Genomic DNA, 57159 nt, shown 5'->3' on the forward strand with positions numbered 1-57159 from the left:
CTTCGCCGTCGGCATCGTCGCGGTCGTCGCCATCTTCTTGATCCCCGCGCTCACCGATGGGACACCGGGTCTGGTGCTCTATCTCCTCACCCTGGCGTGGCCGCTCGGTTTCGCTCTCGCTATCGGGTTCGCCCTGCAGTCGGGCCGTCGCGCCCGGAACGGACGGAATACATGAGGGTCCTGCTGAACATCATCTGGTTGATCTTCGGCGGCCTGTGGCTCGCCCTCGGCTATTTCCTCGCCGGTGTGATCTGCTGCATCCTCATCATCACGATCCCGTTCGGCATCGCGTCGTTCCGGATCGGCGTCTACGCGCTGTGGCCGTTCGGCAAGACGACCGTGGACAGGCCGGGCGCGGGCGCGGCGTCGCTCATCGGAAATGTCATCTGGATCCTGGTCGCGGGCATCTGGCTGGCCCTCGCCCACATCACCACCGCGATCGCCATGGCGATCACGATCATCGGCATCCCCCTGGCCATCGCCAATCTCAAGATGGTCCCGATCTCTCTGATGCCGCTCGGCAAGGAAATCGTTTCGGTGGATTCACGCCCGCAATACCTGTGACCTTAGTCACATCACGGTGCAGTAACAAACGAGACTCGAAACAGGTTTGAGTCGCAACGCCCGCGACTACCTGCGCCTTCTCCGACGCGTGCGCCCATCTCCCCCAGGCCCGGCCGGACTAGTCGTGCGTTATCAAATGGTGACACTCCCCCGCCCAACCGTTACGGTCATGACCGGTCGAACCGCCTGGCTCGGCCGGTCCGAATCCGCCGCGCCAAATTCCTGTCCCGCGGACTCGGAGGTCCCGACGAACGATCCACGGGGACAGGAAACGGGGGACCCAACCGGTCTCCCAGGAAATCGCCCGGTTCGCCGGACAGTTTCCAGGAGGCCCGGGCCGATGCGCGAGCAACGACCCTAGGGGTGAAGCCGTACCGCTCCACGGAGCGTGCGAACCGTCACAGACGGGACGCGACGGCCGGGCTACCTCTTCAGCCCGAACCCGACAGCTGACCTCGTAGGTGCGTACGGAGAGGAAATTCGGAACATGAGCGGACGCCATCGCAAGCCCTCCAACACCGGTCGTACCGTCGCGAAGTTCGCGCTGACCGGCGCCGTTCTCGGCGTCACCGGCGTCGCCTTCGGCGGCACGGCTGCGGCAGCCCCCGACTCCGACTGGGATCGCCTCGCACAGTGCGAGTCCGGCGGCAACTGGGCTATCAACACCGGTAACGGCTACCACGGTGGCCTGCAGTTCTCCCCCAGCACCTGGAACGCCTACGGCGGTGGCGACTACGCCCCGACCGCAGCAGAGGCCAGCCGCGAGCAGCAGATCGCTGTCGCCGAGCGCGTGCTCGCCGGCCAGGGATGGGGCGCATGGCCGTCGTGCTCCTCGAGCCTGGGCCTGTCCAGCGCTCCGACGGAACGCGCCGTCGACGCCACTCCGAGCGCACCGTCGGCACCGAGTGTCAGCAACCCCGTGCCGCAGCTGCCCGAGGCTCCCGCACTGCCGCCCGAGGCTCAGAACATCATCGCCGGCTTCGAGCAGGGCGTCGAGGCTCTCCAGGACGCCGGCATCCAGCTCGATCCGAGCGTCCTCGACGCCGTTCGCGCCGTTCTCCCCCAGTAAGTCCCCACAGACACGAAAGAGCCCCGCACCGATCCGGTGCGGGGCTCTTTCACGTGCCGTGCAGGGTGAGCCATGCGGCACACCCTCGCTACGCCCGGCCTCTCGCGAGGCCGGGCCGGACGAAGAATCAGCGGTTGATGACCGTGCGGGGATGCGTGTAGGGCAGGTCCTCGACCGGCAGCGGAAAGACCATGTCCTCGCCGTACGGCGAAAGCGGGCCGGAACGCGTGGAGGACAACTCGGTGACCGCATGGTCTCCGTCGGCCAGCTCCGGCCATCCGTGGTCGACATACTGTTTCTTCGAAGAGGTAGCCATGCCGCTCATTTTGGCAGGTGAGTTCGTGGTGGGCCACCTCAGGTCTCTAATCTGAAACGGATGACCTCGACCACGCCTGCGCCCGACACCGCACCGGACTCCCTCGCCCGGTGGCTGTCCGGTCGGCGCGACACCGAACTGGCTGCTGCACTGCACGCGCGGCCCGACTTGGTCGTGCCCCCACCTGCGACGATGACTGTTCTGGCGAGTCGCGCGCAGCAGCGGGCTTCGGTCTTTCGCGCCGCCGACGAACTGACCACCGCCGACTTCGGGATCATTGCCACTCTGGCGGGCCTCGGTGCCGTGGACGCCGCCGTGCCCCGAAGCACGCTCCTCGACGCGCTCGGCGGTCGTCTCGGCGCCAAGGCGACCGACCGCATACTCGACAAGCTCCGAGGGTTGCTGCTCGTGTGGGGTCCCGCCGACGCGCTGCGGCTCGTCGCCGCATCTGTGGACGCCGTTCCGTGGCGGATCGGCCGGGCCGGTGACGCCGACCTGCCGTCCCGGGAGGAACTCGAGGAGATGCTCGCCGAGCTCGAACCCGCGCAGCGCAGCATTCTCGACACCCTCGCCCGGACCTCGCCGGTGGGACGCACCCGCGACGCCGCACCGGGCACTCCCGAGGACCGGCCCGTCCAGAGACTTCTCGCCGCCGGATTGCTCGTCCGAATCGACGACGAGACCGTGGAACTGCCGCATCGGGTGGGCCAGGCGATCCGCGGCGATGCGCCGTTCGATCCCGGCTCGCTGACCGCACCCCGCGCCTCCAAAGCCGTCCGCACACTCGCCGATGTCAATGCGACCGCTGCCGGCGCCGCGCTCGAACTCCTCCGGCACTGCGAGAATCTTCTGTCGACGCTCGGCGAGCAACCCGCCCCCGTTCTGAAGGCCGGAGGGCTGGGAGTACGCGAACTCCACCGTCTTGCGAAGGCCGTGGGTATCGAGGACCAGCACGCGGCGCTGCTCGTCGAGGTGCTCGCTGCTGCCGGTCTCCTCGCCCGCGGTATTCCCGACCCTCCTCCGCCGGGAGATATCGACGACTACTGGGCCCCCACCACGTCGGCCGACGGCTGGCTCGCGGCTCCCCCGGCTCACCGCTGGGCCGTTCTGGCGGGCGCGTGGCTGGACATGTCCCGCCGACCGTGGCTCGCGGGCCGACGCGACCAGAGCGACAAGCCGATCGCGGCGCTGTCCGACGAAGTGAAATCCACGACCGCCGTCCGCGACAGGCGGCTACTGCTGGAAGTTCTCGCCGACGTCCCCGGCTCCGCGCCCACCGTCGCAGAGATCCGCGCCGTCGCGGCGTGGCGCAGGCCGCGCTGGGCGGGCCGATTCGACCTCGACACCGTCACCGAAACCATCCGGGAAGCCACCGCACTCGCCCTCGTCGCACACGACAGCCTCTCCTCCGCCGGGAAGGCCCTCTTGCACGGCGGAGACGCCGAGTCGGAGATCGCCGCGGCCTTGCCGGAGGCTGTCGACTACGTACTCGTCCAGGCCGACCTGACGATCGTTGCTCCCGGTCGTCTCGTGCCCGAACTCGCCGACCGGATCGCGCTGGTCGCCGATATCGAGTCGGCCGGTGCCGCGACCGTGTACCGGATCAGCGATGCCAGTGTGCGGCGGGCGCTCGACGCCGGGGTGGGCGCGGGTGACCTGCACGCACTGTTCGCCGCCCACTCCCGCACCCCGGTGCCGCAGGCGCTCACCTACCTGATCGACGACGTCGCCCGACGGCACGGACGGTTGCGCGCGGGAGTGGCGAGTTCGTTCGTCCGCGCCGACGATCCCGCCCTGCTGGCGGAGGTGCTCTCCGCGCCCGTTGCGGCCACCCTCGCCCTGCGCGCCGTCGCTCCGACCGTGGCGATCTCACAGGCGCCGCTCGCCGAGGTACTCGCCGAGTTGCGTGCCGCGGGTTTCTCACCCGCGGGCGAGGACTCGTCGGGCACGGTCGTCGATCTGCGTCCGCGCGGAGCGCGGGTCACGGTGCCCCGGACCCGCGCGCGCTACGCGGGGCCCATGCCTCCGAACGAGGAACAACTCGCGACCCTCGTCCGTACCCTGCGTGCCGGAGACCGTACGGAGTCGGCGTCGTCGGGTGCCTCCGCTCGCGGGGACGGCAGCCGAACGGGAGGCGCAGCGACCCTCGCGCTGCTGCAACTCGCGTTGCACGCACACCGCAGCATCACACTCGGCTACGTCGACGCGCAGGGCGTGGCGACCCGCCGCATCGTCGATCCCGTTGCTGTCGGTGGCGGGCAACTCGAGGCCTTCGATCCCGCCTCGGGGACCGTCCGCAGTTTCGTGCTGCACCGCGTGACATCGGTTGCGCTCGTCGACTGACGACCGCCGCTTCCCCGCGGGCACATTGATCCCTTCGACCGGCTAGCCGTCCACCGGCGCGACCCGGATCAGGTTTCCGTCCGGGTCCGCGATCACGAAGGTGCGGCCGAAGACGTCGTCGTGAGGTTTCTCGACGACCTCGGCGCCGGTGGCACTCCACCGCGAGAAGATCTCGTCCACCTCGGAGGCGGGTCCCGGGACGGTGAGGTGGTACCTCGTCGCCGACGACGAGCAACGACCACGACTGTTCAGTCTGGAGCGGCTCGACAGCTACGAGACCCTTTCCGAACCGGCGAGACTCCGCTCGGGCCACGACCTCCGCTCGGTGTGGGCCGGGCTGGTGCGGCGCACCGAGACACCGGGCCGGGTCGCCGTGCGGGCGCGGCTACGGGAAGATCGGCTCGACCTCGCCGGACGCATTCTGGGTTCGCGGCTCGAAGACGTCGAACCCCCCGAGGACGGATGGTGTGCCGTGAGGATCGTCTACCCGGACATCGAGTCGGTGCGACAGCTTCTGCAGTTCGGAGATCACATCGAGGTTCTCACGCCTGCGGACGCGCGGCGGCGGATAGCCGAGCTCGCATCGGATCTAGTGCGGCGGCACACCCCCACGACGTGACCCCCGGCAGGCTCGGGCCGGCGCCTGGTCACCGCTCGCGGACGAGGGCGAACGGCGAAGCCGCGAGGCGGGACCACGGTCCGCCCACGAAGGTCAGTCCGAGCAGCGTGCCGTCGTCGAGGGCGCGGAACTCGTCGCGCACCCAGCGCCAGGGCACCGGCGCGGACCCCTGGGGTCCGGTTCCGTAGGAGACGACCAAGGCCGCGCTGCCGTCGAGCCACGACGCGTCGGTCGAGATCGTGGCGGGCAGGCTGTCGCGCAGGGCGCCGTCGCCGTCGCGAAGCACATTGACGGCGCCGCCCTCACCGTCGAACCGCTTACCGTGCCAGCCGCGCATGCCCCCGAGGGCGATGGCGCGCGGCGCGACCGCGCGGAGGAGTGCCGGTCCCACGAAGACGGCGCGGTATGTCCCCTGCACATCGGCCGGGGCGGGAGCCCGCAACTCGGAGAACCGCGTCCGTAGCCGCCCCAGGGACTGCGGCAGCGCGTCGATCGCATGTGCCTGTTCACCGTGCACGACATCCTCCTTCGCCCGGCCGCGCGGGTGCGGCACGGTGTTCGCCGTCACAACCTACCGTCGTCGCCTTTTCGTGCGGTATCGCGGTGCGGACCGACCCTTTCCTGCGCGACTGGCTTTTTTCTGTAAATGGGTTATGGTCTGGACTTGTCGAGTGTTCGACCATTCCCGAAAGGAACGACAATGGCCGACAAGGGCAAAACTCTCAAGAAACCGTCGCAGTCCCTCAAGGAACGGCGCGCGGAAAAGCGCCAGAAACAGACCGACGACACCGAATTCATCAAGAAGCGCAAGCGGCACTGACGGCTTTCCGGCGCACGACCACCTCGGGACACAGAGTGACCACATCCTCAGCCACCCTGCTGGACGACCTGTACGAGCAGTTCACAGACATTTCGGAGCGCGCGGGGGACGACGGTTCGCCGTCGCCCTTCGCGCACGGCTTCCGGTCCGCACTCGCGCGGGCACGCCTTTTCGTGCTCGACGCGCAGGCCGGTGAATTCTCCCGGATGGTGTGACCCTCGGGTTTTTTCAGCAATTCGGCAGCAAAGAATCAGAAGACAGGATTTCACAAGTGAAAAGGACGATGTCGGCCCTGGATAGAATTCAGGAACGCCTCGAGCACGAATTGGATTCTTCACCGGCACTGTCGGAAAAGGACGCGGGCTATCGCTCCGGAATTTCCGAGGCGCTGGTGTGCTTGATGGAGGTACGTCGCTCTCTCACGGGGTGACGTCGGCGGCACACGCGGCCCGTGGGTGGCGGATCGCGTCTCCAGTCAGGAGAATAGGAGAGTTCTACTCTCTATCCCAGGAGGCATTCGTGGCCGACGGACCCTTGATCGTCCAGTCCGACAAGACCGTGCTGCTCGAGGTCGACCACCCACGTGCCGCCGAAGCCCGACAAGCCATCGCGCCGTTCGCCGAACTCGAGCGCGCCCCGGAGCACATCCACACCTATCGGGTCACACCGCTCGCCCTGTGGAATGCGCGGGCCGCGGGCCACGACGCAGAGCAGGTCGTCGATGCGCTGGTCAGTCACTCGCGTTTCGCGGTCCCCCAACCTTTGCTCGTCGACATCGTCGACACCATGGGCCGCTACGGGCGACTGCAACTGGTGAAGAGCCCCGTCCACGGCCTCACCCTGGTGAGCCTGGACCGTGCGGTTCTCGAAGAGGTGCTCCGAAACAAGAAGATCGCCCCCATGCTCGGCGCCCGCATCGACGACGACACCGTCGTGGTGCACCCCAGCGAGCGTGGCCGCGTCAAGCAGATGCTGCTCAAGATCGGCTGGCCCGCCGAGGATCTTGCCGGTTACGTCGACGGTGAGGCGCACCCGATCACCCTCGACATGGAATCGAACCCCTGGCATCTGCGTGACTACCAGGAGATGGCGGCGGATGCGTTCTGGGCCGGCGGATCCGGGGTCGTGGTGTTGCCGTGTGGGGCCGGGAAAACAATGGTCGGCGCTGCGGCCATGGCGAAAGCCGGTGCCACGACCCTGATCCTGGTGACCAACACCGTCGCGGGGCGGCAGTGGAAACGCGAACTGATCGCGCGCACTTCCCTCACCGAAGAGGAGATCGGCGAGTACTCCGGGGAAAGGAAAGAGATCCGGCCCGTCACGATCGCCACGTATCAGGTGATCACCCGCAAGACGAAGGGCGAGTACCGCAATCTCGAGCTGTTCGACTCCCGGGACTGGGGCCTGATGATCTACGACGAGGTGCATCTGCTTCCCGCACCGGTGTTCCGGATGACAGCCGACCTCCAGTCGCGTCGCCGGCTGGGCCTGACCGCGACCCTCGTGCGCGAGGACGGTCGTGAAGGCGATGTGTTCTCCCTGATCGGCCCGAAGCGTTACGACGCGCCGTGGAAAGACATCGAGGCCCAGGGGTGGATCGCCCCGGCGGACTGCGTCGAGGTGCGGGTCACGCTCACCGACGCGGAGCGGATGGCCTACGCGGTCGCCGAGCCGGAGGAGCGGTACAAGCTGTGCTCGACCGCCCGGACCAAGATCCCGGTGGTGGAGTCGATTCTCGCGAAACACGCCGGTGCTCCCACGCTCGTCATCGGCGCCTATATCGACCAGCTCGACGAGCTGGGTGCCGCTCTCGACGCCCCGGTGATCAAGGGGTCGACACGGAACAAGGAACGCGAAGCGCTGTTCGACCGGTTCCGGGCGGGCGAGTTGGGCGTGCTCGTGGTCTCGAAAGTCGCGAACTTCTCGATCGACCTGCCCGAGGCGTCGGTCGCGGTGCAGGTGTCCGGAACGTTCGGGTCCCGGCAGGAAGAAGCCCAGCGTCTGGGCCGGCTGCTGCGACCCAAGCACGACGGCGGGCAGGCTCACTTCTACTCCGTGGTCGCCCGCGACACCCTCGACGCCGAGTACGCCGCCCACCGGCAGCGGTTCCTCGCGGAACAGGGGTACGCGTACCGGATCACCGACGCCGACGATCTTCTCGGACCGCAGATCGGCTGAGACCCGTCGGCCGCCGAGCGGGCGCGCCCGCCAGCCGGATGCTTCCGGTGAACGTGGCCGCGCGCGTGGCCGATATGCTGGATCACGTGCGCCGATTCGAGTTTCCCGTCGACCTGCCCCACGCGAAAGCCGTGAACCAGACGCTCGCGGAGGTGCGCAGTCTGCGACGATCCGCGGTGATCGTCGCGTTGTTGTGCGCCGCGGGTGCGGTGTGGCTCTTCGTCCTCGCCCACGCCTGGTCGTACATCGTCGGATCGGTGCTCGTCGTGGCCGCGGTGACGTCGGTGTGGGTCGCGTTGTGGGCTCCCCGCAAGGTCGGCACGATCGAGGACCTCTACCGCGACAGCCCACTGGTTCCGGCGCTGGTCGCGACCACCCGGGCCCGTGGTCTGACCCTGCTCGCCCTGATCGATATCGCCAAGCCCGCCGACGGCGCGTCGGAAGGCACCGGACGCCATCATTACGCCCTCGTCACCCGGGACGTCCAGGCCATCCCTGGGCACCGCGCGAAGGTGGGCGAACGGGTTCCCTGTGTCGCCGTGCTCTCCGACCGGACCACACGCAACAAGTCCGGGGTGTGGCAGATGGTCAGCCCGATGCCTCTTGCGTGGGCCACTCGTGATGCTGCGGTTCTGGCGAAGGCCACGGCGGCGATCGACGAATCCGAATGGAAACTGCTGAAGTCCAAGCTGTCTTCCGCGGACGAGATCAACGCCAGCGACGAGCGACGAGTCGAACTGGACCTGAGGGAACTTCCACCGGAACTGCGCTGACATGCAGCCCTCGATCCTCACCGACGGCACCGTCGTCCTGTCCGTCCCCGGAAGCGGGGACATCGACGCGATCACCGACGGCTGTAGTGATCCCGCGGTCGCAAAATGGACCACAGTCCCCCACCCGTACACCCGTGCCGACGCCGTCAGGTTCGTGGAGGACATCGTTCCGCACAAGTGGGCCAACGGTTTTCCCGACTGGGGAATCCGCACGAGTCGTGACGGCCCGCTGCTCGGAATGATCGGTTTCGTGCAGCACGGCAGCGCAGCGCCCGAGATCGGTTTCTGGCTGGCTCCCGAGGCCCGCGGCCGCGGACTCGCCACCGCCGCCGCACGTCTGGTGTGCGACTTCGCTTTCGGCCGGCACGGGTTGCAGGCATGGCGTGTGGAGTGGCGAGCGCTGGTCGGCAACGTGCCGTCCGCGGCCGTCGCACGCCGCCTCGGTTTCCGGTTCGAGGGGGTCGCCCGACACGGCCTCCTGCAGCGGGGAGTCCCGCGCGACGTGTGGGTGGCGGCCCTGTTGCCCGGCGACCCCCGCGAACCGGCGCACGGCTGGCCGGTCTGACGTCCCCTACGCGAGGTGCGGAAGCACCTCCTGCTCGAACAATTCGAGTCCCGTCGTGTCATAGGCCGCTTCGGGGAAGTAGAAGATCGCGTACTCGAGTCCCTGCTTCTTCAGCGCCGTGAGGTTCTCGACGATCTGCTCGGGCGTTCCCACCGCGGGCATACCCCGGAATGCGTCCAGCGCCCCGTCCGCCTTCTCGGCACCGACGATCGGTTCGAGTCGTGCACGCAGCGCCTCGAGCCTGTCCTGCACCTCCGCTTCCGTCCGTCCGATCGCGACGTTGTAGTTGGCGGACCGCACGATGGCATCGAAATCCGTGCCGACCTCGGCGCAGTGCTCTCGCAGGACCTGCGACTTGTGCGCGAATCCCTCGGGGGTTCCGTCGAAGTTGGTGTACTGCGCGTACTTCGCCGCGATCTTCAACGTCACCTTTTCCCCGCCGCCGGCGATCCAGAGCGGGATCCCACCTTCCTGGAGGGGCAGCGGACGCACAATCGCTCCGTCGACTTGGTAGTGCTTGCCGTCGAGCGTTGCCGTGCCCGTGGTCCAGGCCTGCCTGAAGATCTGGACGCCTTCGTCGAGGCGGCGCAAACGTTCTCCGGCGGACGGGAAGCCGTAGCCGTAGGCACGCCATTCCTGCTCGTACCACCCGCCCCCGATACCCATTTCCACGCGGCCGCCCGAGATGATGTCGGCGGTCGCAGCCACCTTCGCGAGATACGCAGGGTTGCGGTAGCTCATGGCCGTACACATCTGACCGAGCCGCACCCGGCTGGTCACGGCGCCGAATGCGGACACCAGAGTCCACGCCTCGTGGGTGGCCTCGTCGGTGGGTTCGGGGACGGTGTGGAAATGGTCGTACACCCAGATCGATTCCCACGGGCCCTTGTCGGCGCGCAACGCGAGATCACGCATGACGGGCCACTGATCGGCGGGATCGATACCGACCAGGTCCAGTCTCCAACCTTGAGGGATGAAAAGTCCGAAACGCATGTGGGTCCTCACTCGAGTCGACGATCTTGTTGCCTGGGCAAGTATCCCCCGATTCGGTACGGACGATGCCGTGTGCTCCGCCGATGGGAGCGCACGCACGCGTCAGAATCAGCGAAAACCTCGACAGGCCAGCCCTATTCGGTGCGGTACCGGCGGCCCACGTCGTCGAGCCGTGCTCGCAGCGCCACCAGAATCGGGCGCTGGCCCTTCACCAGCTTGGTTTCCGCGTCGGAGAACGTGATCCAGCGGGCATCGTCGACTTCGGGAATCGTCAGCCGCTTCCCCGACCGGGGCGGCCATTCGATCTCGCACGTGTTGCTCGAGACGAACCGGAGGTCGGCGTCGGTTTCGCCGGCGTAGACACTCACGATCTTGCCCGACGCCTGCCGATAACGGCCGAGCAGCGACAACGGCACGTCCGGCGCGGGAAAGCCGCATTCCTCCTCGAACTCACGGGTCGCGACTTCGCGGGGCTCCTCCTCGGGTCCGTACTCTCCCTTCGGCACCGACCAGGCGGCGGTGTCCTTTCCAGTCCAGTACGGGCCGCCGGGATGCACGAGCCACAGCTCGAGCAGCCCGGTGTCGTCGACGCGGTAGAGCAGCAGACCTGCGCTCGTCACCGGCATCGCTCACCTCCGTGCACCGTGTCGGATGCACCCGGAGTCCTGCCCGCGACGGTGATCCTGCTCGTAGCATCGAGAATATGCGCGCGTCCGGGCTTGCGGAATCATTCGAGGAACACCGCGCCCACCTGCTGACGGTCGCGTACCGGCTCACGGGCAGTGTCGCCGACGCCGAGGACGCGGTGCAGGACTCCTGGCTCCGGCTCGCGACCGTCGATGCCGGCGAGATCGACAATCTGCGTGCGTGGCTGACCACTGTCGTGGGCCGGCTGTGCCTCGACAAGCTCCGGTCCGCCGCGGTACGGCGCGAGAAATATGTGGGACAGTGGCTGCCGGAACCGATTGTCACGCCACTCGGCGGCACCAGCCCGCCGGACCCGCTCGAACAGGTGGTGCAGCACGAGGACAGCCGGCTCGCCGCGCTGATCGTCCTCGATGTGCTGCCGCCGCCGCAGCGCATCGCGTTCGTGCTCCACGACGGGTTCGGTGTGCCGTTCGACGAAGTGGCGACCGTTCTCGGCATCGGATCGGCAGCGGCTCGGCAACTCGCCTCCCGCGCTCGCCGTGCCGTGGCCGACACACCGCCCCCGACCCCCACCGCCGAACACGAGAACGCCGTCGCCGTGCTGGTGGCGGCTTTCGCCGCGGGAGACATCGACGGCGTGATCGCGGCGCTGCACCCCGATGCGCGGCTGATCGGAGACGCCGGTGGCACCACCTCGACCGCACTCAACGTGGTGTTCGGTGCCGAGAAGTTCGCCCGGTTCTTCGCAGGGCTGATACGCCGGTACGGCCCGGAGTCGTTCGCGGCGTTCGAACCGGTCCGCGTCAACGGCGAACTCGGCCTGCTCAACCACGGGCTCGGCGGCGACGGTCGGCGCGGATACCCGCCCCGCGTGACGGGATGCACGGTTCGCGACGGCCGGGTCTGGGCCGCCTACGACCTGGCCAACCCGGAGAAATTGCGGCGCGGCGTTCTCGTACCCCTGGGCCGGCGCTGATCCGTCGCCCGGACCCCGGCGCCACCGCTAGGGTCGGGCGCATGGAGCAGCGTCTCAGTCTCGTGACCCTCGCCGTCGAGGACGTCGACCGCGCCCGGGAGTTCTACGTGGACGGACTGGGCTGGTCCGCAGTGGTCGAAGAACCCGGCGAAGTGGTGATGATCCGCGTCGGCGCCCACGTGATCCTGTCGTTGTGGGCCCGCACCGAATTCGAGGCGGAGGTCGGCCCGACATCGTGGAGCGGGGTTCCACCCGTCACCCTCGCCCACAACGTCGCGACCCGCGACGAAGTGGACGTCGTGCTCGAGACCGCCCGACGGGCAGGCGCCGATCCGGTGTCGGGCGGCACCGACCGCCTGTGGGGCGGTTACACCGGTTATTTCGCCGACCCCGACGGCTTTCGCTGGGAGGTCGCCTGGAATCCGGGCTCGATCGCCGAGATCGTGATACCCGAGTAACTCACTTCCCCGCCGCCGCAGCGTCGTCCGCCCACGGCACACGACACGCATCGGTGCTGAAGCCCTGCTCCTGGATGCCCAGTGCCGAGTTCATCCGGCCCCGCATGTTCTCGAGAGCGATCTGATAGGTCAGTTCCACCACCCCGGCCCGCCCGAATCTCCGTTCGAGATCCGCGACCTGCTCGTCTGTCACGGCGGTGGCAACATCCCCGGTGACCGCGTCCGCGTATGCGATCGCAGCCTTCTCGTCGTCGCTGTACAGGTCCGACGTCGCATAGTCGGCGATCTGGGCGAGGCGCTCGGTGTCGAGTCCGTCGAGGCGCTGCAGCATTGTGCCGAAGTCGACGCACCACGAACATCCCAGAGTCCACGCTGCGCGGTACACCGCGAGTTCACGCACGTTGGCCGGAAGCACCTTCGAGGCTCGCTCGACCAGCATCTCGTGTACTCCGGTCGCGCGCATCAACGCCGGGTGGTGCGCGAGCACCGCGAACGGCTCGGGAACCACCCCGTAGCGGCGCGCAGCAAAGGCATAGGTCGCGCGGGTGGCCAGGCCGGCCCGTTCGGGGGTGACCGGTTCGATTCGCGGCATGACGTCCTCCGGTTTTCTCGCGGCCCCGGGACTCCTCGCCGGTCCCGGCCGAGCCGTTCGTACTGTTGACGAGGCAGCCGTCCCGGATGTGACAGGGCGGACGATAGGCTTCACGAGTGGCTGATTCGAGGAGACCGGCAGCGGCAGTGCGCACCGTCGCCCGGCTACGACCGTTCGCCTCGACGATCTTCGCCGAGATGACCGACCTGGCGATCCGGCACGACGCGATCAACCTGGGCCAGGGTTTCCCCGATGTCGACGGTCCACCGCAGATGCTCGAGATCGCGCGACAGGCCATCGCCGACGGGGTCAACCAGTACCCGCCCGGGTCGGGTATTCCCGCGCTCCGGCAGGCCGTCGCCGCGGACCGCGCCGACCGCTACGGCATCGAACACGATCCCGACTGCGAAGTACTCGTCACCGTCGGAGCCACCGAAGCCATCAGCGCGGCTGTCCTCGGGCTCGTCGAGCCGGGCGAGGAAGTGCTGCTCACCGAGCCGTACTACGACTCGTACGCCGCCGCGGTCGCGCTAGCCGGCGCGACTCGCCGCACCGTCCCGCTCGCCCGGGCGGGAGCCGGCTTCGTGCTGGACGTGGACGCCCTGCGCGCCGCGATCACCGACCGCACGCGCATGCTCATCGTCAACACCCCGCACAACCCCACCGGCACCGTGTACGACGAGACGGCCCTGACGGCCCTGGCCGAGTTGGCGTGCGAACACGACCTTCTGGTGCTGTCGGACGAGGTGTACGAACACCTGGTGTTCGACGGCCGCCGGCATATCCCGCTCGCGTCGCTGCCGGGAATGGCGGAGCGCACGGTCACCGTGTCGAGTGCCGCGAAAACGTTCAACGTCACGGGATGGAAGATCGGCTGGGCGCTCGGGCCCCGCGAGCTGATCGACGCCGTGCGCGCCGCGAAGCAATTCCTGACCTTCGTGGGCGGCGCACCCTTCCAGCCCGCAGTCGCCCACGCCCTGACCCACGAGCAGGACTGGATCAGGTCGATGCGCGACGACCTGCAACGCAAACGCACTCTGCTGTCCGATGCATTGAAGGGCGCCGGGTTCGGCGTACTCGACTCGGCCGGAACATATTTCGTGTGCGCCGATCTCACGCCGCTCGGTTACCGCGACGGTGTCGCATTCTGCCGTGAACTGCCGGAACGGATCGGGGTGGCCGCGGTCCCCGTGAGCGTGTTCGTCGACGACACGCAGGCCTGGAACCATCTGGTGAGATTCGCGTTCTGCAAGCGGGACGACGTGCTCGCGGACGCGGTCGATCGGTTGCGCACGCTGCAGGAGGCCCTCTAGATCATGTCGCGGCCCACCATTCCGTCCGACTTCGTATCCCGGGCGGTACGCACCGGCGCGGACGCCGGAGTCGATCTCCAACCGGCGCTGGACGCGGCCAGAATCAGTCGCGCGGTCCTCGCGCACCCTCACGCGCGCCTGACGCCGGCACAGGTGAGCCGGTTCACCCAGATGGCGTGGCAGATCACGGACGACGAACTGTTCGGGTTGGCGCCCGGTCCGGTCCCCCGTGGAATGTTCCGGGTGATGTGCCTGACGCTGATCCACTGCCCCGATCTCGCGCGCGCGCTCAGCCGCATGGTCGAGGTCAACCGGGTGGTCCGGTCGCTCCCCCAGTTGTCGCTGACCCCGGGTGACACCACCACGTACCTCGATGTCGCGCTGCCGGAGGTGGTCGACGAGAAGACACGCGTCACCGTCGACTTTCTCCTCATGCTGCTGCACCGCTTCGCGGCCTGGCTGGTCGGCGGCAGAGTCCGGCTGGAATCGGTGATGTTGCCGTACGCCGAACCGGATCCGGTTCTTGCTCGTAGTTACGATTCGATGTTCGGTGTCCCCGTGACCTTCGGAGCGGGCCGCGCAGCGCTCGAAATCCACAATTCCGCACTGACGTCGCCGCTCGTGCAGTCGGAGGAGTCGCTCGACGAGTATCTCCGCGACTCCCCGAATCTCATTCTGTCGGAACGGGATTACGAGTCGACCGTGTCGTCGCAGGTGCGCCGCATCTTCGAGTCGGGAATCAACGGACGCACTGCCACCGCCGAGGACATTGCGGGAATGCTCACCGTGAGCACCCCTCACCTCCGCCGGCTACTGCGCCAGGAGGGCACGTCACTCGGCCAATTGCGCGAGGAAGTACTCCGCGATCTCGCCATCGCCGGGCTGCGGCGCGGCGAGTCGGTCGACGACCTCTCGGCCCGACTCGGGTTCTCCGAGCCGAGTGCCTTCAGGCGCGCGTTCAAGCGGTGGACGGGCAACACCCCGAGCAGTTACCGCTCACCGCGGTAACCGGGGTTCGCAATCCCGCTCCTACCGGGACACGACGACGCACCCGGGAACCCGGTGCCCGGAACCGGCACGGAATCCACCCGGGTTGCATAACGTGGCGGTGAGTGGGTAAGTCTGGAAGGCGAAGCTCTGTCGACCTGGGAGAGGGTGAAACACCGTTATGCGCGCTGCGGTACAGGATGAGTATCCGACCCGGAGCCGAGCGAAGTGCGAATCGTTCGCGAGGCCGGATCCGGTCGTGTGGGGAAGTGCGGCCGAGGGGCCGTTGCCCGCCGAGGCGGTCACCGAATACGACCGCCGAGGATTCCATACTGCAGAAGCGCTTCTTCCCGCGAACGACGTGGGAAACCTCCTGGAAGAAACATCACGGCTCGGCGGTGAACTGGGTGACGACGCGCGTGTGATCCGCGAGCAGGGTAGCGGCGACGTCCGTTCCATCTTCGACGTCCATCTGCTCAGCGATCTCGTGGCCTCTATTGTCCGCCGTCCCGAAATAGCCGGGATTGCACGGCAATTGCTCGGCTCCGACGTGTACATCCACCAATCGCGACTCAACGTCAAACCAGGCTTCCGCGGCGGGCCGTTCTACTGGCACTCGGATTTCGAGACCTGGCACGCCGAGGACGGAATGCCCAAGCCACGGGCGCTCAGCATCTCGCTCGCCTTGACCGAGAACTACGGCTACAACGGCGGTTTGATGATCATGCCGGGTTCGCACCGCACCTACGTCTCGTGTGCGGGAGAGACTCCGGAGGACTACTACCGCGAGTCGCTCGTCACCCACGCGCCGCAGACCGGGTCTCCCGACGAAGACAGCCTCACCCGGATGGCCGCCGAGTACGGCATCGCCACCTTCACGGGATCCGCAGGTTCCGCAACGGTATTCGATTCCAACTGCATGCACGGCTCCAACGGGAACATCACCCCGTTTCCGCGCTCGAATCTCTTCGTGGTGTTCAACAGCGTGGAGAACACCCTGGTAGAGCCGTTCGCAGCGAAGAACCCGCGCCCGCCCTATCTGGGGAGCCGGGACTTCACACCGCTGTCCTGATCGGCAGACCGTCCGGGACTGTCGGGGAAGTCGGCGCGTCCCTGTCCGTCTCCACGTGCGTCGGTTCCCGGTGCGTCGCTTCCGGCGGGCAGGCTCGTCTCCGGCGTTGCCCCTCCGTCCCCCACGGGCATGGCGCGACCGGCACCGGCGGAGAGCAACCGTCCGAGCGTGAACCTGCCTCGGTCCGGGTCGTAAGGACGATATCCGGCGTAGGCGAAGAGGTGGAAAAGCCACTGCCAGCGCACAACTTTCACGACTTCCGGTGTCAACCGTCCGTGTAGCTCGTACGTGCGCACAACGGACCGGCTGTACTCGGCGAACTCGCGCGGCGGGGTCAGCGCCCGACGGGGAGAGATGTCGACGAACAGATCTGTCAATTGGGCGATCTCGATGTCGTGCTCGCGCAGACACAAGGCAAGGTCCACGTCCTCGTGGATGCCGGAGTGGATGCTGACCGCGTCTCGCACGTGCTCCCATGCGGAGCGCCTGATCACCATGTTGGCGCCGTGGATGTTGTTGACCCGCCGTTCCCCGCCGGACAAGCCCTTCGCGACCTGCTTTTCGAAGTACCGTTTCTTCAACCCGCGGTAGGGCGAGTCGTACGAGTTGTTGAGACCGCTGACCGCGCCGACGGCTGCCACGTCGTCTCTGGCGAAGAACTCCCGTGCGGTTCGTGCCCACCCCGGGCGCACACGCGTGTCCGCGTCTATCCGCCCGAAGATCGAACCCTCGGCGGCATCGAAACCCGCGTTGCGGGCGAACGCCACACCGGGGCGTTTCTCCGTTACGAGGCGGACGATCGGATTACAGGCCGCAATGGCCTCGACGATCTGCACCGTGTTGTCGGTGGAATTATTGTCCACCACAACGATTTCGAAGATCTCGTCCTTCTGAGCAAGGAGGGCCGACAGACACGGCCCGATAGCGCTCCTCATTTCGAGCCGGCACGACGATAGACAACGTCTCCCCATCCATGCTTCGCACGCTACCGCAAGTCGTTTCACCTCTCCTTGTGCGCAGAACGACATTCCCTATTCGCCCGAATTATCCGCTCAGGTACTGGGAATGAAAAGCGGGATAGCGTGTGTCGCTCCCCAGCACACCGGGCCACGCCCGGCCGATCGATCGTGCAAGAAACCACTTCTCAGGACGCCGCTGACCGCTGCGATTGCGAGTGACGCGCGATGGACGGGACGATCAGTTGCCCGATTGCCAACGGTCCCTGCCGTCGGATCCGGGAGCACACACCATCGGGACACCCTTGACGGTGATCCCCACCGCGCCCGGCGTGCTGCAGAAAGAGCCGGGGTGCACGGTCAATCCCGATTGCTCAGGCGGGGCAGGTGGCGGTGGCGTGTACTCCGGGGCAGGTGGCGACGGCGTGTACTCCGGGGTCTGCGATCGCGTCGGGGGCGTCCACGGTGCTCCACACAATCTGTCGCCCTCAGCACCCATCGATTCCCTCCAGGCCGCGTCGCTGCAAGAGAACTCGAGGGGCGCAGCACTGGTAGGGGTCGGCGTGAATTCCGACGTACGTTCGGATGTGCCAGGCGCTTGCGAAGCAGGAACCGTACTCGTAACAGGAGGGGACGTGGTGGTTTGGGGTGCGGTCGCGCTCGCCGAAGGAGTGACCGAATCAGTTGTGCCCGTTTGGTCCGAGTCCGGGTTCCGTGTCTCGTCCTCGCCGAACATCGCCCCGAGTGCTATGAGTCCCACGAGGACAACCGCAACGATCCACGGCCACTTTCGGTGTTTCTTCCCTTCACCTCGGGACGGATCACCCCCCTGAGCGGCGGGGCCGGGGCCTTGCGCAGGGGTTTCAGTACCTCTCGGCCTGATTCGGTCTGTCCACTGATTGCCATCCCAGAAACGGTCGATTGACGGGTCATAGGGATCTGGATGCCAGCCTGCAGGAGGATTCATCGTCGGGTCCGTTCGGAAGGTGCGTTCCGTCAGGAGTTCGCAAACGCCGACCGGTTTGTTACAGGCGGGATGGAAGACGGTGAGGCACCTTCGAGATCCTCCAGCGGATACATCGCGGTATCCGCTGGAGGACTTTCGCCCTTCGGTCACGACCCCCAGGAGCGGTCAGCCGCGACGCGCCCGGACAGCCTCGGCGAGGCGGTCGAGCTGAACGACGGTGGTCGCCCAGTCGATGCACGCATCGGTGATGGACTTACCGTACTCGAGCTCGTCGGACGAGCCGAGCGTCAAGTCCTGCCGGCCGGCTTCGATGAAGCTCTCCAGCATCACACCGACAATGCCTTGTTCTCCGGCTTCGAGACGCTCGGCGATGTCGGTCACGACGTCGACCTGCTTCTCGTGGTTCTTGCTGCTGTTGCCGTGGCTCGCGTCGATGACCACCCGTTCCGGCAACCCACCCTTGCGCAGGCGCGCCATCGTGTCGGCGACGGTCTCGGCATCGTAGTTCGGGCCGGCGCTGCCGCCGCGGAGGATGACGTGGCAGTCCGGGTTGCCGACGGTCTGGATGAGCGCGGCCTGGCCGTCGAGGTCGGTGCCGGGGAACACGTGGCTCGCACCTGCGGCGCGGGTTCCGTCGACCGCGACCTGCACGTCGCCTTCGGTGGAGTTCTTGATCCCGACCGGCATCGACAGGGCGCTGCACAGCTGACGATGCACCTGGCTGGCGGCAGTGCGTGCACCGATCGCGCCGTAGGTGACCAGGTCGGCGTAGTACTGCGGGAGGATCGGATCGAGGAACTCGCAGCCGACGGGCAGTCCCAGGCTCGACACGTCGAGCAGCAACTTCCGGCCGATTCGCAGGCCGGTGTTGATGTCGTAGCTGCCGTCGAGGTGCGGGTCGTTGAGCAGACCCTTCCAGCCGAGCGTGGTGCGCGGCTTCTCGAAGTACACACGCATCACGATGTGCAGGTCGTCGCGCAATTCGTCAGCCTTCGCGGCGAGCCGGCGAGCGTAATCCATGGCTGCGGCGGGGTCGTGGACCGAGCACGGGCCGACGACCACGACGAGGCGGTCGTCGGTGCCGTTCAGGATATTGACGGTGTCGGCGCGGCCGGATCGCACGGTCGCCGCCACGACGGCGTCGGGGGCGTATTCGGCGCGGATCTCCGACGGCGCGGCGAGCGGACTCACCCGCACGGTGCGCTGCTCGTCGAGATTGGTGGTGGAGATTCCAGTGGTGGAGCTCATCGGGTTGCGTCCTGTTCTCGGTGAAGGAAGCCGACCCGGAAGAACCCTGAGATCCCGTCGAGCCGGTCTGTATCCGGCTCGTGGGTGAGGAAGTCAGCGCGCGGTCACGCCGACCGACCCACCCAGGGCCGGCCCGCTAAACCAAAAATAGGTGCGCTGCATAGCGACGGACTCTACCAGAACTCGCCGAACCGGTTCTGTGACGCGGCACACCGACTCGCCCCGACGCTCCCCGGCAGGAACTTCGGGTCCGGGTGCATCTTCGCCGAACCTGTTCCCGGGCAAGCAGACACCTCCGCGAGGCGGCCGTATGCGACGCCGTTCCGCTCCCCGGTGCCGAGCAACGGATCGTCATTCGGCGGCGCGAACGAGACGGTCCCTACCGCCACGGCACTCGCTCCGGGTCGCGCAGCATCCGGCGGGCGGTCGACATGCGATGCACCTCGTCGGGGCCGTCGTAGATGCGCGCATACCGTGCCCGCCGGTACATGGCCTCGAGGGGCGTATCCGCGGTCAGGCCCAGCGCCCCGTGTACCTGGATCGCCCGGTCGACGACGTCGTGCAGCATCCGCGCACCCCAGAACTTGATGAGACCGATCTGTACCCGGGCGTCCTCACCGGCGTCCATGACCCGGGCCGCGTCGAGCGTCATGAGGCGCGCCGCCTGAATCTGTGCGGCCGATTCGGCGACGTACCGCTGGATCTCGCCCTTGTCGGCGAGGAACGACCCGTGCGCGAACCGGGCGTTGGCGCGCGCACACATCAGTTCGAATGCCCGTTGCGCCTGCCCGAGCCAGCGCATGCAGTGGAAGATCCGGCCGGGTCCGAGGCGGTCCTGGGCGACCAGGAAACCGTTGCCGCGTCCCCCGAGCACGTTGTCGGCAGGAACCCTGACGTCGGTGTAGCGCACCTCGTAGTGGTCGCTCGGGTCGTACCCCATCGTGGGGATCGACCGGACGATCTCGAAGCCCGGCGTATCCGTCGGAACGATGACAGCGCTGATACTGCGGTGAAGCGGCGTCGAGTCGGGTTCGGTGCGCGCGAACACCGTGCAGTAGCCGGCCTGCCGGGCGCCGGTGGTGAACCACTTACGGCCGTTGACGACCCACTCCGCTCCGTCCAGACGGGCGGTCGTCTGCACGAGCACCGGGTCGGAGCCGGCCACGTCGGGCTCTGTCATGCCGACCGACGGCAGGATCTCGCCGGAGACGAGACCGGGAACCCAGCGACGACGCTGCTCCTCGGTGCCGTGCCGATGCAGCATCAGCGCGTCCTGCATCGACACCGACCCCACCGCGAGCTGACCGAACTCCGACCGGCCGATGATCTCGTTGAGATAGACGAAGTCCAGGAACGGAACTCCCCCGCCGCCGATCTCCTCCGGGTGCCCGAGCGCCCACAATCCGAGGTCCTTCGCGCGGCTCTTCAGCCCGTCCAGCGCCGCGGCGCCGTCGTCGTCCTGCCGCATCAATGTCGGCTCGAGCGGGATAACCTCCTCGTCGATGAAGGAACGCATCCGGGTGCACAGTTCGGCCACCCGGCCCTCCGGCCGATTCGCAGTCATGGGCGTCAATGTATCCGCGCACGCATGCCCTCACCTCGCTTTCAGCCGGGCCGGGTGTGGACCGGCCGACGCCGGGGAACCCTGAGGTTCCGCCCTGCACGATGACGAGCCCGGAGGTTTCATGCCAGCAGAAAGCCCAGCCGATCCGACCGCCCGAGCTGTGGAACCCGAGCACACCCCCGACGGGCACATCGTCGAGACACGGTCCGAGGATTTCGCGCATGCACGCAACCTTCCGATCGATCCCGACTGGTTCAAGACCGCGGTGTTCTACGAGGTTCTCGTGCGCGCGTTCAACGACTCGAACCACGACGGGACCGGTGACCTGCGGGGGCTGACCGAGAAACTCGACTACATCGCGTGGCTCGGGGCCGATTGCATCTGGCTGCCCCCGTTCTACGATTCCCCGCTGCGGGACGGCGGCTACGACATCCGCGATTTCCGCGCGGTGTTACCGGAATTCGGGACGGTCGACGACTTCGTGACGTTCCTCGACGAAGCGCACAAGCGCGGTATCCGCGTGGTGACGGACCTGGTCATGAACCACACCTCCGATACCCACGCGTGGTTCCAGGAGTCGCGTGCCGAACCCGACGGTCCCTACGGGGATTTCTACGTGTGGTCCGACAGCGACGAGGCCTACAAGGATGCCCGCATCATCTTTGTGGACACGGAGACCTCGAACTGGACGTGGGATCCGGTGCGCAAGCAGTACTACTGGCACCGGTTCTTCTCGCATCAGCCCGATCTGAACTACGACAACCCCGAGGTCCAGGACGCCATGCTCGACGTCCTCCGCTTCTGGCTGGACCTGGGCATCGACGGATTCCGGCTCGACGCGGTGCCCTACCTGTTCGAGCGCGAGGGCACCAGTTGCGAAAACCTGCCCGAGACCCACGCGTTCCTCAAGAAGTGCCGGGCGGTGATGGACGCCGAATACCCGGGCCGGGTCATGCTCGCGGAAGCGAACCAGTGGCCGTCGGACGTGGTCGAGTACTTCGGTGAGCCGGAGATCGGCGACGAGTGCCACATGGCGTTCCACTTCCCGCTCATGCCCCGGATCTTCATGGCGGTCCGTCGCCAGAACCGATTCCCGATCTCGGAGATCCTCGCGCAGACCCCGTCGATTCCCCGCACCGCGCAGTGGGGCATCTTCCTGCGCAACCACGACGAACTCACGCTCGAGATGGTGACGGACGAAGAGCGTGACTACATGTACTCCGAGTACGTCACCGACCCGCGGATGCGGGCGAACATCGGGATCCGCAGGCGCCTGGCCCCTCTGCTCGAGAACGACCGCAACCAGTTGGAGTTGTTCACGGCGTTGCTGCTGAGCCTGCCCGGGTCCCCGGTGCTGTACTACGGCGACGAGATCGGCATGGGCGACAACATCTGGCTCGGTGACCGCGACGCGGTGCGTACCCCGATGCAGTGGACTCCCGACCGCAATGCCGGTTTCTCCCGCGCCGATCCGGCGCGGCTGTATCTTCCGACCATCATGGATCCCACGTACGGGTACAACGCGATCAATGTCGAGTCCCAGCTGAACTCGACGAACTCGCTGTTGCACTGGACTCGCAGGATGATTCAGGTCCGCAAGCAGCACCCCGCGTTCGGCAAGGCGGCGTTCACCGAACTCGGCAGCGCCAACCCCGCGGTCCTGTCGTATCTCCGGGAGATGGAAACGACCCCGGATCGCAACTACAGCGACGTCATCCTGTGCGTGAACAACCTTTCCCGCTATCCGCAGGCCGTGGTGCTGGATCTGTCGAGGTTCGTCGGGTGGATCCCGGTGGAGCTCACCGGGTCGGTGCCGTTCCCATCGATCACCGAGGAGGGCTACATGCTCACGCTCCCCGGTCACGGGTTCTTCTGGTTCGCTCTGCAACCGGATCCCACGACAGAAGGCGCAGGATCACATCCCGTCAGCAGCGAAGCGGAAGCGGCGGTGCAGCCATGACCGAACAGAACGACAGCCGCTATCCGGACGCCGACCTCGAAGCGGGCCTGGCACACTGGCTCCCACGTCAGCGCTGGTTCGCCGCGAAGGGCCACACCATCACCGGCGTGCGGATCGTGTTGCGGCAGACACTCGCCGACGAACCCGGGTTCGGCGCCGACCACGTCCTGGTGGCCGTCGACTTCGAGGACACTGCCGAGCAGATCTACCAGGTGCCGTTGGGGTACCGATCGCACCTGCCGGACGATCTGGCTCCGTGGACGTTGGCGACACCGGATGACGCGGGGCACAGTGTGTTCGTCTACGACGGTCTGCACGACCAGGACATCATCGGCCTGTACGCGCAGAGCCTGAGCAGTGGCCGCCCGAAGGGGCCCGTCGATCTCCATACCCTCCCGGGCGCGGAGTTCGAGGCGGGCATGCGCGGGCGCCCGCTCGGCGCGGAGCAGTCGAACACGTCCGTCGTACTCGGCGAACGCCTCCTGCTCAAGATGTTCCGTCGTCTCACGTTGGGCATCAACCCCGACGTGGAGTTGCACCTCGCGTTGACCGAAGTGGGCTGCCGCTCCGTGGCACCGATCCGTGCGTGGATCGACGCCGATGTCGAAGGTGTCCGCACGACGCTCGCGATGGCCCAGGATTTCGCCGCCAATTCCGCGGACGGGTGGGCGATGGCGCTCGGAAGTATCCGCGATCTCCTCATCGAAGGGGATCTCCGGGCCGACGAGGTCGGTACGGATTTCGCCGGTGAGTCCTACCGGATGGGGACGGCGGTCGCCGAGGTCCATTCGGATCTCGCCGCCGCGCTCGGGGAATCCCAGCGTCCCGCGTCCGGACTTGCGGCCGCGATGAGCCGCAGGCTCGAGGCCGCCGCCGCCGAGGTCGAGGAACTGGTGGAGTTCGTGCCCGCGATACAGGCGAGGTTCGACGAAGCCGCCGCGCTCGGTCCCGTCACGGTGCAGCGCATCCACGGCGACCTCCATCTCGGGCAGGTGCTGCGCACACCGGAACGGTGGCTGCTCATCGACTTCGAGGGTGAACCCGCCAAGTCCCTTGTCGAACGCCGGCATCCCGACACCCCGCTCCGCGACGTCGCGGGGATGTTGCGTTCCTTCGATTACGCCGCCCACCATTCGGTGCGAGAGCGTGATCCCGACGGCGCCACGGCGCAGCGTGAGTTCCGGGCGCGGGAATGGGCAGAACGCAACTCCGCCGCGTTCTGCGACGGGTACGCCGCAGCATCCGGATCCGATCCGCGCGACATCGGGCCGTTGCTCCGTGCGTACGAAATCGACAAGGCCGTCTACGAAGTGGTGTACGAAGCGCGGCACCGCCCGTCGTGGCTCCGTCTGCCCCTCAATGCGATCCGGAGGTTGTGCAAAGCCTGACGACCGACGTACGAAAGGGCGGGTGTGTGCAGTGCACACACCCGCCCTTTTCCGGAATCTCAGACCACCTGCAACTCCAGTTCGTCGCCGGCGACGTCGACTTCGACGCGTCCGCCCTCGACCAGCGTGTCGTCGAGCAGCAGATCCGCGATGCGGTCGTCGACAACCCGTGCGATGGACCTCCGCAACGGGCGGGCACCGAACTCGGGCTGGTGCCCGTGACGGGCGATCCACTCCACGGCCTCGGGGCTGAAGTCGATCTCGATGCCCTTGGCCTGGAGCCGCTTCCGGCTCTCGTCGAGCAGGAGATCGGCGATCCGGTGCAACTGTGCGTCGTCGAGCCTGCGGAAGACGACGATCTCGTCGATGCGGTTGAGGAACTCCGGCCGCATCGATTCGCGTAGCCGTCCCATCACCCGGTCGCGCAGCGGCTTCTCTTCCGCCTCCGCGTCGCCGGTGATGAACCCGATGGCCCCACCACGGCTGGAGATGATGTCCGATCCCAGGTTGCTGGTCATGATGACGACGGTGTTCGTGAAGTCCACCGTGCGGCCTTCACCGTCGGTGAGACGGCCGTCGTCGAGCACCTGCAGCAGGGTGTTGAACACATCCGGGTGCGCCTTCTCGATCTCGTCGAGCAGCACGACCGAGTACGGGTTGCGACGGACCTGCTCGGTCAGCTGACCGGCCTCGCCGTAGCCGACGTACCCGGGCGGGGCGCCCACGAGACGGCTCACGGTGTGTCGTTCGCCGAACTCGCTCATGTCGACGCGCAGCATCTTGCGCTCGTCGCCGAACAGGACCTCGGCCAGCGCCTTCGCCAGCTCGGTCTTGCCCACGCCGGTCGGGCCGAGGAACAGGAAGCTGCCCACCGGACGGTGCGGGTCGCTCATGCCCGAGCGGCTCCGGCGGACGGAACGTGCCACCGCGCGCACCGCCTCGTCCTGGCCGATGACGCGCTTGTGCAGCTCGTCCTCCAGTGTGCGGAGACGGTCCTTCTCCACCTTGGTCATCTGCGTGACGGGGATTCCCGTCGCGCGCGAGACGACCTCGGCGATCAGTTCGGTGCCGACCACCGGGACGTCCGCATCAGCCGGCGCGCCAGAGTCGATGCGCTGCTGGATCCGGACGATCTCGTCGCGGACGCGCGAGGCTTCCTCGTAGTCCTCCGCCTGCACCGCGCGGTCCTTCTCGGCTTCGAGTTCGACGAGCCGGTCCCGCAGCTGTGCACCGTCGACGCGCGGGGTGTGCAGCCGCAACCGCGCACCGGCCTGGTCGACGAGGTCGATCGCCTTGTCCGGCAGGTGCCGGTCGGGCAGGTATCGCACCGACAGGTCGACCGCGGCGTCGAGGGCCTCGTCCGTGTAGCGGACACCGTGGAATTCGGCGTACCGGTCACGCAGTCCGTGGAGGATGGCGACCGTGTCCTCACGGCTCGGCTCACCGACCATCACCGGACCGAAGCGCCGTTCGAGCGCCGGGTCCTTCTCGATGTGCTTGCGGTATTCGTCGAGTGTCGTGGCACCGACGATGTGCAGTTCGCCGCGGGCGAGCTTGGGCTTGAGGATGTTCCCCGCGTCCATCGCCCCGTCGTTGCCGCCACCGGCGCCGACGACGGTGTGGAGTTCGTCGATGAAGACGATCAGTGCGCCCGACTGTGCGGTGATCTCGTCGAGCACCTTGGTGAGGCGTTCCTCGAAGTCGCCGCGGTAGCGGGTGCCCGCCACCATGCCGGTCAGGTCGAGTTGGACGATTCGCTTGTCGCGCAGGTTTTCCGGTACCTCGCCGTCCACGATGCGCTGGGCGAGCCCTTCGACGATCGCGGTCTTGCCGACACCTGCCTCGCCCAGGAGAACCGGGTTGTTCTTGGTGCGGCGGGACAGGATCTCGAGCGTCTGCTCGATCTCGTCGGCGCGGCCGACGACGGGGTCGATGCCACCGCTCCGAGCGCGCTCGGTGAGGTCGACACCGAATTGGTCGAGCGTCGGGGTCGCGGAGTCGCCACCCGCTTCGGCCGGCGGCACCGGCTGGAGCGCCGTCTGCAGGGACTGCGGGGTGACACCGAGGGAGGCGAGCAACCGTCCCGGGGCGCGGGTCTGGTCCGCGGCGAGCGCGAAGAACACGTGCTCGGGGTCGATGTAGGTCGAGCCGAGCGCGCGCGAGAGCTGATGTGCCTCCAGCAACGCGGTCTTGACCGCCCCACTGAGTGCGGGAGCCGACACGCCGGAGTCCGGGTTGCTCTGCGGCAACCGCTGGTCGACAGCCGCGACGACCGCGGCCGGATCGGCTCCGGAGCGGGCCATGACGGTGCGGGCCGGATCGGTTTCCGCCATGGCGCGGAGGAGGTGCAGCGCATCGAGGTCGGCGTCGCCGCGTTCTGCGGCGAAGCGAGCCGCGACCGCCATCAGTTCCTGCGTACCGCGGCTCATGAAGCGGGAGAGGTCGATTCGGCCGGGTCCGCCAGGCCCGAAGAATGCCGTCATTCCGAAGCCTTTCTCTTGACTTGAGCCTTACTCACTCAACTAACGTGCCGAACACTTCATCAATTCCGAAGCCCTAGGGCAAATGAAGGTGAGCTACGTCACGGCGAACGAGAAGACTTTGTATTGTGCACAACACAACGGTGCGCTACTTTATTTCACGTGTCGGATCCTTTCGCTCTCGATCAGCAGGTGTGCTTCGCGCTCTACCGCGCGTCGCGCGCCACCACGGCGGTCTACCGGCCGCTCCTGGACCGACTCGGCGTCACCTACCCGCAGTACCTGGTACTGCTCGCACTGTGGGAACGCGACGCGCGCGGAGTGCAGGACCTGTGCGACGCCCTCGACCTCGACACCGGCACACTGTCGCCTCTTCTGAAGCGACTCGAGTCGGCCGGGCTCGTCGAACGGACACGGCAACGCGACGACGAGCGACGTGTCGTCGTACGCCTCACCGACGCCGGCAACGCGCTCCGGAAAGAAGCCGAGGGCATCCCCGGCTGCGTGGCGCGCGCAGGCCGTCTGGAACTCGAGGAACTCGCCGAACTCCGCGACACGCTCCACCGCCTGACCGCCGCGCTGCAGCACGCAGCCGGCGACACCCCCGAGGAAAGGTAGGACCGCCATGAAGATCCTCTACACCGCAGAAGCCCTCGCCACCGGAGCCGGACGCAACGGCCACGCTCGCACCAGCGACGGCAAGCTCGACGTCGACCTCGCCATGCCCACCGAGATGGGCGGCAACGGCGAAGGCACCAACCCCGAACAGCTGTTCGCCGCGGGCTATGCGGCGTGCTTCCACTCGGCACTGCAGATGATCGCCCGTCAGGAGAAGGCCGACATCAGTGACTCCGCCGTGGGCGCCCGCGTCGGTATCGGCCCGACCGACGGTGGCGGATTCGGCCTCGCCGTCACCCTCGAGGTCACCTTGCCGAAGCTGTCCGCCGAACAGGCCCGCGAGCTCACCGAGAAGGCTCATCAGGTGTGCCCGTACTCCAACGCGACCCGCGGCAACATCGAGGTCACCCTCGAGATCTCCGAAGACTGACCGATTACCCGGGCCACCCGGCCTCACCACGTATCCACGCCGCGTCCGCGTAGCGTGGACACGTGGGTATGCAGGACGGGTCGCGGCTCGCGAAGTTCGCGGCCGAGGTGGGATTCACGCTCGACGACTTCCAGATCGACGCCTGCCGTGCGCTGGAAGAGAACCGAGACGTGCTGGTCTGCGCCCCGACCGGAGCCGGGAAGACGGTGGTCGGTGAGTTCGCGGCCTACCTCGCGCTCGAGTCTCGTCAGAGCTCACCCACGTCCCGGGACTCCACTCCTCGCGGCACCTGCTTCTACACCACGCCCATCAAGGCGCTGAGCAACCAGAAGTACAACGACCTCGTCGAGCGATTCGGTGAGGGCGAGGTGGGCCTGCTCACCGGGGACATCACCCTTCACCCGCACGCCCCCGTCGTCGTCATGACGACGGAAGTCCTGCGCAGCATGCTGCATTCCCGCTCCCCCCTCCTCGACGGCCTCACCCACGTCGTGATGGACGAGGTGCATTATCTGGCCGACCGGGAACGAGGCGCGGTCTGGGAAGAGACGATCCTCTACCTTCCCCGCTCGGTGCGGCTGGCCAGCCTGTCGGCCACGGTGAGCAACGCCGAAGAATTCGGGGCATGGATCCGCCGGGTGCGCGGCGAGACCACCGTGATCGTCGACGAGGTCCGCCCGGTCCCGCTCACCCAGCACATGCTCGCCGGGGGGCGGTTGTTCGCCCTCTTCTCCCCCGGCACCGGGACCATCGACGACACCCTCGACCGTTACATCGCACATCGGCAACTCGCCGACGCCGCTCCATCCCCCGGAGCGAGGAAACGCCGTAAGCGCCGGACCTCGGCACCCCTTCCCGCGGGCGGTGATCGCCCGGAGATCGTGGCGCGGCTCGAGGCCGAACAACTCCTGCCCGCCATCTGGTTCCGCTTCAGCCGGTCGGGATGCGACGCCGCCGTCACCGAATGCCTCGACTCTTCCCTGCGTCTCACCGAGGCCGCGGAGGTCCCGCAGATCCGCGCGATAGCCGACCGGCACACGGCTTCTCTGCCCCCGGCCGACCTCGACGCGGTCGGCTACTCCGACTGGATCGAGGGGCTCGAGCGTGGATTCGCCGCACACCACGCCGGCCTCGTTCCGGCATTCCGGCACGCGGTCGAGGACCTGTTCACGCGCGGGCTCGTCCGCGTGGTGTTCGCGACCGAAACCCTCGCGGTGGGGGTCAACATGCCGGCCCGCACCGTCGTACTCGAACGTCTCGTCAAACCGACGGCAGCCGGACCTGTGCGCCTGACGCCCGGGGAATACACCCAGCTCACGGGCCGCGCCGGTCGGCGCGGGATCGACGAGGAGGGGCACGCCGTGGTGCTCTGGCAGCCCGACACCCTCCCCGCCACCGTTGCCGGACTCGCCTCGACGCGCGCCTATCCCCTGCACAGCTCGCTGCGCGTGGGCTACAACACCTGCGTCAATCTGATCGACCGCGTCGGCCTCGACGGCGCACGCACACTTCTGGACCGTTCGTTCGCCCAATTCCAGGCGGAGCGATCGGTGCGCGCGCTGTCCGACGCGGTACGGACGAATATCGCGCTGATCGCCGACCTCGAAGCCGAACTCGCCGATGCAGCAGGTTTCACCGAATACCGGAGTCTGTACGAGCGTCTCGCGTTCGCGCGCACCACGGCATCCGCGGACACCGTCACCGCGCTCGCCCGCGCGGTGCGTTCACACCCGGGCCACCGGCGGCCCGACCGGGCGCACCTCCTGGCCGTCGCGGGCCGGCTCGGCACCCTGGTCACCGACACGGAACGAATGCGCGTGCGGATCGAGGCCGTCACCGGACGTCTGCGCACCACGTTCGATCGCACCCTCGCCGTGCTCGAGGAACGCGGCTACGTGATCCTCGACCCGGCCGGTGAGTCGGCGTACGTCACCGACGACGGGCGACGGCTCGGCCGGATCTATTGCACGAGCGACCTTCTGGTGGCCGAATGCGTGCGGACCGGAGCATGGGACGGGCTCGAACCCTGCGAGCTCGCGGCAGTGGTCTCGACTGTGCTCGGCGAGACGCGGCACCGCACCGCCGCGGCGTCCGGACGGACCACCCCGGCGGTGGACGAGGCCCTGCGCGTCACCATGCGCCTCTGGGGCGAACTGGCCGCAGCGGAACAGCGCCACGGTTTGACGGTGAGCCCCGACCCGGACCCGGTGGCCGTCGGGGCCGTCCACAGCTGGGCCCGCGGCGACGGCCTTGCCGCAGCGCTGCGCGTCGCGTCGGAATCGGGGCTCTCCGCGGGCGATCTCGTACGTCGCTACCTGCGCACCCTGGACCTCGTCGACCAGACCGGTCTGTGCCGCCGCGACGCCCTGCCTCCCGTGTCGTTCACGTTGACGTGAGCGGCGACCGCACGTCGCACAACTGCTCGGACAGCGACCACAGGCTCGCGGCGACGCCCTGGTCGTGCGACCGCGCGTTGGACTGCACCTTCCCGGGGTGTCCTCGCATCTCGAACAGGCCGCCGGGCCCGTAGAAACCGCCGGGTTCCGCATCCACGGCGGTCGCGGCGTAGAGGGACGGGAGTGCTCCCATCGCGGCCGACTGGCCGATGACCGGAGTCACCCACTCGACGAGCTTCCCGTACCGCGACTCGCTCCGGTACTGCAGGTTCGTCGACGAGTAACCCGGGTGTACCGCAAAGGATTTCACCGGCGATCCGTGCGCGGTGAGCCGTCGCTGCAACTCGTAGGCGAACAGGAGATTCGCCAGCTTCGACTGGCCGTACGCGGGCCACCGCTCGTAGCGGCGCCGCTCCCAGTTCAGATCGTCCAGATCGATCTTGCCGATCCGGTGCATGGTGCTGCTCACGGTGACGACGCGATCGGTGATGCGCCCGAGAAGGAGCATGGTGAGCGCGAAGTGGCCGAGGTGGTTGGTGCCGATCTGCATCTCGAAGCCGTCGGCGGTCCGCCGCTGCGGCACCGCCATGACGCCCGCATTGTTGACGAGCACATCGATGGTCGGGTGGGTCGCGGCGAGGTCCGCGGCGAACGCACGCACCGACGACAGGTCGGCGAGGTCCACTTTGCGCACCTGCGCGTTCGGACCGATGTGCGCGGCCACCTCCTCTCCCTTCGCGACGTCGCGGCACGCCAGCACCACCTGGGCGCCGGCACGCGCGAGCGCCCGCGCCGTCTCGGCGCCGAGGCCGCTGTTCGCACCGGTCACCACGACCGTGCGGTTGCTCTGATCGGGAATGTCGTTCGCTGTCCATGCCGCCATACCCCGCACACTACGTACGCATCGGAACCGGCAACAGGGCTCGCCGGACTCTCGCCGGACCGAGGCATTCCCTGTCTGCCCCGCGCCTCGTAGAGTGCACCCGGGCGCGAGTCCCGCAGGGGCACACGGGGGCGCGGACGAAGGGGAGGGGTTGCATCGATGGCGTACCGGAACGGGTCTGCCGACCGCGAGGTCGGCGAGGCACTGCGGCAGGGAGATCCCGCGGCGACAGCACGGCTGTACGACTTGTACGCGCCCGGATTGTTCGCGTACGCCTGCGGGTTCGTCGACGCATCGACTGCCTCCGATGTCGTGCACGACTCGATCTGGATCGCGGTGCGCCGAATCGACGCTCTCCGCGACACCGGCTTGTTGCGGGCGTGGCTCTACGCGATCGTCCGCTCCGAGTGTGCGCAGCCCGGGCGTGCTGCCGGCACGGTCGGCTTCGTTCCCGCCACCGATCCCGCGGCGCCACCGCTCCGTCCCCAGTTGTACGCGGTCCGCGACGCGGTGGGCAGCCTCGGCGCGATCGAACGCGAGGTCCTCGAACTGGCGGTGCGCCATCATTTCACCAACCAGGAGATCGACGCGATCCTCGGATCCGCCGCCGGAGACGGCCGCCCGTTCGCTCGCGCTCAGCAAGCGGTCGACCTGGCGGTACCGGCCGTTCCGAATGCGACCGGATTGTTCGCGGCCGTGCCGCCCGTCCCGCTCCCTCGCCGCCTGCGCGACCGTGTGCTCACGGCAACGCCCCTCGACACGGAACTCGCCGACATGGGACGCCGTATCGAACCGTTGAACCGGAACGGATTCCCCGTCGCCCGCCGTGGGCGCCGGAAAACGGCAGCGATCGCCGCGGTGGCAGCGGTGCTGGTCCTCGCCGTAGTCGCCGTGGTCGTCCTGCCAGGTTCGGAACCCGAGGAATTGTCGGCACCACCCTCTCCGACGTCCCGTTCGGTGGATCTTCCCCCGTCCCAGACACCCGTCGTCACGGCCTCTCCCGTAAGCAGATCCGAGACGCCGACGACGGAACCCCCGATCTCTAGCACCACAGCCGAACCCATCGTCGAGACCACCGTCTACCCCGGTGCCGACGCCGGCGCCGGCACGGTGATTCCGGTCGAGGAAAACGTGGTCACCACCTCTGCCCGCACCTCTCCACCCACCTCTCAGCAGGTGTCGGTCACGTCCACAACCCGCGACATCACGCGGTACCCGCGGCGGACGAAGCCCCAGGACGACAGTCGCTCGGAGGACAAGGAGCGGGACGAGCGCCCCGCGACCACGCCCCAGCCCACGACGCGCGCCACGCTCCCGACGACCACGCGGGCAGCGGCCCCCTAGCGCACCCGCCGATGCCGGTTGGTGTTCTCGGCGTCGACCGAGGGCCCGGCGACTCGTCGCTGTCACACGAGCGAGACGCAGCGGACACATCAGGGGCTTACCGTCGCGTCGTCGTCGCCCGTGTTCGCCGGACAGGAAGGAGCCACCGCCGTGGCGCCACGTCGCAGATCGGTGCTTGTCGACCGGCTCCGAGTGGACGTACCCGGACGGCCCCAGGACGCGATCCTCGAGGAGTTGCGGCGCGTGTTTCTCTCGGGCGCAGCACCACCGGGCACACCTATACCGGTGGGTGAGGTCGCGGAGATGTTCGGAGTCAGCCGCATCCCCGTCCGCGAGGCACTCAAGACCCTCATCGGTGAAGGACTCGTCACCCATCGCCAGAATCACGGGTACACCGTCGCCCAGTTGACGGCCGAGGAACTGCGCGAGTTGTATCTCGTCCGGGAAACACTCGAATCGGCCTCGCTCGCGGCGGCTGTGCACAACGCCACCCCGGAGGACTACCGGCTCGCCGAGCAATCACACAAAATACTCGAACGCGCAGTGCACGAGCACGACTCGCACACCTATCACCGCGAGAGCCGCGTGTTCCACATGACGCTCGCTCGCCCGTCCCGGATGCACCGGCTTCTGCACATGCTCGAATATGCCTGGAACATCACCGAACCGGTCCAGCCGATGGTGCACGTGAGCGACGCGGAACGTGCCGACCTGCACCACGAACACCAGGCCATGCTCGACGCGTTCCTCGCGCGTGACACCGAGCAACTGCTCGCGGCCTACGAGCATCACAACCGGCGCCTCGACGCAGCCATCGCGACGCTTGCGGCAGGTGCCGGGCTGCTGCCCGCGGAAGATATACAGTTCGGGTAATCCTGCGGCAACCTCGCGCAATTAGCGTTCGGCGCATCGAGTTTCCCCACCGCCCAGGAGCACCCATGACCGAAGTGCTGATACCACGCGACGACGCCCCCGTTCCGGGTCCGTCCGCCGCCGATTACGATCCGCGGCTCACCAACGACGACCTGGCACCGCTGAAGAACCAGCGCTGGGGCTCGTACAACATCTTCGCGTTCTGGATGTCCGACGTACACAGCGTCGGCGGCTACGTCACGGCCGGGAGCTTGTTCGCATTGGGCCTGGCGAGCTGGCAGGTCCTCGTCGCCCTCCTGGCGGGCATCACCATCGTCTACTTCTTCTGCAACCTCGTGGCCAAACCGAGCCAGGCCACCGGTGTTCCCTATCCGGTGATCTGCCGCAGTGTCTTCGGCGTGCTGGGTGCGAACATCCCCGCCATCATCCGCGGACTGATCGCGGTGGCGTGGTACGGGATTCAGACTTTTCTCGCCTCGGCCGCACTCGACGTGGTGCTCATCAAGCTGTTTCCCTCGCTCGCCCCGTACGCCGTGGTCGCCGACTACGGGTTCGCCGGGCTGTCCGCTCTCGGCTGGGTCAGCTTCCTCACCCTGTGGGTGCTGCAGGCATGCGTGTTCTGGCGCGGCATGGAGTCCATCCGGCGCTTCATCGACTTCTGTGGGCCCGCCGTGTACGTCGTGATGTTCCTGCTGTGCGGATACCTGATCTCGAAGGCCGGCTGGAGTGCGATCGACCTGACGCTGGGCGATGTCACGCACACCGGCTGGTCGTCGGTGCCGGTCATGCTCGGCGCAATCGCCCTGGTGGTCTCGTACTTCTCCGGCCCCATGCTGAACTTCGGAGACTTCTCCCGGTACGGCAAGTCGTTCGGCGCCGTCAAGAAGGGCAACTTCCTCGGCCTCCCCCTCAACTTCCTGGTCTTCTCGCTGCTCGTGGTGATCACCGCGTCGCTGACGCTCCCGGTCTACGGCGAACTGATCACCGACCCGGTCGAAACCGTCGCCCGTATCGACTCCACCTTCGCTATCGTCCTCGGAGCACTCACCTTCGCGATCGCCACGATCGGCATCAACATCGTCGCGAACTTCATCTCGCCGGCGTTCGACTTCTCGAATGTCAGCCCGCAGAAGATCAGCTGGCGGGCGGGCGGCATGATCGCCGCGGTCGGTTCGATCCTCATCACCCCGTGGAATCTGTACAACAACCCGGAGGTCATCCACTACACCCTGGAAACCCTCGGTGCGTTCATCGGCCCGTTGTTCGGCATTCTCATCGCCGACTACTACCTGGTCCGCAAGCAGAAGGTGATCGTCGACGATCTGTTCACGATGTCCGAGAAGGGGGCCTACTGGTACAGCAAGGGCTACAACCCCGCTGCAGTCGTTGCCACCGTCGTCGGTGCGGCTGTCGCGATGACCCCGGTGCTGTTCAACAACGCCCCCGGCATGAGCGCCGCTGCGCAGTACAGCTGGTTCATCGGGTGCGGGCTCGGCTTCGTCGTCTACCACCTGCTCGCGACCCGCACCCGGTGGGCAGTCCGCATCCCCGAGACCGCCCCCGCGCAGGAAGCCGTCTGATCGCATGTTCCTCAAGGTCGTCAACCCGAACACCACGTGGGCGATGACCGCCAAGATCGAGGCGTGTGCCCGGGCCGTCGCAGGCCCGGGCACACGCCTCGAGGCGGTCAGCCCGGAGATGGGACCGCCGTCGATCGAAAGCCACTACGACGAAGCACTAGCCGTCCCTGGTCTGCTGGCGGAGATCGAGAAGGGAGAGCGCGACGGTGTCGACGGTTACGTGATCGCCTGCTTCGGCGACCCCGGTCTCGATGCGGCGCGGGAGATCGCGGCCGGACCGGTCGTGGGGATCGCCGAGGCCGCCATGCACACCGCGACCCTTCTGGGCCGGAGCTTCTCGGTCGTCACGACACTGGGCCGCACGACCGGGCGGGCCCGGGACCTCGCCGACCGGTACGGGATGCGCGACTCGTGCCGGGGTGTACACGCGTGTGAAGTCCCCGTGCTGGCGCTCGACACCGACCCGGACGCTCGCAAGATCGTCACGGAAGCCTGTCTCGACGCGTTGTGCGCAGACGGATCCGACGTCGTGGTACTCGGCTGCGCGGGGATGGCCGACCTGTGCGCCCAAATCTCTGCCGACCTCGGCGTCCCCGTCGTCGACGGTGTCACCGCGGCAACGCTGACGGTGCAGTCGCTGGTCACCATGGGACTCGTCACCGGAGGGAAGCGCGGCGAGTTCGCGCCTCCGCCTCCGAAACGTTATTCCGGAATGCTGCAGAGCTTCACAACATTCCGGTGAGGCACCGCGACCCGTCGTGAAGGAATGTCAGCTGGTCGTACTCCGCCGGGGACACGCGCAGCGGTGACCCCTGCAAGCAGAGCCCCCCGACCACCTCGGCATCGTGGTTGCGGATCGGCACGGCCAGCGCCGATCGTCCCACGCGGCATTCCTGATTCTCGAACGCGTGACCGACGAGCCGGGTCCTGGACAGCTCCGATTCGAGAACGTCCGGGTCGCAGACGGTGTATTCGGTCAGTCTGCGGAGTTCGAGACCCACGCTCATCCCGGGATTGTGGGCGAGCATCACCTTTCCGAGCGCGTTCGAGTGAAGGTTCTTGGCCAGCAGCGCGATACCGACGATCTCGTGGTCGGGGTCCTGATCGACGAACCGCAGCCTGCCACCGGCGAACGAGGCCACATGCAACCCGAAACGGGTGTGCGAGCGCAACTCCTCGACCGTCTCGTGCAGTGTGGGTGAGGTGTCCGCCTCCACTGCGGCCCGGGACAGTTCGGCGGTGCGCCGCCCGAGGGCGAAGCCGGACAGGTCGGGTACGCGTACCAGGAAACCCTCGGCAACAAGCAGATTGAGCATCCGGTAGGCGGTCGTGGGCGCAACATCGGCAAAGTGGGCGATTTCTTTCGCTGTGGCACCCGGTCCGAGATGCGCCACGGCTTCGAGCATTCCCAGTGCTTTCTGCACAGCCTTGGGCTGCTGCCCACCGAACCCCACTGCGGCGTCGGACTGGGTGGTCATCGCCGGTCTCCCGGCAGCGAATGAGCCGAAACGAGTTGCGGTCGTCCGTCGTCGTCGAGTACCAATTCGCCTGCGCCGGGCAGCAGGTCGGTGGTTTCCGGGCTGTCGAAGGCGCCCATCGTCGCCAGCGACTCCGGCCGGAGCCGCTTCAGCACGGCCGCCCACACCACGCCGGCCAGTCCGACGACGAGCACGGCGGTCGGTATCCCCCACTGCCCGTCGCTGATCCCGGAGAGCGTGAGATATCCGAGCAGTCCGGCGCCCACGCAGGCGATACCCACTGCGACCACGGTGGTCGTGCGGGCATCCTCGCCGATACGTCGCAGGAACCTCAGACACGAGACGGCGAGCAACGTGTAGGCACCGACCACGGCGACCTCGACGAAACCGTCGAACACGATCGAGTCGCCGAGGAAGATCACCAGGTACATCCACGCGCCGATCACCACCGCGGCGGTGAACACGATCACTGCGACATACGGTGTGCGGAACCGTCGATGGACACGGGACAGGCGTCGAGGAACGGTGCCCTCGATGCCCATCGCCAGCAACAGCCGCGAACCCGCCTGCGCACATCCCAGGGCGGATGCGAACCAGGAGAAAGTCACTCCGACCTTGACCGCCACCACCATCGCGGTGCTCGCTCCCGAGGCAGTGCCCTCGAAATACGCGGCCACGACCACGTCCGCGTGCCCGGTCAGTGCGGCCCATCCGGCGAAGACGAACACCGTTCCGCACAGGATCGGGGTGACCAGCACTGCCCGGGTCACTGTGATCAGGGGTCGCCTGGCCTCGGCCCCGAAGAACGCCGCGCTCTCGAATCCCGCCATCCCGAACACCACCATCAGCGCCAGGAACGGCAACGTTGCGGAGGTGCCGGGTGCGACCGAGGAGGTCGGAGTCCCGGAGTCGGTGACCATCAGTGCGCAGATGACCACCAGCGAACACAGTTCCACGACGAGGATCGCCCGCGTCGCGAGACGGACACCGCGCACCGCAATGGTCGCGACGACACCTGCGACGAGCACCGCGCACACCAGCAGCGGTACAGTCCCGGACACGGCACTACCGAGAGCGGTGGCGATTCCCAGCAGGCTCACCGCGGAATTGGCCAGAACCGAAATCGCGATGCCGAGATAACCGAGCAGCAGGGCCGCGCCCATGGTGAGGGTGGCACGCCGGGGAAGTCCCTGGAACGCAAAGCTGTACAACGACCCCGCGGCAGCGAGCCGGCGGGTGAACTGGGAGATGCAGAACGCGACCGCGACGACCACCGCGGTGGTGCCGAGGATCGCCGCCAGCCCTGCGACTCCAGGATCGGCGGAAATGATCCACGAGGCGATGAAGATCATTCCGGTCGCGGGGGCCACCGTCGACAGGGACTGACCGATCAGGTCGATCTGCGAGAGTTGACGTCGGTTCAGCGCCCGCAGGGGAGAAAACACCGGTGTGACGGCCGGTGCCGTATTCCGGGATCGCGCGATCGCCGCTCCCAGCGCACCACCGATCCGTGACCCACCACCGCCACGCCTGCCGCTCGCCACGGGCACTCCGATCGTCCGTCGGCCCGTCTTCGGACCCGGGCCACCAGCGGAAACAGTAGAACTCCCGTGTTTCCACTTGGTTTCTTCGCCTCATTTGTCTCATTCTTTTCAGAAGTGTGGCGCACGTGACGGTCGTGTGAATCCAAGTGGAAATCGGGGAAGCCCCCGCCACCTGCCACAACGCCGCCTTCCCGCTCTCCGCCGCGATCCGCGTCACACCCCGCCCCGGGTGACCAGCACAAACAGGTCCGGAACGTTGCAGGACACTTTTCCACTCGGCGACCGCACAGTGTTTTCCTGCGCGACGCAAAAGTGCCGCATCTGCTCATCAGGATTGGCCCGACGACAGAGAGGGCGTGATCCATGTTGTGGGCGATGGTCGCATCGATACTCGGGGGGACGCTCCTGCTCGCGGGCATTCCGAAGCTCCGCGACCGGGACGGGCTTCTGACCGTGGTGAAGGGGTACCGGCTGCTGCCGCACCGAATGGAACGTGTGGTGGCGGGTTCGCTGCCGCTCGTCGAGGTTCTGGTGGGAACCGCATTGATCCTCGGGATCGCCGGTGTGTGGGCGGCGTCGGGCGCCGCACTGCTGTTCGCCGCCTTCGCGTTCGGGCTGACAGCGAACCTGGCGCGGGGGCGGCGTGATCTCGACTGCGGTTGCTTCGCGTTCTCTGCCCACGAAGTGCCGAGGATCGGGTGGTTCCGCGCGGCATCGTTCGCCGTCGCCGCACTCGTCCTCGCGGCGACCGGTTCCGCGGAGATCGCTCCGCTCGAGCGACTCATCGGAGCGGCGAGCGGCCTGCTGGTCGTACTGGCTGTGGTCGCGGTCGTGCAGATCAAAGCCGTCGTGCACGTCGGCCGGCGTCCGGTCGACGACTACCTGACCTCCGCGTCGATCAAACTCCGCGCTGTGAGCGCCGAGTCGCGGTACGGCTCCTAACCCTCTCTTCAGCCCCACCTTGCACAGATAGGACTACTTCGATGACAACATTTCTGCTGGTGGCGGTCGTGGTGCTGACCGTCGCGGTCGCACTGCTGTTCCTCATGACCCTCGCGCTCGCACGGGAGATCGGCCGCGTCCAGGTCCGGCTCGGTCCCCTCGGAGCGAGGATGATGGATACCGGCCCGAAGGTCGAGCAGGCCGGCCCGTCGTTCGCCGGGCTCGTCGATCACGTCGGCCGCTCCGTGCGGGTGGGCGGGCACCGCGACAAGGCGCAGCTGCTCATGTTCACCGCTCCCAGCTGCAGCACCTGCAAGAGCCTGCTTCCGGGTCTGCGTGCGATGGCCCGCGCGGAAACGGATCTCGACGTCGTCATCGTCTCGGACGGCACGCCCGAGGAACACCGGGAGTTCTTGGCCGGCAGCAATATCGGCGACGAACTGAGCTACATCGACGCCCGCGACGTGGGCATCGCCTACCAGGTGGGCACCACACCGTACGGGGTGATCCTCGACGAGCACGGCAAGATCCGCGGTAAAGGCCTGTGCAACCACATGGCCCAGGTCGAGAGTCTGCTCAACGCTCTCGAGTCCGGCACTCCGTCCCTCCAGCACCTGCATGCGCAGGCGAAGTCTGCCTGACCCGTCCCGAGAGAGAAGGAGCCTATGCCATGGAAGAACACAACATGACCGAGAACCGATATCCGGTCGATGAGGACACCGTCCGCGAACAAGCGGACTGGATGGCGGGCAAAGGTGGATCCTTCGTCAGCCGCACAGGACGCAAGCTGTCCGAAAGCACCTCGCGCCGTTCGATGCTCAGCAAGATCGGTCGCTGGACAATGGGTGTCTCGGGTGTCGCGCTGATCAGCTCGCTGCCGGTCACCCGTAGCGCGATGGCACAGGAACTGCCGCCGGAGCCCGCGCCCCCCGAGGTCCCGGATCCGCAGTTCATCACGTTCGACGGCAAAGATCCGGCGGAGTGCGAGTACTGGCGCTGGTGCAACATGGACGGCACCTCGTGCGCGGCGTGCAACGGCGGCGGTGTGACCACCTGCGCTCCCGGCAGCCGCCCGGGCGCCGAGTTCTGGGTGGGCTGCTGCACCAACCCGGACACCGGAAAGACCTACCTGATCGCCTATTACGACTGCTGTGGCGCACCGTCGTGCTCCAACGCCTTCTGCGGCGAACCCGACATGCAGGCCATCATGTACAACCCCGTCTCCGGCAGCTACGACCAGGAGATCATCTGGTGCGTCTCGGACGAGTCCCAGGCGTACACCTGCACGATGGCGCCCATCATCGGCGAGGACTGCCAGACCCGCCCCGCAGCTCGTCCGAAGGTCGGTGCCGGAGCATGACATCTCGATCCAGCAAGCGCATTCCCCGTACCGCCGCGATCGCCGTTCCGCTCGCCGCCGCGATCGTTCTCACCGGATGCAGTTCGGGCGACGACGAAAGTCCCGCCGCCGGCGAGGTCACCTATCCGACCGTGCCTTTCACGACACCCGGTGAGGGCATCGGTCTCGGTAGCGAGGACCAGGAGATCGGCTCCACCTTCCCCGAACCGGTGCACGTTTCCGAGATCGAGCCGATCAAGTCGACCGAGTTGCTTGCCGTCGGTGACGGTTACGGTCTCGAGATCGGCCTCAATGCGCTCGATCCCGTGACCGGCGTCGCGGGAAGCCGTTTCGTCGTGGGCCCGGGCATCTGGGATCCGGTGATCCACGGATTCGTCGGTAATACGCCCGATGACCCCGCCGTTCTCGCGGCCGAGGTGTGGCGTCCGCGCGGTTCCCGCGGTGCCGCCGACTTCACCGTCAGCACCTATTCGGGCAACCTGCTCGAGCCGTCGGAAGCCCTCCTCCCCGACTACGCGCGCGTGCACTCACGGCCGGGCTCGAACGCGGTGACCTCGGACGGAAAGTACTTCGTGACCTGGGACGACGGCCTCTACGGCGTGCGTGTGGTCGATCTGGAGGCGAAGAAGGAAAGCGGCGCACTGCAGATCATCGGCTGCGGACCGTTCACCTGGATGGTCGGACACGAGCTCTACAGCGTCTGCGAAGACACGCGCGAGCTGATCCAGATCTCGATCGACGACGCGGGTGTTCCCACCGAGACCGCGCGGGCCCAGGTCCTGCCCGACGATTTCGTCAGCAACCGCACGGTCACCTGGGCCGACGACGCCGACTCGGCACTGCTGGTGGGGGCGAACGGCGACGTGTTCGTCCTCGATTTCTCGAACGGTCTCCCGTCGGACCCCGTAACGCCGATCGGCAACGCGGGGCAGGACTCCGGGCGGTTCGCGGGCAATGCCATCAACAACACCGGAACCCGGATCGCAATCGAGTACACCGACTCGGTGGTCCACCCCCACTCCGCTCGCGGCGGTGACGTCGTGAAGATCGACCTCTACGACGCAGCCACGTTCGCGCCCGTGAAGACCCTCGATCTGGCGACGCTCGGGCTCACCGGCATCTCGAGCATGGCCTTCTCGGTCGACGGCAAGACGCTGTACGTGGTGGGATCCGGCCCGGAGGTGGACGGTGAATCCGCGCAGACGATCGTGGGGATCGCCGCCGAGACCGGCGAACAGGTCAGTTCGGTGGAGGTCACGGGAACCGTCGAAGACGTCGGGACACTCCTGACACCTCAGGTGCTCGAATGACCCGGTCAGGACCCATCCTCGATCGGCGGGGTTTCCTCCGCATCGGCTCCTTCGGAGCCGGTGCGGTGGGCCTCGGGGTGCTCGGCCTCGGTGCCGCCTCGTGTAGCTCGGAGCAGGCGGAGCCGGCAGCAGCCCTCGACTACATCGCTCCCACCGACCCCGAGATCGCGGCGGCGGAAGCAGCTCGAGGATGGAACGGGCGCGAGGTCCCTGTCGCACTGACGGCGGCGGTGGCCACCGTGGACCTCGGTGGGCGTCTCGTCGACACGTGGTCGTACGGCGGTCGCGCGGTGGCACCCGAACTGCGGGCGAGCGTGCGAGACAAGATGCTCGTGTCGGTGCGCAACGACCTGCCCACGGACACGACTCTGCATTGGCACGGCATCCGTATTCGCAACGACATGGACGGTGCCGCTCCGGTTACCCAGGACCCGATCGGGACCGGGGGCGACTTCCTGTACGACTTCGTCGTCCCGGACCCGGGCACCCACTGGTACCACTCGCACAGCGGCCTGCAAGCAGATCGTGGCCTGTTCGGTGCGCTGGTGATCGAGGATCCGGACGACACGTCCGGCGCCGATGTCGACGCGGTACTCGTTCTCGACGACTGGGTCGACGGACTCGGCACCACTCCCGAGGCCGTCCTGTCCGCGCTCAATCCCGCGATCTCCGGCGGTCACGGCGGTCACGGGGGCCACGGGGGTGGCGCTGCGGTGGAACACACCGCCGACGAGAGTTCTGCCGCACTGGCACTGGTCTCCGGGGGCCACGGTTCATCCGATCCGTTGGGCGGCATGACCCAGCACATCGGATACCCGCTGCACCTGATCAACGGACGGCCGCCGAACGACCCCGAGGTCGTCACGGCTGCACCCGGCAGCCGCGTGCGGTTGCGGATCGTCAATGCCGCCGCCGAGACGCCGTACCGGTTCGCGGTGGCGGGCCACGAACTGACCGTGATCGCCGCCGACGGCTTCGACGTCACGCCCACCACCACCGACACCCTCATCATCGGGATGGCGCAGCGGTACGACGTGCTCGTCACGCTGAAGTCTGGTTCGTGGCCGATCGTCGCGAAAGTCGAGGGCCGGGACGGGTATGCGTCGTCGGTACTGCGTTCGAACGACGCCGCGCCGCTGCCGAACCCCGACGTCGGGGGTTCGATCGCAGAACTCGGCGGACGTCTGCTTCCCGAGAGCGCACTGCGGCCGGCCGATTCGGTCCGCCTGGAATCTCGTTCGCCCGACAGGGATTACCGGGTGGAGCTGATCCAGGCCGGGGACCGCTACGTATGGGGTATGGCCGGGCCGGACGCCGGAAAACTGGTGATGCGCGAAGGCGAACGGATCCGCATCACGATGGCGAACAACAGCACGATGTGGCACCCGATGCACACGCACGGACACACCTTCGCGGTGCCGGAGTACGGAGGACTCCGGCGCGACACCGTCAACGTGCTCCCCGGCACCGAACTCGCGATCGAGTTCGATGCCGACAACCCTGGCGAGTGGATGTTCCACTGCCACAATGCCTATCACTTCGAGGCAGGGATGACCGCGAACCTGCGGTACATCCGATGAGAGGACAGCTGTGAAGAAACTGATTCCGTTTGCCGTGGCGCTCGCCGCCTCCGCCGTACTGACCGCGTGCGGTTCGTCCGACACCTCGGACGAACCTGCCGTGGTCATCGACGTGGCGAACATGGCCTATTCGCCCGCCTCGGTCACGATCGAGGCCGGACAGACCGTGCAGTGGCGCTTCGACGACAACGGCCTGCCCCACGACGTCGCGGGTGACGGTCCGCTCGAAGGCATTCTGCAGAGCGAACTGCTCACCGAGGGCACGTACGAGTACACCTTCGACGATCCGGGCACCTACACGTACCACTGCACGCCGCACAAGTCGATGGTCGGCACCGTCATCGTCCAGTAGTGCGGCAGCCGGTAATGCTGCACCACAACCGAATCGGACACTGGGCGATCACCGCCGGGATCGCCGCAGTGCCCCTGACAGGATGCGCCGTCGCAGACACTCCCGACGCGGTGATCGAGATCAGCAATGTGCAGTTCAGTCCGATGGACGCCACGGTCGGAGTCGGCGACACCGTCGAATGGCGGTTCGACGACGGCGGCCTCCTCCACCACGTGGAGTCGCCCGGCGAGTTCGACAGCGGGATCACCGGCGACGGCACCTATTCGTACACGTTCGACCGTCCCGGCACCTACACCTATACCTGCTCGATCCACCCGTACATGACCGGAACGGTCACCGTCCGCCGAGAAACGAGCGGGACTTTCGTACACAGCAACGACTCTGGAGGTTTCCGATGACCACCGTCCTCACCCACGAACCGATCTCCACCGATCTCCCCGATATCCGCCCGACGCTCGCGGGCGCCGTATCCACCACTGCGCGGCTCGGCCTGGCCGCCGGTGCCGCAGTGGCCGGCGCCGGTGCCGCGACGCTCGCGGCACCGACGGCGGCGACGGCTCTGACCGCCGCAGTCGTCGGCGCCGGGCTCGTCACCTCGCTCGCGGCGAACTGGTCAACCTGCGGAATGTCCGTGGCCGGTGTCGTCGCGGCCCCGAAACAGCCCGGCCGCAAAGGAGCATCGACCCCGCTCCGACGACTGGGCTGGCACGCGCTCGGATCGGTAAGCACCGGTGCCGTCACCGGCGCCGTCCTCGGTGCACTCGGTTCGGTCACGGCGGCGAACCTGTCCCCGTTGTGGTTGCTGTTCGGATGGGCCGTGTTCGCGCTGGCCTACGGCTTGCACGAGATCGGCGTCGTGTCGATGCCTGCTCCGATGCGACGGCAGCAGTTGCCCCGGCACCTGCGGCGGACCATGTCTCCGTGGAAGGTGTCGCTGCTGTTCGGCGCGATCATCGGCCCCGGATTCCTGATCTTCATCCGGTCCAGCGCGTACTACCTGCTCGTGCTCGGTGTGCTCGCCGTCGGGTCGCCCGCCCTCGGCGCCGCGATGTTCACCGTCGTGTCCCTCGGCCGGTGCATGCCGAGTGTCGCAGCGATCGCGCACACCCGTCGCGGTGGCTCGATGCCGGGCTTCCTGTCGGTGATGTGTGTCGTCGACCGCCGCGTGCAGGCCGTGACGGGTGCCGCCCTGGTGGGCCTCGCCGCGTTCGCCGCGATCTCGCTGATCTGACGCGGGCATACCGACGCAGGTGCCCCGGATCTTCACGGATCCGGGGCACCTGCGTCGAACCTGTTCTCAGAGACCGAACTGCACACCCGTGACGCGCTCGGACAGCTCCCACAGCCGGCGTGCCGCCTCGGGATCGCGAGCCCGCGCGGAGCAGCCCGCGGTGTGCGGCGACCCGTAGAGTTCGAGAAAACCGTCGGGACCGATGTAGCCGCCTCGCAGTCCCGGCTCGGTGGCGGCGTAGAGCACGGATTCGGCGCCCTGCTCCGGGGTCCGCTGCAGAATCTTCTTGCCGAACCCGAAGAGCCGGTCGAACCAGGTGCCGGTGTGGCTTCCGACCTCGGTGGCCGCATATCCCGGATGTGCGGCGAGCGACCTGACCGTTGATCCGCTCGCGTCGAGTCGCCGAGCCAGTTCGAAACTGAACATCAGGTTTGCGAGCTTCGACTGGGCGTACGCGGCAGCGCGGTGGTACCGCCGCTGCTCCCAGTTCGGATCGTCCAGATCGACGCGCCCGAGGCGATGCGCGGCGCTGGAGACGGTCACCACCCGATCCGTGACCATGTCCAGCACCAGTCCGGTCAACGCGAAGTGCCCGAAGTAGTTGGTGCCCATTTGCATCTCGAATCCGTCGGCGGTCCGCTGCAGCGGTACGGCCATCACACCGGCGTTGTTGATGAGCACGTCGATCGTCTCGTGGGTGTCCCGCAAGCCGCACGCGAACTTGCGCACCGAGGCCAGTTCGGACAGGTCCAATCGGTGCACCGACGCCCTCGGGCCTATCGTCTCGGCGACGCGCGCACCTTTGTCCACGTTGCGGCACGCCAGGACGACGTTGGCGCCGGCAGCACCGAGCGCTATGGCCGTCGCCTCCCCCACGCCGCCGGTCGGACCGGTCACCACGAAGGTCCGGCCCACCTGCGACGTGGACGCGTCAGGCGCCAATCGAGTTCTTCATCATCGGAAGCATCGCCCACAGTTCGTCCTGCCAGTAGCCCCACGAGTGGGTGCCGGCGATCGGGAACGAGAAGTGGGCGGTGTCGATTCCGAGCGTGGCGAGCCGTATCTGGAATGCGCGGTTCTGGACACGGGCAATGGACTCGAGACCCATCGCATTCGCCGTGTTGAACACACCGATCGCCGAGTCGGGGCGGTCGTGCTGTCCGGGAAGACCGGTCGACGCGGAGATCCACATCGGCAGTCCCCGCAGCATGGGAGCGGCGACGAAGGGATCGTGCCGGAGCCACGCCGGATCCCACGGCGGGCCCCACATCGCGTCGGAGTTGTAGCCGCCGGCGTCGAGCATCGCCAACCGGATGGCTTCCCGCATGCCGGGTGCCGACAGGTTGAGGTATCCGGACATCGACCCGGCGAACGTGAACTGGTCGCGGTGATGAGCCGCGAGGATCAGTGCCGCGTTGCCGCCCATCGACAACCCGACCACGGCATTGCTGCCGCGACTGATCCCGTAGACGGCGGCGAGATGGTCGGGAAGATTCCGGGTCAGGAACGATTCCCACTTGTACGTGTAGGGCTGCGCGTTGAAGTTGCTCGGGGCGTACCAGTCCGCGTAGAAACTCGACTGACCACCGACCGGCATGATCACGTTGACGCCGTGGTCCGAGAGCCACGCGGCGTTGGTCTCGTGTTCCCACCCGCTGACGTTGTCGGTCGCACGCAACCCGTCGAGTAGGTAGACCGCCTTGTTGCTGCCGTTGTTCGCGCGCCAGATGCGAACCTTGATCTGGCCGACGCCACCGGGCGCTGCGACCCAGTCCTCGTGGAATCGCGAATACGGGTCGGCGGATGCGGTGCCCGCACTCACCCCCGTGAACACGAGCGTCAGCGGAAGAACCACGGCCACGAGCAGGCGGACGAGAGCGCGCCGACTCGGTCGCCGGCTCATAGTTCCGGACGAGTTCTTCACACCAAGATCCCCCTTGCACATGTGTAACATTCGTCACTTCCGACCCAGGCTATGTGGGTGCGGATACCCGTTGAAGGCTTACACACAATCGTTATCCTGCAAAGCTCAACCGTTATCCCGCGGAGCCCCAGAAGGCGCGGAAACACGCCCCGCTACCGTGGGAGTCGTGCCCGACGCTCCGCTCCCCATCCGCGACGGTCTGAACCCGTCACGACTCCGTCTACCGGAAAACACCAGGTGGGCCACGGTAGCCGAGTATCTCGTCGAGCGCTTCCCGGATGACGCCCGTCGAATCCGGGAGAAAATCCGAGACGGCGAAGTGGTCGGTGGAGACGGAACCGTGATTACCTTCGGTACGCCCTACCGCGAGCGTTCGTTCGTGTATCTCTACCGTGATCCTCCGGTGGAATCACGCGTGCCCTTCGACATCGACATCCTGTATCGCGACGACACTCTCCTCGTCGTCGACAAGCCCCACTTCCTGGCGACGACACCCCGCGGATCCTGGGTGGCCGAAACCGCTCTGGTGCGACTGCGCCGGGAACTCGATCTGCCGGAACTCTCGCCGGTCCACCGGCTCGACCGGCTGACCGCCGGTGTCCTCGTCTTCACCGTCCGTCGCGAGGCTCGTCGCGCCTACCAGATGATGTTCGAACAACGCCTCGTCGAGAAGGAATACGAGGCGATCGCACCCCGCACTGACGACCTCGTCTTTCCCCGCGAGGTGAGCAGCCGCATCGTCAAGGAGAGGGGCTCGCTGCAGGCACGGGAGGTGCCGGGGCCGGTCAACGCGGTGACGCGGATCGACCTTCTCGACACGGACGGTGACATCGCCCGGTACCGCCTGCGTCCCCGGACCGGAAAGACGCATCAGCTTCGGGTCCACATGAGTTCGTCGGGCATCCCGATTCTCGGCGACAATCTGTATCCGGATGTGTACGACGTTGCCCCCCGGGACTATTCGAACCCCCTGCAGTTGCTCGCCGCTGCCGTCGAGTTCGACGACCCCGTGACGGGTCGCCGGACCCGCTTCGCAAGCCGCAGAAACCTGTCAGCATGGAGGCACCACACACCAGGACCCCGTTGACGGCACGGGTTCACGTCTTGGAGGTTCTCATGGAGATCGGCTCCGTTTCGCGTACCTACGACGGCCGCGTCGCCCTGCGTTTCCAACGGGCCTTCCCCTATTCGCCGGATCGGGTGTGGAGGGTGCTCACCGACCCCGAATGCCTTCGGTGCTGGTTTCCCGCGGCCGTCGAATTCGAACTCGCGCCCGGCATACCCGTCGAGTTCCACCGCGCCGACGAGCGCGCCGGTGGTTCGGGACCGCTTTCGGGGCACACCAGCGACGGCAGCATCCTGGTGGTGCGGCCGGGCCACGTCCTCGAGTACCTCTGGGATTCGGACGTGGTGCATTGGGAGATCGCCCCGGACGGCTCCGGCGGGTGCTGGCTCACCCTCACCCACACAGCCGAGGACGAGGACGACGCGCTCGCGCACGGCGCGGGCTGGCATGCCGGGTTCGAGGTGATAGAAGCTCAGCTCGAGGGCCGGCCCATCGACTGGTCACCCCGGGAACGGGCGGCCGAGCTGGCCGAGCACTACCGCCGGCCGTCGGCCTGACCCGCCGTGACGATGTGGTTCTCCTCCGGCGCGTCGCGTTCCGACACCCTGTCGACAATTTCCGTGGCCCACGATCCGATCGCGTCCCAGTCGCGGAAGTCACCGGCCTTGACGCCCCACATCCGCGCAATCGCACGCTCGCCCGCACCGAGAGTCGACGGGTCGAGCTTGCCCGTCAGCATCCGGTGCCCGCGCGCACCCGTCCGATTCTCGACGGACGACACCCCGTACGAGCTGTTCGCAGCGCGAAGGCCCTTGGTCACGGGAACGGATGAGAAGAGGAAGACGTCTCGATGACGCAACGCGTCCTCGTGCGCACGCACGAACGCCCGAGCCGCCCGGAGCCATCGGAACCGGTACACCGGGCTTCCGAGCACGACGGCGTTGTACCCGTCGAGGCTGCCGACCTGCTCGGGGGGCACCACGTCGACCTGCGCACCGCGGTGCCGCATCGCCGCGGCCAGCGCCGTGGCGATCTCCGCCGTGGAGCCGTGCTTGCTCGCCGCCGCCACCAAAATCCTCATGCCCATCCTCCGCTACTCGCGAGTACGCACCATGATCACGTGCCACATTCTGTTCGGCCAGGGTCGAAGGACCCTTCGCCCGCCCGTTTCGCGTCACATACGCCGACGATTCGGGACATTCCGGACACGGGATGGCAGTGTGGGATTCGGGTACCCACCACAGACCCGAACAGGAGTTCATAGATGCCTCAGCGCCCCACCGTGTCGTCGGCCACCGAAACGGAACGGAAATACACGGCCGGAGGCTCGGCGTCACTGCCCGACCTGACCGGACTTCCGCGCGTGTCCGTCGTCGAGGTGGATACGGTGGAGTTGTCCGCGCAGTATTACGACACCGCCGACCTACGGCTCCTGCAGTCGGCAATCACCCTGCGACGACGTGAGGGCGGAGACGACGCCGGCTGGCACGTCAAGCTCCCCAACGGGGCGGACACCCGGACCGAACTTCACTTTCCCCTGGCCGACGCGGACGGGAAGTCCGCGGACGAGCCCCCTGCCGAATTGATGAATCTTCTCGTCGGAGTGCGGCGCGGACTGCCGGTCTCCCTCGCGGCACTTCTCACGACGACCCGGCATCGCCACCGGATTCGCGGGAAGGACGAGACGCTGCTCGCAGAAGTCGTCGAGGACGATGTCGTAGCGGTGCGCGGCGGCGACGACGAAGAAATGCACTGGCAGGAGATCGAGGTCGAAGCGGGCTCTTCGCTGGGCCGCGGCGACCGGTCCACACTGCTCGACGCCATCGAGGAACGTCTCACCGCCGCCGGGATCGTCCGCTCGCCCAGCCCGTCCAAGGTGCACCGCGTTCTGGGCGACCTCCTCCCTGCGGCACCCGAACTCGGCGAGGCCGCCCGCTTCCTGCGCGACTATCTCGCGCGCGAACTCCACGCGCTGGAACTGTCCGACATCGCGGTACGCCGCGACGAGCCCGACGCGATCCACAGCATGCGCAAGGCCTCTCGTCGTATCCGGAGCGCCCTGCACACCTACGCCGACGATTTCGCTCTCGGCGACGCCCTCGTCGACGAACTCCGGTGGTTCGGCCGCCGGCTCAGCCCGTCGCGCGATCTGGAAGTGCAGTGGAAACGCCTGGCAGGCCAGGTCGACGAGATTCCGGGCGACCGCCACCGCGAAGCAACGAAATCACGTATCGACGAGTACTTTTCGGCCAAGACGGGCGCGGCGCGCACCGCTGCACTCGCGACCCTCGATTCGGAGCGGTATCTCGTGATGCTGCGTTCCCTCGACGACCTCGTCGGCGGGTTGGGGAGCACCCCTCCGGCGCGATCCCGTAAGTCCGCGCTGGACCCGGAGAAACTGACGCGCAGCGTCGCTACGGTGGCGAAGAAGGTCGACAAACGTGTTGCCCGCGTTCGGAAAGCACACGATCCGCACGAACGTGACGAACTGATGCACCGGGCACGCAAGGGCGCCAAGCGGATGCGCTACGCGATCGAGGTGATCGCTCCTCTGCATCCGAAGCGCACCGCCCGGATCCTCGACCGATTCGACGAATTCCAGGACATGCTCGGAGAGTTCCAGGACTCCGTCGTTTCCCGAGAACACCTGTTGGACATCGTCTCCGATCAAGGTCACACCGCCGAGTCCAGCTTCGGCCTGGGAATCCTGTATCGGCTCGAGACCGAGGTGGGCCGGCGCCAGGCAGCCCAACTGGAACCCGCGTGGAAAAGTGCCCTCGGATCGGCCGGGAAGCTCTGGGAATGAGCAGGTCCTCCGACTCTGGCACGGTGCTCGCCGAACCGACATGATGGAGAACAGGCGACTGAGGAGGTAGCCACATGGGCGTCCCCGACACGATGCGGGCATGGCGCGTCGAGTCCCCGGCTCCGATCGAGGCTCGACCCCTGAAGTCCGTGCGCGTTCCGGTCCCCAGGCCGGGACCCGACGAATTGCTCGTACGTGTCCTCTCGTGCGGGGTGTGCCGAACCGACCTGCACGTCGCCGAAGGAGACCTCCCGGTCCACCGCCCGGGCGTCGTGCCGGGCCACGAGATCGTCGGGGAGATCGTCGGCGGCGACCTGGGAGCCCATCGCCTCGGTGACCGGGTGGGGATTCCGTGGTTGCGGAGCACGTGCGGACGGTGCCGGTATTGCCGCCGCGGAGACGAGAACCTCTGCCCTCGTTCGACATACACCGGATGGGATGCAGACGGTGGTTACGCCGAATACGCCACGGTTCCGCGCGACTACGCTCTCGCGCTGCCCGCGGGATACACCGACGCGGAACTCGCGCCGCTGCTGTGCGCGGGGATCATCGGGTACCGGGCACTGCTGCGTGCGTCCGTTCCGGAAGGCGGTGTCCTCGGTGTCTACGGCTTCGGTGGCAGCGCCCATCTCGCCTCCCAGGTCGCGATCGCACGCGGTGCGCGAGTACACGTGATGACACGCGGCGCAGATGCCGCATCGCTGGCGCTCGAACTCGGCGCGTCCTCCGCGCAGGGCGCCTACGACCCTCCACCCGAGCCCCTGGATTCGGCGATCCTGTTCGCCCCGGTGGGAGATCTGGTACCGCTTGCCCTGTCCGCGTTGGATTCCGGCGGAACACTCGCTATCGCAGGGATCCACCTGAGCGATATCCCGACGCTGAACTATCAGCGACATCTGTTCAGGGAGAGGCAGATTCGAAGTGTCACCGCCAACACCAGATCGGATGCGCAGGCTTTTCTCGAGTTCGCGGGCGAGCACAGAATGCACGTGACCACGACGCCTTACCCGCTCGAGCACGCCGACCGCGCCTTGGCCGATCTCGCGGCCGGCCGATTCGCCGGAGCTGCGGTCATCGTGGCGTAGCGTAATCCCCGTAGTCGATCACGGCGCGCGGCCGGACACGGCAGCGCCGATCGTCACACAATGAAAACGAACAAGGAGACATCGATGAGCACACCGAGCAACCGAAACGCTGTCGTCGCAGGCGTCGACGGTTCCGATACCGCGGCAGCGGCCGCCCGGTGGGCCGGCGCTCTTGCCGCACGTCTCGAGGCACCGCTGCACCTGGTGCACTCGCTGCCCAGCGAGGGCATCTTCTACAGCGAAGCTGCCGTCCTGATCCAGTCACAGATGGTCGAACAGCTCAAGGCGGACGGTGAGGCGCTCCTCCGGGACATCACCGCGAAGGTTCACGCCGACCAGCCGGATCTCGAGATCAAGAGCTTCATCGGCCCCGGACCCGCCGCCACGTCGCTGCTCGAAGCCGCCGACGACGCACGGATCGTGGTGCTCGGCGCCACCGGCGCCGGTGCCGTCGAGAACTTCCTGCTCGGCTCGACCGTGCTGCGCGTCGCGAACAACGCACCGTGCCCGGTCGTGGTGTGGCGTGGCGACACCGCCAACCCGCTGCCCGATGCCCGACCCATCGTGGTCGGAGTCGACGGAAGCGAACTGTCGGCTGCCGCAGTCCGTTACGCGTTCCAGGTTGCTTCCTTCCTCGGCGCACCGCTCACGGCCGTGCACTCCTGGATCGGAGACTCCGCCCTCGGGGTGGGCGCCACCGCCGCGCTCGTCGACTGGGATGCTGTCGCCGAATCCGAATCGGCCGTGCTCGCCGAGGCACTGGCAGGCTTGCAGGAGGAGTACCCCGACGTCGAGGTCCAGCGCGTCCTCGACCGCGGCCCCGCGGCACGAGTGCTGCTGCGGCACCTGGGCGACGCCCAGCTCGCCGTCGTCGGCAGCCACGGCCGCGGTCAGTTCCGTGCCGCACTGCTCGGCTCCACCAGCCAGAATCTGCTGCACAAGGCACCGTGCCCCGTGCTCGTCGCACGCAAGATCTGATCCGCTCAGCGACTGATCCGCTCAGCGACGCGGAGCCGGTTCCCGTTCACGGGCGGCTCCGCGTCGCGCCGGCAGGGCGCTCCCGGTCGAGCTCTCACCAGGGAGCGAGTCCGAGTTCCCTCTCGAGCCATGCCTTGTCGACCGCGCTGCCTTCGGTCGTGTCCACCACGAGCGCGGCGGGCCACTCGTCCCGGCGTCGCAGTTGCACGGCAAGCACTGCTGGTGTGGCGTCGGACGGATCGTCGTTCCGTTCCGCGCGGGCACGGATGCGTTGCTCCAGTACCGCCGGGTCGGCACGGCATTCGATCTCCACGACATCGGCGGACGCCGCCGCTGCAACCTCGCGGGCGCGGACCCGCTGCGGCTCCGACAGCCACGTCGCATCCAGGACCGCCGACCGTCCGTGAGCAAGTTCGGACGCGGCCCTCGCCAGCATTTCCTCGTACGTCGCGCGCGTATGCCCGGACGAGTAGAGCCCACTGTCGACGCCGTCGCCGGTGCGGTCCGTCGGGTCGATCCCGGCGAGTTCTTTGCGGATGACATCGCTGCGCAACACGGATGCGTCCAGATACTCACCGATCGTCCGGGAGAGTGTGGACTTCCCCGTGCCCGTCACACCGCCGACCAGCACGAGCCTCACACGCGCGCGCTCGAGGTTGCGTTCGACCTGCTCGACGAAGTTCAGCGCGACCGCGCCGGACGCCTCGTCGCCCTGTTCGTGCCGAAGTGCGGTCACCTTGGCGCGCACCAGCGCGCGATAGGCGACGTAATGGTGCACCAGCGAGCGCGACGGTGCGTCGCCGGAGGCCGCCGCGTAACAGCGGAGCAGGTTCCGAGCGGAGTCGACGGCACCGGATCTCTCGAGATCCATTGCAAGAAAGGCGATGTCGAGAAGACCGTCACCGTAGCGCAGTTCGTCGTCGAATTCGAGGCAGTCGATGATCCGCGGTCCGTCGTCGAGACAGAAGATGTCGTCCGCCAAAAGATCACCGTGACCGTCGACCGCACGCCCCGAGGCGATCCGCTCGGTGAACAGCGGCGCCCTGCCGTCGAGGTAACGGGTCGCGGCGGACCGGATGCGCGCGACCGTCGCCGCGGCCGTACCGCCCACCTTCAACCGTTCGAGATGGTCCAGGCTCAGCGTCCAGAGTTCGCGAAGGAACTCGACCGACGCGCACCGGTCGATTGCCGGGTCCCGGGGCGACGCGGCATGCAGGTCCGCCACCTGCCGCGCGACCGACTCGATGACCTGCTCGACGTCCTCACCGCGCCGGACCAGCATGGCCAACCGCCGGTCGTCGGGCAACCGGACCATCTCGACGAGGTGTTCGCACACCTGCCCGTCGGGTCCGTGGACATCGGCAACACCCAGATAGACGTCCGGTGCCATCCGCCGGTTGAGATCGACCTCGCGGTGGCAGGCACGCTCGCGCGCTGCCCGGGTCCGGTTGTCGAGAAAGCCCAGATCCAGTGGCTTCTTCATCTTGTGCACACGATCACCGACGAGGAAGAGCACCGACGTGTGCGTCTCCCGCATCGCCGCATATCCGGCACCGCCTGTTTCGGTGAATCCTGCCAAAGCCGATCTCCCGTCCATGGGTACCGCGCCCTGCGCGCCCTCCACATTCTCGTCCCGACCGCCGAACCGTACACCGGTTCGTACCGGCTTTTCTCACGCAGATGCGCCGAGTGAACCCGCCTCGTCGGGGTAGTTTTCACATTGGGGAATCGAACGAACGGGGCGACATGAGGGACGACGAGCAGCGTGGCTCGCACACACCGACACGTCCGACCGTGGTGGTTGCGGCTGCGACCACCCCGATCGAACGAAGGCTCATCACGGAGTGGCTCCACTCCGATCGAGTGCCTGCCGAACACCGCACGGCAGCACGCCCCGAGGCGCTCGACCTCGATTCCCAGATCTTCACGACCGAACTGCTCAGCCGCACCGACGATCCACTCGTGCTGCCGGTGCGGGTGGTCTGGCTTCCCGCCGAGCGCGACGGCGCACGCCGGGCGCGGTTCTCCGATGTCCTCGCACTCACCAACCCCCGCAACCCGAACCGGCTGATCCAGAAATGGCTCGTGGGGAAGGGAGCCGACCGCTACCGGATCGTGGTGGCACAACCGGCGCCCCTGAGCGAACTCCGCGGCGACTTTGCGGCCGAGTACGGCTCCGACGCGGTCGAAGCAGGCAATCTCGCCCGGTACATCATGCGCCGGGCGGTGGTGGCCCTCGAACGAGCCGAGCGCGCCGTGATCGGTGACCGGTACAAGGTGCCGCGACTCGTCGCCGAACAGATCATGGATTCGTCGGCGTTCCGGCAGCGGCTCGACGCCCTCGCGGCCGAGTTGCGCGTGTCTCGCAGCGATGTGGACGCGCGGGCACGCAGTGCTCTCCGTGAACTCGTGGCCGTGCAGTCACGCCTCGTCACCGACCTGTTCACCCAGGCGATGCGGCCGCTGCACACGTCGGCATGGACGGTGCACGCGGACGAATCCGGTTTGCGCTCGCTTCGCGGACTCAACCGGACGCGCCCACTGGTGTTCCTGCCGTCGCACCGGTCGTATGCGGACGCATTAGTGCTCGGCGACATCCTGGCCGCGAACGAGTTCCCCCGCAACCACCTGATGGGTGGCGCGAATCTGACGTTCTGGCCCATCGGCCCGATGGCGCGCCGGACGGGAACTGTATTCATCCGGCGCAGTTTCGGTGACGACGCGGTCTACAAAGCGGCGCTCGAAGAGTACTTCGCGTTCTTGCTCGCCAAACGATTCAACCTCGAGTGGTACTTCGAAGGCGGGCGCACGCGTACCGGCAAGCTTCGGCCACCTCGGTACGGACTGCTCAACTATGTAGCCAACGCGGTGCGCGCGGACCGGGTCGACGACGCGATGCTGGTACCGGTCTCCATCACCTACGAAGCGCTGGCGGAGGTCGCGGGGGTCGCGGCGGAGCAGACCGGAAGCGCGAAGAAGCCCGAGGGGCTGACGTGGCTGTTCCGGTACATGCGCAGCCAGCAGCGCAGCGCCGGCCATGTCTATGTGCGATTCGGCGAGCCGATCTCGATGCGGTCGCGTCTCGCCGCCGGCGGTGACCCCGACGTGGCCGGTGACCTCCCCGCCGACGAGACCGAACGCTCGGACCGCCGCCGGAGGGCGCTGCAGAAAGTGGCGTTCGAGGTAGCGGTCGGGATCAACTGCACCACCCCGGTGACCGTGAACTCGCTCGTGACGCTCGCCCTGCTCGGCGTGCGCGATCGATCGCTCACCCTCGACGAGGTACGCGCGGTGATCGCGCCCGTGCGGGACTACCTCGACCGCCGACGCATCCCTCACGGTGAACTCCGGATGCTCGACATGGAGGGAGGACTCGCCACGGTGCTCGCGGCGTTGACCGACGGCGGTGTGGTGACCACCTACGCCGGCGGTGACGAACCCGTGTATTCGATCCACCGCGACCAGCACCTCGTCGCGGCGTTCTATCGCAACAGCGGCGTGCACTGGTTCGTCAACCGGTCGATCCTGGAACTCGCCGTTCTCTACGCGCACGACAGTCCCGGTGAAGGTGATCCCGTACGCGTCGCGTGGGAGGAAGCCAAGCGTCTCCGCGATCTTCTGAAATTCGAATTCTTCTTTCCCGACCGGGACACCTTCGAAGCGCAGATGCGCGAGGAACTCGAGCTTCTCGTACCGGAATGGGGAGACGCCCTGCCCACCAAGGAAAAGGCGCTCACCGGACTCGTCGAAACCGGGTTCTTCATGTCCCATCGCACGTTGCGCTCGTTCCTCGACGCCCAACTCGTCGTCGCCGAGCGACTCGCGAAGCGAGATCCGTCCGTGGATATCGTGCAGGAGTCGTTCCTCGACGAGTGCGCGGCGGTAGGACGGCAGATGCTGTTGCAGGGCCGTTTGCACGGTTCCGAATCGGTCTCGTCGGAGTTGTTCGCCACGGCGCTGGACCTGGCCCGCAATCGAGGGCTGCTCGAGCGGGACGACTCCGTGGCAGAGAAAAGGCGCACATTCGCGGCCCAACTGCTCGCGGTGGGTGAACGAATCGCGCTCGCCGAGTCACTCGACGTGTCGAACAGGAAGGCGAACCGGTGAACATCGAGACGGCGCTCGAACGGGTGCGTACCGGACCTCGGGGCCCGGAAACTGCGGCGTTCTTCGACTTCGACGGCACCATCGTGCACGGGTTCTCCGGTCTCCACTTCTTCCGGGATCGTCTGCTGTCCGGCAACGTCGGCGCGACCGAACTCGCCGCGACCATGCTCAACGGCCTGCGCGGAACGGAAACCGAAGACGATTTCGAGCGGTTCGCCGGAACCGTCTTCAAGGCCTGGCGCGGCCACACCGAGGACGAGCTGTACGACCTCGGGCAGCGTCTGTTCATGTCCACCATCGCCGGGCACCTCTACCCGGAGGCGTGGCAGCTTGTCGGAGCGCATCAGAACGCCGGCCACACCGTCGTGATCGCGTCCTCCGCGTCCCGCTACCAGATCCAGGCATGCAGCGACGCGCTCGGAA

General features: G+C 67.3%; 55 protein-coding genes and 1 riboswitch (2 of these 56 cut by a window edge). Of the genes, 38 read left to right on the forward strand and 17 right to left on the reverse strand.

The window, feature by feature from the left end:
• From HF886_RS06925 to HF886_RS06935, 3 genes are all read left to right on the forward strand, one after another.
• A protein-coding gene (locus tag HF886_RS06925; RefSeq protein WP_169621188.1) for a hypothetical protein crosses the window boundary here: on the forward strand, positions 1-175 show its 3' portion. Its footprint begins 68 nt before the window's first position; 175 of the gene's 243 nt are visible here — the last part of the coding sequence; its start codon lies off the left edge, out of view; the stop codon is at positions 173-175.
• Positions 172-564 (forward strand): YccF domain-containing protein, encoded by a 393-nt coding sequence (locus HF886_RS06930; protein WP_169621189.1) that lies wholly within the window; start codon positions 172-174, stop codon positions 562-564. Before HF886_RS06925 ends, HF886_RS06930 begins: the two co-directional genes overlap by 4 nt.
• 235 nt (positions 565-799) lie before the next feature.
• Positions 800-1044: riboswitch (cyclic di-AMP (ydaO/yuaA leader) on the forward strand.
• Positions 1045-1051: 7 nt separating this feature from the next.
• Positions 1052-1633 (forward strand): transglycosylase family protein, encoded by a 582-nt coding sequence (locus tag HF886_RS06935; protein WP_169621190.1) that lies wholly within the window; start codon positions 1052-1054, stop codon positions 1631-1633.
• Between the two features lie 127 nt (positions 1634-1760).
• Here the strand turns inward: HF886_RS06935 and HF886_RS06940 are convergent, their stop codons facing one another.
• The gene (locus HF886_RS06940; protein ID WP_169621191.1) at positions 1761-1949 is read right to left on the reverse strand and encodes a hypothetical protein; all 189 of its coding nucleotides are present in this window, start codon (positions 1947-1949) and stop codon (positions 1761-1763) included.
• Between the two features lie 60 nt (positions 1950-2009).
• On the opposite strand from HF886_RS06940, the gene HF886_RS06945 reads away from it, so the two are divergent.
• Positions 2010-4292: a helicase-associated domain-containing protein gene (locus tag HF886_RS06945; RefSeq protein ID WP_169651904.1), complete on the forward strand. Its 2283-nt coding sequence runs from the start codon at positions 2010-2012 to the stop codon at positions 4290-4292.
• Between the two features lie 42 nt (positions 4293-4334).
• Here HF886_RS06945 and HF886_RS06950 read toward each other — a convergent pair whose 3' ends face one another.
• Entirely contained in the window at positions 4335-4472 is a 138-nt protein-coding gene (locus tag HF886_RS06950) for a VOC family protein (protein ID WP_346765110.1), read from the reverse strand.
• A 22-nt stretch (positions 4473-4494) separates the two neighbouring features.
• On the opposite strand from HF886_RS06950, the gene HF886_RS06955 reads away from it, so the two are divergent.
• Positions 4495-4911: a WYL domain-containing protein gene (locus tag HF886_RS06955; protein WP_206036958.1), complete on the forward strand. Its 417-nt coding sequence runs from the start codon at positions 4495-4497 to the stop codon at positions 4909-4911.
• Positions 4912-4939: 28 nt separating this feature from the next.
• Here the strand turns inward: HF886_RS06955 and HF886_RS06960 are convergent, their stop codons facing one another.
• The gene (locus HF886_RS06960) at positions 4940-5479 is read right to left on the reverse strand and encodes a hypothetical protein (RefSeq protein WP_346765310.1); all 540 of its coding nucleotides are present in this window, start codon (positions 5477-5479) and stop codon (positions 4940-4942) included.
• A gap of 287 nt (positions 5480-5766) precedes the next feature.
• Here HF886_RS06960 and HF886_RS06965 point away from each other — a divergent pair, with 287 nt between their 5' ends.
• The 4 genes from HF886_RS06965 to HF886_RS06980 all read left to right on the forward strand — a co-directional run bounded on the left by HF886_RS06965 (position 5767) and on the right by HF886_RS06980 (position 9247).
• The gene (locus HF886_RS06965; RefSeq protein WP_169621090.1) at positions 5767-5946 is read left to right on the forward strand and encodes a hypothetical protein; all 180 of its coding nucleotides are present in this window, start codon (positions 5767-5769) and stop codon (positions 5944-5946) included.
• Between the two features lie 304 nt (positions 5947-6250).
• Complete coding sequence (locus HF886_RS06970; RefSeq protein WP_169621194.1) at positions 6251-7909, forward strand: DNA repair helicase XPB; 1659 nt, start codon at positions 6251-6253, stop codon at positions 7907-7909.
• Positions 7910-7995: 86 nt separating this feature from the next.
• Positions 7996-8682: a DUF3239 domain-containing protein gene (locus HF886_RS06975; RefSeq protein ID WP_169621195.1), complete on the forward strand. Its 687-nt coding sequence runs from the start codon at positions 7996-7998 to the stop codon at positions 8680-8682.
• Position 8683: 1 nt separating this feature from the next.
• A complete protein-coding gene (locus HF886_RS06980; RefSeq protein ID WP_169651905.1) occupies positions 8684-9247 on the forward strand; it encodes a GNAT family N-acetyltransferase in 564 nt (187 codons plus the stop codon).
• A gap of 6 nt (positions 9248-9253) precedes the next feature.
• Here the strand turns inward: HF886_RS06980 and HF886_RS06985 are convergent, their stop codons facing one another.
• Both HF886_RS06985 and HF886_RS06990 read right to left on the reverse strand, forming a co-directional pair.
• Positions 9254-10240 (reverse strand): LLM class F420-dependent oxidoreductase, encoded by a 987-nt coding sequence (locus tag HF886_RS06985; protein WP_169651906.1) that lies wholly within the window; start codon positions 10238-10240, stop codon positions 9254-9256.
• 134 nt (positions 10241-10374) lie between these two features.
• A complete protein-coding gene (locus tag HF886_RS06990; protein ID WP_169621198.1) occupies positions 10375-10866 on the reverse strand; it encodes an NUDIX domain-containing protein in 492 nt (163 codons plus the stop codon).
• A gap of 77 nt (positions 10867-10943) precedes the next feature.
• Here HF886_RS06990 and sigJ point away from each other — a divergent pair, with 77 nt between their 5' ends.
• Entirely contained in the window at positions 10944-11864 is a 921-nt protein-coding gene (gene sigJ, locus HF886_RS06995) for an RNA polymerase sigma factor SigJ (RefSeq protein WP_169621199.1), read from the forward strand.
• A 41-nt stretch (positions 11865-11905) separates the two neighbouring features.
• A complete protein-coding gene (locus tag HF886_RS07000; RefSeq protein ID WP_169621200.1) occupies positions 11906-12322 on the forward strand; it encodes a VOC family protein in 417 nt (138 codons plus the stop codon).
• Position 12323: 1 nt separating this feature from the next.
• Here the strand turns inward: HF886_RS07000 and HF886_RS07005 are convergent, their stop codons facing one another.
• The gene (locus HF886_RS07005; protein WP_169651907.1) at positions 12324-12914 is read right to left on the reverse strand and encodes a carboxymuconolactone decarboxylase family protein; all 591 of its coding nucleotides are present in this window, start codon (positions 12912-12914) and stop codon (positions 12324-12326) included.
• Positions 12915-13030: 116 nt separating this feature from the next.
• Here HF886_RS07005 and HF886_RS07010 point away from each other — a divergent pair, with 116 nt between their 5' ends.
• The 3 genes from HF886_RS07010 to thpD all read left to right on the forward strand — a co-directional run bounded on the left by HF886_RS07010 (position 13031) and on the right by thpD (position 16286).
• Positions 13031-14227 (forward strand): pyridoxal phosphate-dependent aminotransferase, encoded by a 1197-nt coding sequence (locus tag HF886_RS07010; protein WP_169621202.1) that lies wholly within the window; start codon positions 13031-13033, stop codon positions 14225-14227.
• A 3-nt stretch (positions 14228-14230) separates the two neighbouring features.
• The gene (locus HF886_RS07015; protein WP_169621203.1) at positions 14231-15235 is read left to right on the forward strand and encodes an AraC family transcriptional regulator; all 1005 of its coding nucleotides are present in this window, start codon (positions 14231-14233) and stop codon (positions 15233-15235) included.
• 160 nt (positions 15236-15395) lie between these two features.
• A complete protein-coding gene (thpD, locus tag HF886_RS07020; protein ID WP_169621204.1) occupies positions 15396-16286 on the forward strand; it encodes an ectoine hydroxylase in 891 nt (296 codons plus the stop codon).
• On the opposite strand, the gene HF886_RS07025 is transcribed toward thpD, so the two are convergent.
• From HF886_RS07025 to HF886_RS07040, 3 genes are all read right to left on the reverse strand, one after another.
• Positions 16250-17221 (reverse strand): glycosyltransferase family 2 protein, encoded by a 972-nt coding sequence (locus tag HF886_RS07025; RefSeq protein ID WP_346765112.1) that lies wholly within the window; start codon positions 17219-17221, stop codon positions 16250-16252. The genes thpD and HF886_RS07025 overlap by 37 nt on opposite strands.
• Before the next feature lie 1153 nt (positions 17222-18374).
• Positions 18375-19457 (reverse strand): 3-deoxy-7-phosphoheptulonate synthase, encoded by a 1083-nt coding sequence (locus HF886_RS07035; RefSeq protein ID WP_169651908.1) that lies wholly within the window; start codon positions 19455-19457, stop codon positions 18375-18377.
• Positions 19458-19836: 379 nt separating this feature from the next.
• Positions 19837-21021: an acyl-CoA dehydrogenase family protein gene (locus HF886_RS07040; protein WP_206038597.1), complete on the reverse strand. Its 1185-nt coding sequence runs from the start codon at positions 21019-21021 to the stop codon at positions 19837-19839.
• Positions 21022-21142: 121 nt separating this feature from the next.
• On the opposite strand from HF886_RS07040, the gene treS reads away from it, so the two are divergent.
• Together treS and HF886_RS07050 are read left to right on the forward strand one after the other, a co-directional pair.
• Entirely contained in the window at positions 21143-22981 is a 1839-nt protein-coding gene (gene treS, locus HF886_RS07045; RefSeq protein WP_169651909.1) for a maltose alpha-D-glucosyltransferase, read from the forward strand.
• Positions 22978-24369 carry a phosphotransferase gene (locus tag HF886_RS07050; protein WP_169621208.1) on the forward strand — a complete coding sequence of 464 codons (1392 nt, stop codon included), beginning with the start codon at positions 22978-22980 and terminating at the stop codon, positions 24367-24369. The genes treS and HF886_RS07050 overlap by 4 nt, the downstream gene beginning before the upstream one ends.
• A gap of 59 nt (positions 24370-24428) precedes the next feature.
• On the opposite strand, the gene HF886_RS07055 is transcribed toward HF886_RS07050, so the two are convergent.
• The gene (locus tag HF886_RS07055) at positions 24429-26852 is read right to left on the reverse strand and encodes an ATP-dependent Clp protease ATP-binding subunit (RefSeq protein WP_169651910.1); all 2424 of its coding nucleotides are present in this window, start codon (positions 26850-26852) and stop codon (positions 24429-24431) included.
• A 159-nt stretch (positions 26853-27011) separates the two neighbouring features.
• Between HF886_RS07055 and HF886_RS07060 the strand changes: the two genes are divergently transcribed.
• The 3 genes from HF886_RS07060 to HF886_RS07070 all read left to right on the forward strand — a co-directional run bounded on the left by HF886_RS07060 (position 27012) and on the right by HF886_RS07070 (position 30293).
• Positions 27012-27467, forward strand: coding sequence for a MarR family transcriptional regulator (locus HF886_RS07060; RefSeq protein WP_169651911.1), 456 nt, complete (start codon positions 27012-27014; stop codon positions 27465-27467).
• Positions 27468-27474: 7 nt separating this feature from the next.
• Entirely contained in the window at positions 27475-27897 is a 423-nt protein-coding gene (locus HF886_RS07065) for an organic hydroperoxide resistance protein (RefSeq protein WP_169621211.1), read from the forward strand.
• A 68-nt stretch (positions 27898-27965) separates the two neighbouring features.
• The gene (locus HF886_RS07070) at positions 27966-30293 is read left to right on the forward strand and encodes a DEAD/DEAH box helicase (protein ID WP_206038623.1); all 2328 of its coding nucleotides are present in this window, start codon (positions 27966-27968) and stop codon (positions 30291-30293) included.
• On the opposite strand, the gene HF886_RS07075 is transcribed toward HF886_RS07070, so the two are convergent.
• Entirely contained in the window at positions 30280-31176 is an 897-nt protein-coding gene (locus tag HF886_RS07075) for an oxidoreductase (protein WP_169621213.1), read from the reverse strand. The two genes, HF886_RS07070 and HF886_RS07075, sit on opposite strands and share 14 nt — an antisense overlap.
• Positions 31177-31335: 159 nt before the next feature.
• Between HF886_RS07075 and HF886_RS07080 the strand changes: the two genes are divergently transcribed.
• The 4 genes from HF886_RS07080 (at position 31336) to HF886_RS07095 (ending at position 35715) form a co-directional block, all read left to right on the forward strand.
• Positions 31336-32520, forward strand: coding sequence for a sigma-70 family RNA polymerase sigma factor (locus HF886_RS07080; RefSeq protein ID WP_169651913.1), 1185 nt, complete (start codon positions 31336-31338; stop codon positions 32518-32520).
• Between the two features lie 150 nt (positions 32521-32670).
• The gene (locus HF886_RS07085; protein WP_169651914.1) at positions 32671-33393 is read left to right on the forward strand and encodes a GntR family transcriptional regulator; all 723 of its coding nucleotides are present in this window, start codon (positions 32671-32673) and stop codon (positions 33391-33393) included.
• 65 nt (positions 33394-33458) lie between these two features.
• A complete protein-coding gene (locus HF886_RS07090; RefSeq protein ID WP_169651915.1) occupies positions 33459-34973 on the forward strand; it encodes an NCS1 family nucleobase:cation symporter-1 in 1515 nt (504 codons plus the stop codon).
• A 4-nt stretch (positions 34974-34977) separates the two neighbouring features.
• Entirely contained in the window at positions 34978-35715 is a 738-nt protein-coding gene (locus HF886_RS07095) for an aspartate/glutamate racemase family protein (RefSeq protein WP_169621217.1), read from the forward strand.
• Here HF886_RS07095 and HF886_RS07100 read toward each other — a convergent pair.
• Positions 35699-36451 carry an IclR family transcriptional regulator C-terminal domain-containing protein gene (locus HF886_RS07100; protein ID WP_169651916.1) on the reverse strand — a complete coding sequence of 251 codons (753 nt, stop codon included), beginning with the start codon at positions 36449-36451 and terminating at the stop codon, positions 35699-35701. The genes HF886_RS07095 and HF886_RS07100 overlap by 17 nt on opposite strands.
• Positions 36448-37995, reverse strand: coding sequence for an APC family permease (locus tag HF886_RS07105; RefSeq protein WP_346765311.1), 1548 nt, complete (start codon positions 37993-37995; stop codon positions 36448-36450). Before HF886_RS07105 ends, HF886_RS07100 begins: the two co-directional genes overlap by 4 nt.
• Positions 37996-38370: 375 nt before the next feature.
• Between HF886_RS07105 and HF886_RS07110 the strand changes: the two genes are divergently transcribed.
• Genes HF886_RS07110 through HF886_RS07145 form a run of 8 tightly spaced genes read left to right on the forward strand, consistent with a single transcriptional unit; the run spans position 38371 to position 44770 of the window.
• Positions 38371-38937 (forward strand): MauE/DoxX family redox-associated membrane protein, encoded by a 567-nt coding sequence (locus HF886_RS07110; protein ID WP_240954921.1) that lies wholly within the window; start codon positions 38371-38373, stop codon positions 38935-38937.
• Positions 38938-38978: 41 nt separating this feature from the next.
• The gene (locus tag HF886_RS07115; RefSeq protein WP_169621220.1) at positions 38979-39578 is read left to right on the forward strand and encodes a redoxin domain-containing protein; all 600 of its coding nucleotides are present in this window, start codon (positions 38979-38981) and stop codon (positions 39576-39578) included.
• Positions 39579-39607: 29 nt separating this feature from the next.
• Positions 39608-40297 (forward strand): methylamine dehydrogenase light chain, encoded by a 690-nt coding sequence (locus HF886_RS07120; RefSeq protein ID WP_206036962.1) that lies wholly within the window; start codon positions 39608-39610, stop codon positions 40295-40297.
• Complete coding sequence (locus tag HF886_RS07125; RefSeq protein ID WP_169651918.1) at positions 40294-41607, forward strand: hypothetical protein; 1314 nt, start codon at positions 40294-40296, stop codon at positions 41605-41607. The genes HF886_RS07120 and HF886_RS07125 overlap by 4 nt, the downstream gene beginning before the upstream one ends.
• Positions 41604-43187: a multicopper oxidase family protein gene (locus tag HF886_RS07130; protein WP_169651919.1), complete on the forward strand. Its 1584-nt coding sequence runs from the start codon at positions 41604-41606 to the stop codon at positions 43185-43187. Before HF886_RS07125 ends, HF886_RS07130 begins: the two co-directional genes overlap by 4 nt.
• Before the next feature lie 10 nt (positions 43188-43197).
• A complete protein-coding gene (locus HF886_RS07135) occupies positions 43198-43539 on the forward strand; it encodes a plastocyanin/azurin family copper-binding protein (protein ID WP_169621223.1) in 342 nt (113 codons plus the stop codon).
• Positions 43539-43937 carry a plastocyanin/azurin family copper-binding protein gene (locus tag HF886_RS07140; protein ID WP_346765114.1) on the forward strand — a complete coding sequence of 133 codons (399 nt, stop codon included), beginning with the start codon at positions 43539-43541 and terminating at the stop codon, positions 43935-43937. The genes HF886_RS07135 and HF886_RS07140 overlap by 1 nt, the downstream gene beginning before the upstream one ends.
• A complete protein-coding gene (locus HF886_RS07145) occupies positions 43934-44770 on the forward strand; it encodes a methylamine utilization protein (protein ID WP_169621224.1) in 837 nt (278 codons plus the stop codon). Before HF886_RS07140 ends, HF886_RS07145 begins: the two co-directional genes overlap by 4 nt.
• Before the next feature lie 66 nt (positions 44771-44836).
• Here the strand turns inward: HF886_RS07145 and HF886_RS07150 are convergent, their stop codons facing one another.
• Positions 44837-45712 carry an oxidoreductase gene (locus HF886_RS07150; protein ID WP_169651920.1) on the reverse strand — a complete coding sequence of 292 codons (876 nt, stop codon included), beginning with the start codon at positions 45710-45712 and terminating at the stop codon, positions 44837-44839.
• Entirely contained in the window at positions 45702-46673 is a 972-nt protein-coding gene (locus tag HF886_RS07155) for an alpha/beta hydrolase family protein (RefSeq protein WP_169651921.1), read from the reverse strand. The genes HF886_RS07150 and HF886_RS07155 overlap by 11 nt, the downstream gene beginning before the upstream one ends.
• 187 nt (positions 46674-46860) lie before the next feature.
• Here HF886_RS07155 and HF886_RS07160 point away from each other — a divergent pair, with 187 nt between their 5' ends.
• Positions 46861-47781, forward strand: coding sequence for a pseudouridine synthase (locus HF886_RS07160; protein WP_169651922.1), 921 nt, complete (start codon positions 46861-46863; stop codon positions 47779-47781).
• Between the two features lie 29 nt (positions 47782-47810).
• A complete protein-coding gene (locus tag HF886_RS07165; RefSeq protein WP_169621228.1) occupies positions 47811-48317 on the forward strand; it encodes an SRPBCC family protein in 507 nt (168 codons plus the stop codon).
• On the opposite strand, the gene HF886_RS07170 is transcribed toward HF886_RS07165, so the two are convergent.
• Entirely contained in the window at positions 48296-48841 is a 546-nt protein-coding gene (locus tag HF886_RS07170; protein WP_169621229.1) for a flavodoxin domain-containing protein, read from the reverse strand. The genes HF886_RS07165 and HF886_RS07170 overlap by 22 nt on opposite strands.
• A gap of 183 nt (positions 48842-49024) precedes the next feature.
• Here HF886_RS07170 and HF886_RS07175 point away from each other — a divergent pair, with 183 nt between their 5' ends.
• The 3 genes from HF886_RS07175 to HF886_RS07185 all read left to right on the forward strand — a co-directional run bounded on the left by HF886_RS07175 (position 49025) and on the right by HF886_RS07185 (position 52629).
• Positions 49025-50566: a CYTH and CHAD domain-containing protein gene (locus tag HF886_RS07175; protein WP_169651923.1), complete on the forward strand. Its 1542-nt coding sequence runs from the start codon at positions 49025-49027 to the stop codon at positions 50564-50566.
• 92 nt (positions 50567-50658) lie between these two features.
• Complete coding sequence (locus HF886_RS07180; RefSeq protein ID WP_169652040.1) at positions 50659-51651, forward strand: zinc-binding alcohol dehydrogenase family protein; 993 nt, start codon at positions 50659-50661, stop codon at positions 51649-51651.
• 84 nt (positions 51652-51735) lie between these two features.
• The gene (locus HF886_RS07185) at positions 51736-52629 is read left to right on the forward strand and encodes a universal stress protein (RefSeq protein WP_169621231.1); all 894 of its coding nucleotides are present in this window, start codon (positions 51736-51738) and stop codon (positions 52627-52629) included.
• Between the two features lie 94 nt (positions 52630-52723).
• On the opposite strand, the gene HF886_RS07190 is transcribed toward HF886_RS07185, so the two are convergent.
• Positions 52724-54166: an AAA family ATPase gene (locus HF886_RS07190; RefSeq protein ID WP_240954950.1), complete on the reverse strand. Its 1443-nt coding sequence runs from the start codon at positions 54164-54166 to the stop codon at positions 52724-52726.
• A 209-nt stretch (positions 54167-54375) separates the two neighbouring features.
• Between HF886_RS07190 and HF886_RS07195 the strand changes: the two genes are divergently transcribed.
• Positions 54376-56736 carry a glycerol-3-phosphate 1-O-acyltransferase gene (locus HF886_RS07195; protein ID WP_169651925.1) on the forward strand — a complete coding sequence of 787 codons (2361 nt, stop codon included), beginning with the start codon at positions 54376-54378 and terminating at the stop codon, positions 56734-56736.
• Positions 56733-57159, forward strand: the start of a protein-coding gene (locus tag HF886_RS21375) for an HAD-IB family hydrolase (protein ID WP_169651926.1). The gene runs 1007 nt beyond the window's last position; only the first 427 of its 1434 coding nucleotides appear in the window; it begins with the start codon at positions 56733-56735; its stop codon lies off the right edge, out of view. Before HF886_RS07195 ends, HF886_RS21375 begins: the two co-directional genes overlap by 4 nt.

Source organism: Rhodococcus sp. 105337 (assembly GCF_012844225.1).
In the GTDB taxonomy this organism is placed as follows: Bacteria; Actinomycetota; Actinomycetes; order Mycobacteriales; family Mycobacteriaceae; genus Rhodococcus.

Excerpts from the sequence above, each read along its gene's own strand:
- HF886_RS06930 (WP_169621189.1), top strand. The coding sequence starts at position 172 with ATGAGGGTCCTGCTGAACATCATCTGGTTGATCTTCGGCGGCCTGTGG.
- HF886_RS06935 (WP_169621190.1), top strand. The coding sequence starts at position 1,052 with ATGAGCGGACGCCATCGCAAGCCCTCCAACACCGGTCGTACCGTCGCG.
- HF886_RS06940 (WP_169621191.1), bottom strand. The coding sequence starts at position 1,949 with ATGGCTACCTCTTCGAAGAAACAGTATGTCGACCACGGATGGCCGGAG.
- HF886_RS06945 (WP_169651904.1), top strand. The coding sequence starts at position 2,010 with ATGACCTCGACCACGCCTGCGCCCGACACCGCACCGGACTCCCTCGCC.
- HF886_RS06980 (WP_169651905.1), top strand. The coding sequence starts at position 8,684 with ATGCAGCCCTCGATCCTCACCGACGGCACCGTCGTCCTGTCCGTCCCC.
- HF886_RS06985 (WP_169651906.1), bottom strand. The coding sequence starts at position 10,240 with ATGCGTTTCGGACTTTTCATCCCTCAAGGTTGGAGACTGGACCTGGTC.
- HF886_RS06990 (WP_169621198.1), bottom strand. The coding sequence starts at position 10,866 with ATGCCGGTGACGAGCGCAGGTCTGCTGCTCTACCGCGTCGACGACACC.
- sigJ (WP_169621199.1), top strand. The coding sequence starts at position 10,944 with ATGCGCGCGTCCGGGCTTGCGGAATCATTCGAGGAACACCGCGCCCAC.
- HF886_RS07000 (WP_169621200.1), top strand. The coding sequence starts at position 11,906 with ATGGAGCAGCGTCTCAGTCTCGTGACCCTCGCCGTCGAGGACGTCGAC.
- HF886_RS07005 (WP_169651907.1), bottom strand. The coding sequence starts at position 12,914 with ATGCCGCGAATCGAACCGGTCACCCCCGAACGGGCCGGCCTGGCCACC.
- HF886_RS07015 (WP_169621203.1), top strand. The coding sequence starts at position 14,231 with ATGTCGCGGCCCACCATTCCGTCCGACTTCGTATCCCGGGCGGTACGC.
- thpD (WP_169621204.1), top strand. The coding sequence starts at position 15,396 with ATGCGCGCTGCGGTACAGGATGAGTATCCGACCCGGAGCCGAGCGAAG.
- HF886_RS07025 (WP_346765112.1), bottom strand. The coding sequence starts at position 17,221 with ATGAGGAGCGCTATCGGGCCGTGTCTGTCGGCCCTCCTTGCTCAGAAG.
- HF886_RS07035 (WP_169651908.1), bottom strand. The coding sequence starts at position 19,457 with ATGAGCTCCACCACTGGAATCTCCACCACCAATCTCGACGAGCAGCGC.
- HF886_RS07040 (WP_206038597.1), bottom strand. The coding sequence starts at position 21,021 with ATGACTGCGAATCGGCCGGAGGGCCGGGTGGCCGAACTGTGCACCCGG.
- treS (WP_169651909.1), top strand. The coding sequence starts at position 21,143 with ATGCCAGCAGAAAGCCCAGCCGATCCGACCGCCCGAGCTGTGGAACCC.
- HF886_RS07050 (WP_169621208.1), top strand. The coding sequence starts at position 22,978 with ATGACCGAACAGAACGACAGCCGCTATCCGGACGCCGACCTCGAAGCG.
- HF886_RS07055 (WP_169651910.1), bottom strand. The coding sequence starts at position 26,852 with ATGACGGCATTCTTCGGGCCTGGCGGACCCGGCCGAATCGACCTCTCC.
- HF886_RS07065 (WP_169621211.1), top strand. The coding sequence starts at position 27,475 with ATGAAGATCCTCTACACCGCAGAAGCCCTCGCCACCGGAGCCGGACGC.
- HF886_RS07070 (WP_206038623.1), top strand. The coding sequence starts at position 27,966 with ATGCAGGACGGGTCGCGGCTCGCGAAGTTCGCGGCCGAGGTGGGATTC.
- HF886_RS07075 (WP_169621213.1), bottom strand. The coding sequence starts at position 31,176 with ATGGCGGCATGGACAGCGAACGACATTCCCGATCAGAGCAACCGCACG.
- HF886_RS07080 (WP_169651913.1), top strand. The coding sequence starts at position 31,336 with ATGGCGTACCGGAACGGGTCTGCCGACCGCGAGGTCGGCGAGGCACTG.
- HF886_RS07090 (WP_169651915.1), top strand. The coding sequence starts at position 33,459 with ATGACCGAAGTGCTGATACCACGCGACGACGCCCCCGTTCCGGGTCCG.
- HF886_RS07095 (WP_169621217.1), top strand. The coding sequence starts at position 34,978 with ATGTTCCTCAAGGTCGTCAACCCGAACACCACGTGGGCGATGACCGCC.
- HF886_RS07100 (WP_169651916.1), bottom strand. The coding sequence starts at position 36,451 with ATGACCACCCAGTCCGACGCCGCAGTGGGGTTCGGTGGGCAGCAGCCC.
- HF886_RS07110 (WP_240954921.1), top strand. The coding sequence starts at position 38,371 with ATGGTCGCATCGATACTCGGGGGGACGCTCCTGCTCGCGGGCATTCCG.
- HF886_RS07115 (WP_169621220.1), top strand. The coding sequence starts at position 38,979 with ATGACAACATTTCTGCTGGTGGCGGTCGTGGTGCTGACCGTCGCGGTC.
- HF886_RS07120 (WP_206036962.1), top strand. The coding sequence starts at position 39,608 with ATGGAAGAACACAACATGACCGAGAACCGATATCCGGTCGATGAGGAC.
- HF886_RS07125 (WP_169651918.1), top strand. The coding sequence starts at position 40,294 with ATGACATCTCGATCCAGCAAGCGCATTCCCCGTACCGCCGCGATCGCC.
- HF886_RS07130 (WP_169651919.1), top strand. The coding sequence starts at position 41,604 with ATGACCCGGTCAGGACCCATCCTCGATCGGCGGGGTTTCCTCCGCATC.
- HF886_RS07145 (WP_169621224.1), top strand. The coding sequence starts at position 43,934 with ATGACCACCGTCCTCACCCACGAACCGATCTCCACCGATCTCCCCGAT.
- HF886_RS07155 (WP_169651921.1), bottom strand. The coding sequence starts at position 46,673 with ATGAGCCGGCGACCGAGTCGGCGCGCTCTCGTCCGCCTGCTCGTGGCC.
- HF886_RS07165 (WP_169621228.1), top strand. The coding sequence starts at position 47,811 with ATGGAGATCGGCTCCGTTTCGCGTACCTACGACGGCCGCGTCGCCCTG.
- HF886_RS07170 (WP_169621229.1), bottom strand. The coding sequence starts at position 48,841 with ATGAGGATTTTGGTGGCGGCGGCGAGCAAGCACGGCTCCACGGCGGAG.
- HF886_RS07175 (WP_169651923.1), top strand. The coding sequence starts at position 49,025 with ATGCCTCAGCGCCCCACCGTGTCGTCGGCCACCGAAACGGAACGGAAA.
- HF886_RS07180 (WP_169652040.1), top strand. The coding sequence starts at position 50,659 with ATGCGGGCATGGCGCGTCGAGTCCCCGGCTCCGATCGAGGCTCGACCC.
- HF886_RS07185 (WP_169621231.1), top strand. The coding sequence starts at position 51,736 with ATGAGCACACCGAGCAACCGAAACGCTGTCGTCGCAGGCGTCGACGGT.
- HF886_RS07190 (WP_240954950.1), bottom strand. The coding sequence starts at position 54,166 with ATGCGGGAGACGCACACGTCGGTGCTCTTCCTCGTCGGTGATCGTGTG.
- HF886_RS07195 (WP_169651925.1), top strand. The coding sequence starts at position 54,376 with ATGAGGGACGACGAGCAGCGTGGCTCGCACACACCGACACGTCCGACC.